35 protein-coding genes and 1 pseudogene (1 of these 36 running past the window's edge) are annotated in these 57671 nt (G+C 75.1%); 8 read left to right on the forward strand and 28 right to left on the reverse strand.

All coding sequences use genetic code 11. From position 1 onward, the window contains the following. Positions 1–102: 102 nt before the first annotated feature. From ACIRPK_RS32500 to mftE, 3 genes are read left to right on the forward strand one after another with little or no spacing between them, the layout of a single operon-like run. Positions 103–8256, forward strand: coding sequence for a type I polyketide synthase (locus tag ACIRPK_RS32500; RefSeq protein WP_403045328.1), 8154 nt, complete (start codon positions 103–105; stop codon positions 8254–8256). A 30-nt stretch (positions 8257–8286) separates the two neighbouring features. Continuing rightward, positions 8287–13494 (forward strand): SDR family NAD(P)-dependent oxidoreductase, encoded by a 5208-nt coding sequence (locus ACIRPK_RS32505; RefSeq protein ID WP_403045330.1) that lies wholly within the window; start codon positions 8287–8289, stop codon positions 13492–13494. Positions 13495–13497: 3 nt separating this feature from the next. Continuing rightward, the gene (mftE, locus tag ACIRPK_RS32510; RefSeq protein WP_403045333.1) at positions 13498–14214 is read left to right on the forward strand and encodes a mycofactocin biosynthesis peptidyl-dipeptidase MftE; all 717 of its coding nucleotides are present in this window, start codon (positions 13498–13500) and stop codon (positions 14212–14214) included. A gap of 237 nt (positions 14215–14451) precedes the next feature. Here the strand turns inward: mftE and ACIRPK_RS32515 are convergent, their stop codons facing one another. The 14 genes from ACIRPK_RS32515 to ACIRPK_RS32580 all read right to left on the reverse strand — a co-directional run bounded on the left by ACIRPK_RS32515 (position 14452) and on the right by ACIRPK_RS32580 (position 27751). Continuing rightward, positions 14452–15228, reverse strand: coding sequence for a hypothetical protein (locus tag ACIRPK_RS32515; protein ID WP_403045335.1), 777 nt, complete (start codon positions 15226–15228; stop codon positions 14452–14454). A 47-nt stretch (positions 15229–15275) separates the two neighbouring features. After that, positions 15276–15776, reverse strand: a complete 501-nt coding sequence (locus ACIRPK_RS32520) for a SigE family RNA polymerase sigma factor (protein ID WP_403045338.1) — start codon at positions 15774–15776, stop codon at positions 15276–15278. Positions 15777–15940: 164 nt separating this feature from the next. Beyond that, complete coding sequence (gene mftF, locus ACIRPK_RS32525) at positions 15941–17338, reverse strand: mycofactocin biosynthesis glycosyltransferase MftF (protein ID WP_403045341.1); 1398 nt, start codon at positions 17336–17338, stop codon at positions 15941–15943. Next, complete coding sequence (locus ACIRPK_RS32530) at positions 17335–18135, reverse strand: mycofactocin-coupled SDR family oxidoreductase (RefSeq protein WP_403045343.1); 801 nt, start codon at positions 18133–18135, stop codon at positions 17335–17337. The genes mftF and ACIRPK_RS32530 overlap by 4 nt, the downstream gene beginning before the upstream one ends. Beyond that, entirely contained in the window at positions 18129–18947 is an 819-nt protein-coding gene (locus ACIRPK_RS32535) for a mycofactocin-associated electron transfer flavoprotein beta subunit (RefSeq protein ID WP_403045346.1), read from the reverse strand. Before ACIRPK_RS32535 ends, ACIRPK_RS32530 begins: the two co-directional genes overlap by 7 nt. Before the next feature lie 5 nt (positions 18948–18952). Next, the gene (locus ACIRPK_RS32540; protein WP_403045348.1) at positions 18953–19261 is read right to left on the reverse strand and encodes a ferredoxin family protein; all 309 of its coding nucleotides are present in this window, start codon (positions 19259–19261) and stop codon (positions 18953–18955) included. Positions 19262–19290: 29 nt separating this feature from the next. Next, positions 19291–20667, reverse strand: coding sequence for an FAD-dependent oxidoreductase (locus tag ACIRPK_RS32545; RefSeq protein ID WP_403045350.1), 1377 nt, complete (start codon positions 20665–20667; stop codon positions 19291–19293). Continuing rightward, positions 20660–21598, reverse strand: coding sequence for a mycofactocin-associated electron transfer flavoprotein alpha subunit (locus ACIRPK_RS32550; RefSeq protein ID WP_403045353.1), 939 nt, complete (start codon positions 21596–21598; stop codon positions 20660–20662). The genes ACIRPK_RS32545 and ACIRPK_RS32550 overlap by 8 nt, the downstream gene beginning before the upstream one ends. Continuing rightward, positions 21595–23553: a mycofactocin system FadH/OYE family oxidoreductase 2 gene (locus ACIRPK_RS32555; RefSeq protein WP_403045356.1), complete on the reverse strand. Its 1959-nt coding sequence runs from the start codon at positions 23551–23553 to the stop codon at positions 21595–21597. Before ACIRPK_RS32555 ends, ACIRPK_RS32550 begins: the two co-directional genes overlap by 4 nt. Further along, the gene (locus ACIRPK_RS32560; RefSeq protein WP_403045358.1) at positions 23550–25496 is read right to left on the reverse strand and encodes a mycofactocin system FadH/OYE family oxidoreductase 1; all 1947 of its coding nucleotides are present in this window, start codon (positions 25494–25496) and stop codon (positions 23550–23552) included. Before ACIRPK_RS32560 ends, ACIRPK_RS32555 begins: the two co-directional genes overlap by 4 nt. Positions 25497–25499: 3 nt before the next feature. Beyond that, positions 25500–26696, reverse strand: a complete 1197-nt coding sequence (mftC, locus tag ACIRPK_RS32565; protein ID WP_403045361.1) for a mycofactocin radical SAM maturase — start codon at positions 26694–26696, stop codon at positions 25500–25502. A 30-nt stretch (positions 26697–26726) separates the two neighbouring features. Then, positions 26727–26996 (reverse strand): mycofactocin biosynthesis chaperone MftB, encoded by a 270-nt coding sequence (gene mftB, locus ACIRPK_RS32570; RefSeq protein ID WP_403045364.1) that lies wholly within the window; start codon positions 26994–26996, stop codon positions 26727–26729. Between the two features lie 11 nt (positions 26997–27007). Next, positions 27008–27118 (reverse strand): mycofactocin precursor MftA, encoded by a 111-nt coding sequence (gene mftA / locus ACIRPK_RS32575; protein ID WP_403045367.1) that lies wholly within the window; start codon positions 27116–27118, stop codon positions 27008–27010. A gap of 126 nt (positions 27119–27244) precedes the next feature. Further along, the gene (locus ACIRPK_RS32580) at positions 27245–27751 is read right to left on the reverse strand and encodes a flavin reductase family protein (protein ID WP_403045369.1); all 507 of its coding nucleotides are present in this window, start codon (positions 27749–27751) and stop codon (positions 27245–27247) included. 688 nt (positions 27752–28439) lie between these two features. On the opposite strand from ACIRPK_RS32580, the gene ACIRPK_RS32585 reads away from it, so the two are divergent. Then, positions 28440–29432: a LuxR C-terminal-related transcriptional regulator gene (locus tag ACIRPK_RS32585; protein ID WP_403045372.1), complete on the forward strand. Its 993-nt coding sequence runs from the start codon at positions 28440–28442 to the stop codon at positions 29430–29432. Positions 29433–29454: 22 nt separating this feature from the next. On the opposite strand, the gene ACIRPK_RS32590 is transcribed toward ACIRPK_RS32585, so the two are convergent. The 8 genes from ACIRPK_RS32590 to ACIRPK_RS32625 are packed head-to-tail and all read right to left on the reverse strand — an operon-like array spanning position 29455 to position 40332. After that, complete coding sequence (locus ACIRPK_RS32590) at positions 29455–30300, reverse strand: 4'-phosphopantetheinyl transferase family protein (protein ID WP_403045374.1); 846 nt, start codon at positions 30298–30300, stop codon at positions 29455–29457. Next, a complete protein-coding gene (locus ACIRPK_RS32595) occupies positions 30297–30536 on the reverse strand; it encodes an acyl carrier protein (RefSeq protein ID WP_403045377.1) in 240 nt (79 codons plus the stop codon). The genes ACIRPK_RS32590 and ACIRPK_RS32595 overlap by 4 nt, the downstream gene beginning before the upstream one ends. Beyond that, entirely contained in the window at positions 30520–32433 is a 1914-nt protein-coding gene (locus ACIRPK_RS32600) for an HAD-IIIC family phosphatase (RefSeq protein ID WP_403045380.1), read from the reverse strand. The genes ACIRPK_RS32595 and ACIRPK_RS32600 overlap by 17 nt, the downstream gene beginning before the upstream one ends. Positions 32434–32444: 11 nt before the next feature. Next, positions 32445–33467, reverse strand: coding sequence for a 3-oxoacyl-ACP synthase III family protein (locus ACIRPK_RS32605; protein ID WP_403045382.1), 1023 nt, complete (start codon positions 33465–33467; stop codon positions 32445–32447). Continuing rightward, positions 33464–36421 (reverse strand): type I polyketide synthase, encoded by a 2958-nt coding sequence (locus ACIRPK_RS32610; protein ID WP_403045385.1) that lies wholly within the window; start codon positions 36419–36421, stop codon positions 33464–33466. The genes ACIRPK_RS32605 and ACIRPK_RS32610 overlap by 4 nt, the downstream gene beginning before the upstream one ends. Then, positions 36421–36744, reverse strand: a complete 324-nt coding sequence (locus ACIRPK_RS32615) for an acyl carrier protein (protein ID WP_403045388.1) — start codon at positions 36742–36744, stop codon at positions 36421–36423. Before ACIRPK_RS32615 ends, ACIRPK_RS32610 begins: the two co-directional genes overlap by 1 nt. 28 nt (positions 36745–36772) lie before the next feature. Beyond that, on the reverse strand, positions 36773–38515 hold the full coding sequence (locus ACIRPK_RS32620; protein WP_403045390.1) for an acyl-CoA dehydrogenase family protein: 1743 nt from the start codon (positions 38513–38515) through the stop codon (positions 36773–36775). After that, positions 38512–40332 carry a fatty acyl-AMP ligase gene (locus tag ACIRPK_RS32625; protein WP_403045392.1) on the reverse strand — a complete coding sequence of 607 codons (1821 nt, stop codon included), beginning with the start codon at positions 40330–40332 and terminating at the stop codon, positions 38512–38514. Before ACIRPK_RS32625 ends, ACIRPK_RS32620 begins: the two co-directional genes overlap by 4 nt. A gap of 249 nt (positions 40333–40581) precedes the next feature. Between ACIRPK_RS32625 and ACIRPK_RS32630 the strand changes: the two genes are divergently transcribed. Both ACIRPK_RS32630 and ACIRPK_RS32635 read left to right on the forward strand, forming a co-directional pair. Then, on the forward strand, positions 40582–43305 hold the full coding sequence (locus ACIRPK_RS32630) for an AAA family ATPase (RefSeq protein ID WP_403045395.1): 2724 nt from the start codon (positions 40582–40584) through the stop codon (positions 43303–43305). A gap of 194 nt (positions 43306–43499) precedes the next feature. Beyond that, entirely contained in the window at positions 43500–44456 is a 957-nt protein-coding gene (locus tag ACIRPK_RS32635) for a polyprenyl synthetase family protein (RefSeq protein WP_403045396.1), read from the forward strand. Between the two features lie 64 nt (positions 44457–44520). On the opposite strand, the gene ACIRPK_RS32640 is transcribed toward ACIRPK_RS32635, so the two are convergent. The 5 genes from ACIRPK_RS32640 to ACIRPK_RS32660 form a co-directional block, all read right to left on the reverse strand. After that, positions 44521–46362 carry an AMP-binding protein gene (locus tag ACIRPK_RS32640; RefSeq protein WP_403045398.1) on the reverse strand — a complete coding sequence of 614 codons (1842 nt, stop codon included), beginning with the start codon at positions 46360–46362 and terminating at the stop codon, positions 44521–44523. Further along, positions 46359–48599: an ATP-binding protein gene (locus ACIRPK_RS32645; RefSeq protein ID WP_403045400.1), complete on the reverse strand. Its 2241-nt coding sequence runs from the start codon at positions 48597–48599 to the stop codon at positions 46359–46361. Before ACIRPK_RS32645 ends, ACIRPK_RS32640 begins: the two co-directional genes overlap by 4 nt. Before the next feature lie 125 nt (positions 48600–48724). Further along, positions 48725–51349: a BTAD domain-containing putative transcriptional regulator gene (locus ACIRPK_RS32650; protein WP_403045403.1), complete on the reverse strand. Its 2625-nt coding sequence runs from the start codon at positions 51347–51349 to the stop codon at positions 48725–48727. 190 nt (positions 51350–51539) lie between these two features. Then, on the reverse strand, positions 51540–52526 hold the full coding sequence (locus ACIRPK_RS32655) for an AfsA-related hotdog domain-containing protein (protein ID WP_403045404.1): 987 nt from the start codon (positions 52524–52526) through the stop codon (positions 51540–51542). A 232-nt stretch (positions 52527–52758) separates the two neighbouring features. Next, a complete protein-coding gene (locus ACIRPK_RS32660) occupies positions 52759–55356 on the reverse strand; it encodes an AAA family ATPase (RefSeq protein ID WP_403045405.1) in 2598 nt (865 codons plus the stop codon). A gap of 171 nt (positions 55357–55527) precedes the next feature. Here ACIRPK_RS32660 and ACIRPK_RS32665 point away from each other — a divergent pair, with 171 nt between their 5' ends. Next, positions 55528–56991, forward strand: a complete 1464-nt coding sequence (locus ACIRPK_RS32665) for an MFS transporter (protein WP_403045407.1) — start codon at positions 55528–55530, stop codon at positions 56989–56991. A gap of 144 nt (positions 56992–57135) precedes the next feature. Next, positions 57136–57447: pseudogene (locus tag ACIRPK_RS32670) on the forward strand (universal stress protein); the annotation flags it as partial. 117 nt (positions 57448–57564) lie between these two features. Here the strand turns inward: ACIRPK_RS32670 and ACIRPK_RS32675 are convergent. Beyond that, positions 57565–57671: the final stretch of a hypothetical protein gene (locus ACIRPK_RS32675; protein ID WP_403045408.1), read on the reverse strand. 694 nt of this gene lie beyond the right edge of the window; 107 of the gene's 801 nt are visible here — the last part of the coding sequence; its start codon lies off the right edge, out of view; it ends in the stop codon at positions 57565–57567.

Here is a 57671-nt window from a genome sequence, read left to right on the forward strand (position 1 = left end):
CTCGGTGAGGACTCCGACGCCCTCTTCGTCTCCACCCTGCGCCGCGAGCGCGGTGAGGAGCGCGAGCTGCTCACCGGCCTCTCCCGCGCCCACGCCCGGGGCGTGACCGTCGACTGGACCGCGCTGCTGCCCGGGGTGCAGGCCCGTACCGACCTGCCGACCTACGCCTTCCAGCGTCAGCGGTACTGGATCGACCTGGTCGGGGTGGGATTCGGCGACCTCGGTTCGGCCGGTCTGGAGGCCGTCGACCACCCGATGCTGAGTGCGGCGGTGGTCTCGCCGGACTCCGGCGGTGTGGTGCTGACCGGCAGGCTGTCGCTCGACACCCAGGCCTGGATCGGCGACCACGGTGTGCTGGGCAACCTGCTGCTGCCGGGTACCGGATTCGTCGAGCTGGCGGTCCGGGCCGGTGACCAGGTGGACTGCGGCCGGGTGGAGGAACTCACCCTGGAGGCACCGCTGATCCTGGCGCCCGGCGGGGCGGTTGCCCTGCAGGTCGTGGTCGGTGCCGCCGACGGCGCCGGCGCCCGGTCGGTCTCGGTCTACTCCCGCCCCGAGGGCGGTGCCGACCAGGAGTGGACCCGGCACGCCAACGGTGTGCTGGCGCCCGAGCCGACCGCGCCCGAGTTCGAGCTGACGGCCTGGCCGCCGCCGGGCACCGACGTGATCGACGTGGCGAACGCCTACCAGCGGCTGACCGACCGGGGCTACGGCTACGGTCCGGTGTTCCAGGGCTTGAAGGCCGCCTGGCGCCGGGGTGACGACGTGTTCGCCGAGGTCGCCCTGCCCGCCCAGTCGCACGCCGAGGCGGCCCGCTTCGGGCTGCACCCGGCACTGCTGGACACCGCGATGCACGTGGACCTGCTGCTGGACGGGACGGCCGGGGACGAGGGTGAGACGCTGCTCCCGTTCTCCTGGAACGGCGTCTCCCTGCACGCCGCCGGCGCCTCCGCGCTCCGGGTGCACATCCGCCGGGTCCGGGGCGCCGAGGTCTCGGCGATCGGTGTCGCCGACACCGCAGGACAGCTGGTCGCCACCGTCGAGTCGCTGGTCTCCCGCCCGGTCTCGTCCGAGCAACTGGCGGCGAGCCAGGGCAGGTTGAACGAGATCCTGCACCGCGTCGACTGGCAGCGCAGCGCGCCGCCCGCCGCCGCACCCGACACCCTGCCGACCCTGGCCGAGCTGCTGGGCACCGAGGCCGAGGTCCCGGCGGTCGTGCTGCACCGGGTCACGTCGAGCACCGACGCCGACGTCCCGGCCGGAGTCCGGGCGGCCGTCGCCGATGCACTCGGCGCGGTCCAGAGCTGGCTGGCCGACGAGCGGTTCGACGGCTCGCGACTGGTCCTGGTGACCGAACACGCCGTGGTGGCGGGGGAGTCCGAGACGATCGCGCTGGCACAGGCCCCGGTCTGGGGTCTGGTCAGGTCGGCCATCGAGGAGAACCCGGGCCGGTTCGCCCTGCTCGACCTGGACGGCTCCGCCGAGTCCGACCGGGCCCTGGCCGCCGCCGTGGCCGCCGGGGAGCCGGAGGCCGCCCTGCGGGCCGGACAGCTCCTGGTGCCCCGACTGGCCCGGCTGGCGGTCGCCGCCGAGCCGACGCCGGCCTGGGACTCCACCGGCACGGTGCTGATCACCGGTGGGACCACCGGTCTCGGTGCCCTGGTGGCCCGTCACCTGGTGGCCGAGCACGGGGTCCGCCACCTGCTGCTGACCAGCCGACGCGGCGCGGCCGCACCCGGCGCGGCTGAACTGACCGCCGAACTGGTCGAGTTGGGCGCCGAGGTAACGATCGCCGCCGCCGACGTCGCGGACCGGGCGGCGCTGGCCGCCGTGCTGGCCACGGTGCCCGCCGAGCACCCGCTGACGGGTGTGGTGCACGCCGCCGGGGTGATGGACAACGCACTCGTCGGGTCGCTGACGGTCGATCAGTTCGACCACGTGCTCCGACCGAAGGCCGACGCCGCCTGGCACCTGCACGAGCTGACCGCAGGTCAGGACCTGACCGCCTTCGTGCTGTTCTCCTCCGCCGGTGGCCAGGTGCTGGCCGCCGGACAGGCCAACTACGCCGCCGCCAACGTCTTCCTGGACGCGCTGGCCACCCACCGCCGGGCGGCGGGCCTGCCCGCCACCGCGCTCGCCTTCGGCATGTGGGCGGTCAACACCGGCCTCGGCGACGTCACCGACGCCGACCTGGACCGGATGAGCCGGCTGGGCCTGCCCGCCCTCACCGCCGTCGAGGGCCTGGCGGCCTTCGACACGGCGGTCGGCACCGACCACCCGCAGCTGGCCGCGCTCCGGATCGACCGGACCGGTGTGCTGGCCCGGGGCGAGGGCATCCCGGCCCTGCTGCGCGGCCTCACCGGCGGCCCGGCCCGGCAGCGGGCCCAGGCCGGCGGCAAGGCCGTCGACGGCAACGCGCTGGCCGAGCGGCTGGCCGGCCTGAACGAGGCCCAACGCGACCGGCACCTGCTGGAGTTGGTCCGCACCCAGGTCGCCTCGGTGCTCGGCCACGCCGAGCTCGACGCGGTCGGCGCCGACCGGGCCTTCAAGGACCTCGGCTTCGACTCGCTGGCCGCCGTCGAACTGCGGAACTCGCTGGGCGGGGCCACCGGCCTGCGCCTGCCCGCCACCCTGGTCTTCGACTTCCCGACCTCCCGCGCGGTGGCCGACTTCCTGAAGACCAAGCTGTCCGGCGGCAGCGCGCCCAAGGCCCCGGTGGTCCGCCCGGCCGCCGCGACCGTCGCGGACGAGCCGATCGCGATCGTCTCGATCAGCTGCCGCTTCCCCGGCGGGGTCCGCTCCGCCGAGGACCTCTGGCGACTGGTGGTCGACGGGGTGGACGCGGTCTCGGAGTTCCCGACCGACCGCGGCTGGGACATCGAGTCCATCTACGACCCGGAGCCGGGCCTGGCGGGCAAGACCTACGCCCGCACCGGTGGCTTCCTGCACGACTCCAACGAGTTCGACCCGGAGTTCTTCGGCATCATGCCGCGCGAGGCCCTCGCGATGGACCCGCAGCAGCGCCTGCTGCTCCAGGGCGCCTGGGAGGCCTTCGAGTTGGCGGGCATCGACCCGCAGTCGATGCGCGGCAGCCAGACCGGCGTGTACGCCGGTGTGATGTACCACGACTACGGCACCCGCCTCCCGTACGTGCCGGAGGAGCTGACCGGCTACATCGGCAACGGCAGTGCGGCGAGCATCGCCTCCGGCCGGGTCGCGTACACGCTGGGCCTGGAGGGGCCGGCCGTCACGGTGGACACCGCCTGCTCGTCCTCGCTGGTCGCGCTGCACATGGCGGTCCAGGCGCTGCGGGCCGGCGAGATCACCATGGCGATCGCGGGTGGTGTCACCGTGATGCCGACGCCGGAGCTGTTCGTCGACTTCAGCCAGCAGCGCGGGCTGTCCGCCGACGGTCGCTGCAAGGCGTTCTCCGGTGCCGCCGACGGCACCGGCTGGTCCGAGGGCATCGGCCTGCTGCTGGTCGAGCGGCTCTCCGACGCGGAGCGCAACGGTCACCCGGTGCTCGCCGTGATCCGGGGCAGCGCGATCAACCAGGACGGCGCCTCGAACGGCCTGACCGCGCCGAACGGTCCCTCGCAGCAGCGGGTGATCCAGAAGGCGCTGGACGCCTCCGGCCTCTCCGCCGCCGACATCGACCTGGTCGAGGGTCACGGCACCGGCACCCGTCTCGGTGACCCGATCGAGGCCCAGGCGCTGCTGGCGACGTACGGCCAGGACCGGCCCGAGGACCGGCCGCTCTGGCTCGGCTCGATCAAGTCCAACATCGGCCACGCCCAGGCGGCGGCCGGGGTCAGCGGTGTGATCAAGATGGCGATGGCGGTCCGCAACGGCCTGATGCCGCGGACCCTGCACGTGGACGAGCCCTCGCCGCAGGTGGACTGGACGGCCGGCGACGTGCGCCTGCTGACCGAGGCCAGGGAGTGGCCGCAGGTCACCGGGCCGCGCCGGGCCGGTGTCTCCTCCTTCGGCCTGAGCGGCACCAACGCGCACCTGATCATCGAGCAGGCCCCGGTGCCCGCTCCGGTGGCCGAGGTGCCGGCCGGCACCGGGCTCCCGCTGGTGCCGCTGCTGTTCTCCGCGAAGAGCGCGAAGAGCCTGCCCGCCCAGGCGGCCAAGCTGCTGGACCGGATCATCGGGGACCAGGAGCTGAGCCTGCTGGACGTCGGCTTCTCGCTGGCCACCGGCCGGGCCGACCTGGACCACCGGGCCGTGGTGCTGGCCGGGGACCGCGACTCGGCGCTGGTGGCGCTCACCGCGCTGGCCGAGCAGAGCGGACACCCCACCGCCGTCACCGGCATCGCCGCTCCGGGCGGGCTGACCGCCTTCCTGTTCTCCGGCCAGGGCGCCCAGAGCCTCGGCATGGGACGTGAACTGCACGCCGCCTTCCCGGTGTTCGCGTCGGCCTTCGACGCGGCACTGGCCGAGCTGGACGGCCACCTGGACCGCCCGCTGCGCGAGGTGGTCTGGGGCGAGGACGCCGAACTGCTGAACCGGACGGTGTACACCCAGACCGCGCTGTTCGCCTACGAGGTCGCACTGTTCCGCCTGGTCGAGTCCTGGGGTCTGCTGCCCGACATCCTGGTCGGCCACTCGGTCGGCGAGCTGGCGGCGGCCCACGTGGCGGGAGTCTTCGCGCTGCCGGACGCGGCCCGACTGGTCGCCGCCCGGGGTCGGTTGATGCAGCAACTGCCTGCGGGCGGCGCGATGGTGGCGATCCAGGCCACCGAGGAGGAGATCCTCCCGCTGCTCACCGACCGGGTCAGCATCGCGGCGGTGAACGCCCCGCGCTCGGTGGTGGTCTCCGGTGACGAGGCTGAGGTCGAGGCGGTGATCGGCCGCTTCGAGGGTCGCAAGACCAACCGGCTGCGGGTCTCGCACGCCTTCCACTCGCCGCTGATGGAGCCGATGCTGGACGAGTTCCGGCAGGTCGCCGAGAGCGTCTCGTACCGGATCCCGAGCCTGCGGGTGGTCTCCAACCTGACCGGCACCGAAGCGAGTTCGGTGCAGCTCGGCTCGGCCGACTACTGGGTCCGGCACGTCCGTGAGGCGGTCCGGTTCGCCGACGGGGTCGGCTACCTGGAGCGCGAGGGTGTCACCCGGTACGTCGAGCTCGGCCCGGACGGCGTGCTGACGGCGCTGGCCGGCGGGACGCTCACCGGTGACGGCCACGTGCTGGCCGCCACCGCCCGCAAGGACCGCACCGCCCCCGAGGCGCTGCTCACGGCGATGGCCGAGCTCCAGGTGGCGGGCAACGGCCCGGACTGGGCCGCGTTCTTCGCCGGGCACGGCGCCCGGCGGGTCGACCTGCCGAGCTACGCCTTCGAGAAGCGGCACTACTGGCTGGACGTCCCGGCGCTGCCCGGCGGCGACGTGGCCGGCATCGGCCAGACGCCCGCCGAGCACCCGATGCTCAGTGCGGTGGTGGTCTCACCGGTGGACGGCGGCGTGGTGCTGACCGGTCGGCTGGCGATGGACACCCACCCGTGGCTGGCCGACCACAACGTGCTCGGCACCCTGCTGCTCCCCGGCACCGGCTACGTCGAGCTGGCGCTGCGGGCCGGCGAGGAGGTCGGCTGCGACCTGGTCGAGGAGCTGACCATCGAGGCGATCATGCCGCTCACCGCGACCGGCGGCACCGCCGTCCAGGTGGTGGTCGGCGCGGCCGACGCCTCGAACCGGCGCACCCTGGAGGTCTACTCCCGGTTCGAGAACGCGCCGGACTACGTGGACTGGACCCGGCACGTGTCCGGCTTCCTGGCCCCGTCCGAGGCGACCGCGACGGTGCCCGCAGCCTTCGACGTCACCTACGGCTCCTGGCCGCCGGCCGGCGCCGAAGAGGTCGACATCAGCGACGTCTACGACTACCTGACCAGCCAGGGCTACTACTACGGCCCGCGCTTCCGGGGCCTGAAGGCGGTCTGGCGCCGGGGCGAGGACGTCTTCGCCGAGGTCGCCCTGCCGGACGACGTCCGGGAGGAGGCGGCCGGCTTCCGGGTCCACCCGGCGCTGCTGGACGCGGCGTTGAGCGCGACCGACTTCCTTGGCGGCTACCGCCCGCAGGACATCGGCTCCTCGCACCTGCCGTTCGCCTGGACCGGTGTCTCACTGCACGCCGGCGGCGCCGCCCGGATGCGGGTGAAGCTCAACTCGACCGGCCCCGACGCGGTCCGGCTCGAACTCGCCGACTCCACCGGCCTGCCGGTCGCCACCGTCGAGCAGCTGGTGGTCCGGGCCATCACCCCGGACCGGATCGCCGCCGGTGCGGCCGCCTCCACCGGGCTCAAGCAGCACGACTCGCTGTTCCGGATCGGCTGGAGCCACCTGCCGCTCGGAGCGGCGGGCAACGCCACCGCAGCGGGCCGGGTGATCGTCGGTGACGCCGCCGGGCTGGACCTCGACCTGCCGGTGTTCGAGAGCCTGACGGCCCTCGGCAGCGCGGCCGGGGCCGGTGCGACGACGCCCGAACTGATCCTGCTGCCGGTGCCCTTGGGCACCGGGGACGTACCGACGGACGCCCGGGCGGCGCTGGACGGGGTGCTGAGCACCCTTCAGCAGTGGCTGGCCGACGACCGGTTCGCCGATACCCGCCTCATGGTGCTCACCCGGGGCGCGGTCGCGGTCGAGGAGGACGAGCGGATCAACCTCGGCCAGGCCGCGGTCTGGGGCCTGGTCCGATCCGCCCAGCAGGAGAACCCGGGCCGGATCCTGCTGGTGGACCTGGACAGCGGGAACGTGCCGGTCCAGCTCGCCGCCCTGGGCGAGCCGGAGTTGGCGGTGCGCGGCGTGGACGTCCGGGTGCCCCGGCTCGCCGGGGTCGCGGAGAGCGGCGTCCCGCCGGTCTCCCCGTGGGACCCGGAGGGCACGGTGCTGATCACCGGCGGCACCAGCGGTCTCGGCGCCCTGGTGGCCCGTCACCTGGTCGCCGAGCACGGCGTCAGGCACCTGCTGCTGACCAGCCGGCGCGGGCTCGCCTCACCCGAGGCGGCGGCCCTGGCGGCCGAGCTGACCGAGGCGGGGGCGCAGGTCACCGTCGCGGCGGCCGACGCCGCCGACCGGACGGCGCTGGAGGGCCTGCTGACGGGCGTTCCGACCGCCCACCCGCTGCGCGGCGTGGTGCACGCGGCCGGGGTGATGGACAACGCCCTGGTCGGCTCGCTGACTCCGGCGCAGCTGGACAACGTCCTGCGGCCGAAGCTCGAAGCCGGTTGGCACCTGCACGAGTTGACCAAGGAGCTCGACCTCACGGCGTTCGTGCTGTTCTCCTCCTGCGCCGGGCTGCTGGTCGGCACCGGGCAGGCGAACTACGGCGCGGCCAACCGCTTCGTCGACGCCCTCGCCGTCCACCGCCGGGAGCTGGGCCTGCCCGGCACCTCGCTGGCCTTCGGTCTGTGGACCCAGAGGACCGGCCTGGGCGGCGGCGTCACCGAGGCCGACCTGCACCGGATGAACCGGCTCGGGATGCCCGCGATGACCGGCGAAGAAGGTCTCGCGCTGTTCGACGAGGCGCTCGGCCGCAGCGAGGACGCGGTGCTGGTCCCGATCCGGCTGGACGTGCCCGCGCTGGCGGCGGTGGCGGACGAGATCTCGCCGCTCTTCCGCGAGCTGGTGCGCAGTCAGAGCCGGCGCCCGGCCCGCACCACCAAGGCCAAGGTGGCCGCGGTGGAGGCCGAGCCGGCCGGTCAGCTCTCGCTGGAGCAGCGGCTCGCCGGTCTGGGCCGGACCGAGCGGGACCGGTTCCTGCTCGACCTGGTGCGCAACCACGTCGCGGCGGTCCGCCACGACGACCCGGCGGCGATCGACGTCACCCGGGGCTTCACCGAGCTGGGTCTCGACTCGCTGGCCGCGATCGAGCTCCGCAACCGCCTGCAGACCGCGACCGGCCTGCGGCTCCCGGCCACGCTGATGTTCGACTACCCGAACCCCGGCGCGCTGGCGGAGTTCCTGCTCACCGAGCTGCTGCCCGGCATCGCGGACAGCGAGCCGGCGGAGCAGCCACAGTCGGAGCTGGACGAGGGCGAGTTCCGCCGGGCCCTGGGGGCGCTGCCGTTGGCCGCGCTCCGGGAGGCGGGCCTGCTCGACGCACTGCTGAAGCTGACCGCCCCGGCCTCGGCCCCGGCGGACGCCCCGGCCCCGGCGTCGGGAGCGGCGTCGGGAGCGGCCGCACCGGCGGCCGACATCACCACCATGGCCATCGACGACCTGGTGCGGGCCGCGCTCGCCGCCAACTCCAACTGAGACCCGCAGAGCGAAAGGTATCCCCACACCGTGGACGCGTCCGTGGACCAGATAGTCGAGGCACTCCGTAAGTCCATGCTGGACAACGAGCGCCTGCGTCAGCTGAACGGCAGCCTCACCGCGGCGGCCGTCGAACCGATCGCCATCGTCGGGATGGCCTGCCGCTACCCCGGTGGGGTGCAGACCCCGGCGGACCTCTGGCGGCTGGTGGCCGAGGGGGTCGACGCCGTGTCGGACTTCCCGGCCGACCGTGGCTGGGACCTCGACGGGGTGTACGACCCGGAGCCCGGCAAGGTCGGCAAGAGCGTCGCCCACGAGGGCGGGTTCCTGCACGACGCAGCCGAGTTCGACCCCGGCTTCTTCGGCATCGCGCCGAACGAGGCGCTCACCATCGACCCCCAGCAGCGCCTGCTGCTGGAGACCTCCTGGGAGGCGATCGAGCACGCGGGCGTCGACCCGCTCTCGCTGAAGGGCAGCCGGACCGGCGTCTACGCCGGGGTGATGTACCACGACTACGGCTTCGGCAGCAGCGACGGCAGCCTGGTGACCGGTCGGGTCGCCTACACCCTGGGGCTGGAGGGCCCTGCCGTCACGGTCGACACCGCCTGCTCCTCCTCGCTGGTCGCGCTGCACATGGCGGTCCAGGCGCTGCGGGCCGGGGAGGTGTCGCTGGCACTGGCCGGTGGCGTCACCGTGATGACCAACCCGGACATGTTCGTCTACTTCAGCACCCAGCGCGGGCTGGCCAAGGACGGGCGGTGCAAGTCCTTCTCCGAGCACGCGGACGGCACCGGCTGCTCGGAGGGCACCGGCATGCTGCTGCTGGAGCGGCTCTCCGACGCCCAGCGCAACGGGCACCGGATCCTGGCCGTGGTGCGTGGCTCGGCCACGAACCAGGACGGCGCCTCCAGCGGCCTGACCACGCCCAACGGCCCCTCCCAGCAGCGGGTCATCCGGGCCGCGCTGGCCAACGCCCAGTTGACGCCCGCTGACGTGGACACCGTCGAGGCGCACGGCACGGGCACCACACTGGGTGACCCGATCGAGGCGCAGGCGCTGCTCGCCACGTACGGCAAGGGCCGCTCGGCGGACCAGCCGCTCTGGCTGGGCTCGCTGAAGTCGAACCTGGGTCACACCCAGGCGGCGGCCGGGGTCGGCGGCATCATCAAGATGGTCGAGGCGATCCGGCACGGCGTCCTGCCCAAGTCGCTGCACTCGGCGGACCGCACCTCCAAGGTGGACTGGGAGGCGGGTGGCGTCGAGCTGCTGACCGAGGCCCGGGAGTGGCCGGAGAACGGGCGGGTGCGCCGGGCCGGCGTCTCCTCCTTCGGGCTCAGCGGCACCAACGCGCACGTCATCATCGAGCAGGCCCCGGCCGAGGTGGCCCCGGCCGCCGACGGTGTCCGACTCCCCGACGTGCCCTGGGTGTTCTCCGGCCGGACGGTGGACGCGCTGCGCGGCCAGGCGGCCAAGCTGGCCGACCACGTCGAGGCCGACCCCGAGCTCGGGATCGCGGACGTGGGCTGGTCGCTGGCCGTCACCCGCTCCGCCCTGGAGCGGCGGGCCGTGGTGGTCGGCGCGGACCGGGCCGAGCTGATCGCGGGCCTGCGGGCCGTCGCCGAGGGCGCCGAGGTGCCGGGGCAGGCCCGGGCCGGTGCGCAGGTGGCGTTCCTGTTCACGGGTCAGGGGTCGCAGCGGTTGGGGATGGGGCGTGAACTGCACGGTGCGTTCCCGGTGTTCGCTTCGGCCTTCGACGAGGTGCTGGCGGAGCTGGGCGGGTCGCTGCGGGATGTCGTCTGGGGCGACGATGTCGACGAGTTGAACCGTACGGTGAACACACAGCGGGCGCTGTTCGCGTTCGAGGTGGCGTTGTTCCGGCTGGTGGAGTCGTGGGGTGTGCGTCCCGACTTCCTGTCAGGTCACTCCGTGGGTGAGATCGCGGCCGCGCATGTGGCCGGGGTGCTGTCCCTGGCGGACGCGGCCAAGCTGGTGTCGGCCCGTGGGCGGCTGATGCAGGAACTGCCTTCGGGTGGTGCGATGGTGGCGATCGAGGCCACCGAGGAGGATGTGCTGCCGCTGCTGACCGATCAGGTGAGCATCGCGGCGGTGAACGGCCCGCGTTCGGTGGTGGTGTCGGGTGACGAGGCCACCGTCCTGGAGATCGCGGCCCGCTTCGAGCGGACCAAGCGGCTGAGTGTCTCGCACGCGTTCCACTCCCCGCTGATGGACCCGATGCTGGACGAGTTCCGTTCGGTGGTCCGTGAGTTGAGCTTCGCCGAGCCGGTGATACCGGTGGTGGCGTCGGGTTCGTTCGCGGACCCTGAGTACTGGGTGAGTCACGTCCGGGACGCGGTCCGGTTCGCGGACAACGTCCGGGAGTTGGCCGCCCGGGGCGCCTCCCGGTTCCTGGAGATCGGCCCCGACGGCATCCTGACCGGGCTGGCCCAGCAGAGCGTCGAGTCCGAGGACGCGGTGTTCGTCGCGGCGGCCCGCAAGGACCGCTCGGAGAGCACCACCCTGGTCACCGCGCTCGGCCGGCTGCACTCCGCCGGAGTGGCCGTCAGCTGGTCGGCGTTCTTCGCCGACTCGGGCGCCCGCCGGGTGGAGCTGCCGACCTACGCCTTCCAGCGCAGCCGCTACTGGGTGGACGCGCTGGCCGGGGGCAGCGCCGACGGTGACGTCGCGTCGGTGGGCCAGCAGCGGGTCGAGCACCCGCTGCTCGGGGCGGCGCTGGCGCTGCCCGACACCGAGGGCCTGGTGCTCACCGGGCGCCTGTCGCTCGACGGTCAGGGCTGGATCGCCGACCACGACGTGCTGGGCAGCATCCTGCTGCCGGGCACCGGCTTCGTCGAACTGGCGACCCGGGCGGCCGAGCAGGCCGGGGCCGACCTGCTGGAGGAGCTCACCATCCAGGCACCGCTGATCCTGCCGGAGCGCGGCGGCCTCGCCGTCCAGGTCTCGGTCGGTGCGCCGGACGTGACCGAGCGTCGCTCGCTGCGGATCTACTCGCGGGCCGAGACCGACGCCCAGGGTCCGTGGACCCTGCACGCCGAGGGTGTGCTCGGCACCGGTGCCCCGGCTCCGGCCTTCGACTTCACCGAGTGGCCGCCCGCCGGGGCCACCGCCGTGGACGTCCAGGATCTCTACTCGGTGCTGCTGGGCCAGGGGTACGCGTACGGGCCGGTGTTCCAGGGCGTCCAGGCGGCCTGGAAGCGCGGTGACGAGGTGTTCGCCACCGTCGCGCTGCCCGCCGGGTCGCACGCCGAGGCCGCCGCCTTCGGCATCCACCCCGCTCTGCTGGACGCGTCCATGCACGCGCTCAGCCTCGGTGAGGGCGGCGAGGACCAGACCCTGCTGCCGTTCTCCTGGGCGGGTGTCACCCTGCACGCGGTGGGCGCCACCGCCGTGCGGGTCCGCCTGGTGCGGCCCACCGACACCACGATCAGCATCGAGCTGGCGGACACCGACGGTGCCCCGGTGGCGACGGTCGAGTCGCTCACCTTCCGTCCGGTCACCCCCGAGCAGCTCGGCTCCGGCGGCCCGGCGCAGGCCGGTTCGCTGTTCCAACTGGTCTGGAAACCGCTCCCGTTGACCGCTCTCGGCGCTCCCGACCCGGTGGACTGGGCAAGCTTGGACCCGGACAGCCCGGTGGTGCCGGAGACCGTCCTGCTGGAGATCAGCGCGGCCACCGTCGACCTGCCGGCCGGGACCAGGGTGGCGGCCAACCAGGTGCTCGCGGTGGTCCAGGAGTGGCTGGCCGACGAGCGGTACGCCGACTCGCTGCTGGCCGTCGCCACTCACGGCGGCGTCACGGTGGTCGGCGAGCCCGGCGACCTCACCCAGACCCCGGTCTGGGGTCTGGTCCGCGCCGCGCAGGCCGAACACCCGGGCCGCTTCGTCCTGGTGGACATCGACGACCGGGCCGAGTCCCGGATCGCCCTGGCCGGTGCGCTGGCCACCGGTGAGCCCGAGCTGGCCATCCGGGCCGGCGAGGTGCTGGTGCCCCGGCTGACCGCACTGCCGGTCCCGGCCGAGGCCACCGCCCCCGAGCTGGACCCGGCGGGCACCGTGCTGATCACCGGCGGCACCGGTGGCCTGGGCGCGCTGGTGGCCCGGCACCTGGTGACCGAGTACGGCGTCCGGCACCTGCTGCTGACCAGCCGGCGCGGCCCGGCCGCACCCGGCGCGGTCGAACTGGTCGCCGAGCTCCGGGCGTTGGGCGCGGAGGTGACCGTGACCGCCGCCGACGTGGCCGAACGGGCCGCGCTGGAGGGCCTGCTGGCGGGCATTCCGGCCGCTCACCCGCTGACCGGCGTGGTGCACGTGGCCGGTGTGGTGCACAACGGTGTGATCGGCACCTGGACGCCCGAGCTGGTGGACTCCAGCCTCGCGCCCAAGGCCGACGCCGCCTGGTACCTGCACGAGCTGACCGCCGAACTGGACCTGGCGCTGTTCGTGCTGTTCTCCTCGGCCGGCGGTCTGGTGCTGGCCCAGGGACAGGCCGGGTACGCCGCCGCGAACGTCTTCCTGGACGGGCTGGCCGAGCACCGGCGGCTGGCGGGCCTGCGGGCCACCTCGCTGGCCTGGGGCGCCTGGGCGGTGGACACCGGCATGAGCCAGTACCTCGCCGAGGCCGACCTGCTCCGGATGCGCCGGCAGGGCCTGCCCGCCTTCTCAGCCACCGAGGGCCTGGCGATGCTCGACTCCGCACTGCGGGTCGGCGACACGGCCGTGGTGGTGCCGGTGCACGTGGACCCGGTCGCCCTGCGTGCCCGGGCCGACGAACTCCCGGCGCTGCTTCGCGGCTTGGTCAAGGCACCGACCCGTCGGCCGTCCCGCGCCGGGTCGCACCAGGGCGCCGGCCAGACCCTGCCGGAGCAGCTGGCGGGCGTCACCGGCGCCGAGCTGGACCGGGCCGTCCTCCAGGTGGTCAGGACCCACGCCGCCGAGATCCTCGGCCACCCGGGCCCGGACGCGATCGACCCCGACCGGGGCTTCCTGGACATCGGGTTCGACTCGCTCAGCGCGCTCGAACTGCGGAACCGGATGGTCACCGTGGCGGGCCGGAACCTGACGCCGATGCTGGTCTTCGACTACCCGTCGGCCGGCGCGCTCGCGGCCTACCTGCGGGAGCTGCTCTTCGAGACCGAGGAGCAGGGCATCGACGAGGACCTGGTGGATGCCAGCACGGACGAGCTGTTCGACATCCTCGACGCCGAACTCGGCATCTCCGGCTGACCGTTGACCCCCGAACCGGCCCCGTCCCGCTCCGGCCCGCGCCGGCTGGCCGGGCTGACGTGGCCACAGGCGGCACGGCTGGCACCGTACTCGGTGCTGGCCGTGCCGCTCGGCGCGACCGAACAGCACGGCCCGCACCTGCCGTTCACCGTGGACACCGAGGTGGCCGACGCGCTGTGCGAACGCCTGGCGGTGGCCCGGGAGTCGGTGGTGCTGGCGCCCGCGCTGCCGTACGGGTCGAGCGGCGAGCACGCCGGCTTCCCCGGCACGCTGTCGATCGGACAGCGGGCACTGGAGCTGCTGGTGGTCGAACTGGTCCGCTCCGCCGACGACTTCGCCGGGGTGGTGCTGGTCTGCGGGCACGGCGGCAACGCCGCCCCGCTGCACCGCGCGGTGGCCCGGCTGCGGGTGGAGGGCCGCCGGGCGCTCGCCTGGTGCCCGTCCGGACCGCCTGACGACAGCCACGCCGGACGCACCGAGACCTCCGCCCTGCTGGCCCTGCGCCCCGAGGCGGTCCGCACCGACCTGGCCGAGCCCGGGAACACCACCGGTCTGGCCGAGCTGCTCCCCGCCCTCCGCACCGGCGGCCTGGCCGCGGTCACCCCGAACGGCGTCCTGGGCGACCCCACCGGGGCCACCGCTGCCGAGGGGCACCGCCTGCTGGACACCTGGACGGCCACCCTGCTGGCGGCGTACGACCACTGGACCGCCACGCCCTGACGGCGGTCCGGGCGGATGGAACTCAGCTCTGGCCGGCGGAACCAGGAGCTGGGACCGACGACAGCCCGGCACGCATGCCACCAAGCCCCCGAGCGTCTGCCGGCCGGACCTCCTCGGCCGCGCGCGGAGGGCACGCCGGCGGTGCGGCGCATCGGGCGGTGACCAGAGTGCCCTCGTGGTTCTCCCTTCGATCAGCCGGACCGCCGGACGGATTCTCACTCAGGAGAAGCTCTCGCCTCACTGGGCGGGCAGGCCCGCCACCACCTGCCGCCAGGCCGGATCGAGGGCGATCGCGGACAGCTCGGGCTGGCTCAGCAGCGGGGCGTTGGTGCCGGACCGCGTGCCGCCCCCCTCGTCCTTGCCCGGATCGTTGTTCGCCGCCACCATCACCTCCGACCCGTCCGGCCACTCCAGCACCGCGCTCCAGTTCTGGTGCCCTGGGGGGTCCGCCAGCTGCCGAACCGTCAGCTTCGTGCCGTCCGGCTGCCGGGTCGCGGTGCAGGTGGGCTTCGCGCAGTTGGTGGTGGAGAGCAGCGGGGTGCGGGAGAAGGTGATGCCGACGCCGCCCCGGTCGGTGCCCTTGGTGACGGCGAAGCCGGCGGCCAGGACCCGGGAAGGCTCACCCGAGGGCCACTGCCCGCCCGGGTCCACCCGGTACGGCGCACTGAGCTTCAGGCCGGACGGAAGCTTCCCCCGCAGCAGCTCCAGCAGCCGCGCCGAGTCGGTCGGCGGCACGGACGGGGTGCTGCTCGGCACCGGGCCGGGCGAGGTGCTCGTCGCGGCCGGCGGGAGCGGGACCGGTCCGGCCTGCGGGCCGAGCTGGCTCAGCCCCAGGCCGGCCGTTCCGGTCAGCAGCACTGCGGCGATCGTCAGTTGGGCCTGCCGGATCCGGCGCAGGTGCCTGCCCCGGCCGGCGGCGCGCTGGACCAGGTCGGGGCTGTGCGGGGAGAATCCGCGCACGGCGAGGCCGAGCGCGTCGTGCAGCTCGTGGTCGGACTGCGGGTCGTGGGGCACGGTGCTCTCCGTTCGGTCGGGGTGCGGCAGGCGGCGGCGCGACGTGGTCACGCTCGGCTCAGTTCGGCGAAGTCGTGGCCGAGGACCTGCCGCAGCCGCTCTCTGGCCCGGAGGCTGCGCACCCGCACCGAGCCGACGCTCATCCCGGTCAGCTGGGCGGTCTCCTCGACCGAGCGGTCCTCCCAGTAGCGCAGCACCAGCACGGTGCGGTCCTTCGCCGACAGCTGGGCCATCGCCTCCAGCAGCGCCATCCGCAGCGCCGGGTCCTCCGCGTGACCGACCGAATCGGGCAGCGTCCCGGTGGGCGTCTCCCCGGAGCGGCGCAGCCGCCGCTGCGAGATGAAGGTCCGGGTCAGCACCGTGTGCGCGTACGCCACGGGTGGCTCCGAGCGGTCGATCCGCCGCCAGGACCGGTACATCTTCGCCAGCGTCTCCTGGACCAGGTCCTCCGCCAGGTGCCAGTCGCCGGTCAGCAGGCAGGCTGTGCGGAACAGCTGCCCGCTGTGGGCGTGTGCGAACTCCACATAGTCCGCGGGTGCTTCCCCCACCAGATGATCCTTCCGATCTCGGTTGTCACAGCACCCACGCCGCAACCCCGGTCGGACGTTACACACCCGGACGAAGAGGCTCTCCCCCGTCACTCTTCGACGCCGCCGCCGACCTGGTCGACGTCCGCAGTTGCACGGCCTGCCCCACCCGAAGGGGCGATGCGTCAGTCGGTGGGCCGCTGGACCCCGTCGCGCCCCGGCCAGTCGGCCAGGTCGGGCAGCAGCGGGGCGACCGTACGGTGCTGCAGCGCGCCCCACCAGACCCCGGCGCCGTAGGCCAGGTCGTCGGCGATCCGGACCGCCGTCCAGCGGATCGGGTCCACCGGGGGGCGGTCGCGGTACCAGTCCACCGCGTGCCGGGCGAAGGCGGCGGCGAGCAGCGGGCGGCCCGCGCGGGTCGAGGCCAGCAAGGGGACGGCCACCGGCCACCAGGAGCGGGTGACGGCGTCGGCGAGCAGCCGCCCGGCGCCGAGGTGGCCGCGGGCGGCCAGCTGGAGCGACTCGCGGGCCGGGACGCCGAACGGGGCGAGCTTGCGCGGCAGCAGCGCGGCGGTGCCGGCGGCGATCGCCACCCCGGCCGCCGGGCGGCCGAGGGCGAGGGCGGCCCAGGCCGCCGCGCTCCAGAACGAGACCTTCACCGGGGCGACCGCCCGGCCGTGCCGCAGGGCCAGCGGCGCAGCCGAAGTCCCGTACCCGAAGCGCTGCTCGGCCCAGGCCCGCCAGTCGGGGCGCGGCTCGTGCCGGACCACGGCGCCGGGTTCGTACCGCACCAGGCCGGTGCCGGCCGCCAGCCGCCAGATCAGGTCGACGTCCTCGCCGAACCGCATCCGCTCGTCGAAGCCGCCGAGCTCGCGCAGCGCGGAGGTGCGCAGCACCAGGGCGGCGGACGGCAGGTAGCTGACCCGGCTGCCCGGGCGGACCACGCCACCGGCCGGCCCGAGGTCGAGCGGGGAGCGGACCTGTTCGTACCGGGCCAGCAGCGAGCTGCCCCGGGTGCTGCGCACCCGGGGGGCCACCGCGACCACGGCCGGGTCCTCGAAGTGCCGGAGCAGCGGTTCGAGCCAGCCAGGTTCGGGGGTGACGTCCGCGTCCAGGAAGGCCACCAGCTCCGTACCGGCCTTCCACCAGCCGGAGTTGCGGGCGGCGGCGGGGCCCCGGGAGTGTTCGTGGCGGACCGCTGCGCCCGGGATCGGCAGCTTCGAACCGTCGTCCACCACCAGCAACTTGGCGGTGTCCGCGACGGCGGCCGACAGCCCGTCCAGGCCGCCCGGCTGGTCCCGGACCGGGACCACCACCGTGACGTCCTGGGCGGTGAGCCGGGCGGACCGGTGCACCGGGTGGGCGATCCCGGCCCGGACCAGCCGGGCGGCGAGGCGGCGGTGGGCGGCGACCGGTGCGACCGGCGCGCCGGCCAGCCAGCCGCCGATCAGGTCGGCGGCCTGGGTGGAGAGCCGGAGCACCCGGTACGGCGAGCCGCCCAGCAGGGTCCGGCCGTCCTCCCAGAGCTGCACGCTCTGATCGGGCGTCAGGTGGAGCTGCGCCGTGCTCGGCGGGGCGCTCATGCGGTGAAGCCGCCGTCCGCGTGGACCACCGTGCCGGTGATCGCGGAGGAGTCGGGGTGGCAGAGCCAGCAGACGGCGGCGGCCACCTCGGCCGGGTCGAGCAGCCGCTCGGTCAGCTGGTGCCGCGCGAACTCCTCGACGTCGGCGAGGTCGTAGAGCGCCGCGCTGGCGTCCAGCATCGGGGTGCGGGTCGAGCCGGGGGAGACCGCGGTGGCGGTGACGCCGGTGCCGCGCAGGTCGGTGGCCAGGCCGCGGACCAGGCCCACCACCGCGTGCTTGGCGGCGTTGTAGGCGGCCAGGTGCCAGAGGCCGCGGTGCCCGGCGGCCGAGGCCAGCGCGACGAACCGGCCGGTGCGCGGCTGCGGGCGGCGGAGCAGGGCGGGTACGGCGGCGGCGGCCAGGTTGGCCACACCGCGTACGCCGATGTCGAGCAGCACGTCCCACTCGGTGTCGGTGGTCTCCCAGAGCGGCCGTCCGCCGGCGATCACGGCCGCCGCCGCCACCGCCGCGTCCAGACCGCCGAACCGGTGCTCGGCCTCCGCGACGGCGGCCCGGAGCGCGGTCACGTCGCGGACGTCGGCGACCACCGGGACGACCGACTCGGGCCAGCGGTCGGCCAGTTCGAGCAGTTGCTGCTTGCTGCCCAGCGGGTAGCCGACACCGGGCAGGTCCTCGCAGACGTCCACGGCGACCACCCGCCAGCCCTGGCCGGCGAGTCGGGTGACGACGGCGGCCCCGATCCCGCGCGCCGCGCCGGTGACCAGAGCGACTCCGGGGGTCAGGTCGGTGTTCAGCACTGGTCGTCCTCCCGGGTGAGGTGAGCGAGGTAGCCGTGCTCTCGGAGGTAGCCGAGCAGTTCGTCCGCGGCCGCCGCCGGGTCGGCCGGGGTGACCACCCGGGCGGCCGTGCGGGGGCGGTCGGTCGCGGTCAGGGCCCGGATCCGGGCCAGCGGGTCGGCACCCACCGGGGCGGGCAGCACCAGCGGCCGGGGCCGGTACGGCCGGGCCGGGCCGAACAGGACCGGCCGCCGGGGCGCCGGCACGGTCACCGCGGCGACCGGGATCTCCGCCGTCCGGGCGGCCAGCAGGGCGGGCAGCGCGGCCCGGCGCAGTCGGGCGCTGCCGGGCTCCACCGAGCAGACGGCGGGCAGCGGCACCGTCAGCCGTTCGCGCTGCCGGCCGTCGATCCGTCGGACGGCCGTCAACTCGCCGTCCCGGAGCTCCAGTTCGGTGAGGCCGAGGGCCTGGGCGGCGCCCAGCCGGGCGGCCAGGAAGGCCGGGGTGGCGCCGGTGCCCCGGCCGGTGGAGCGGCTCCCGCAGACCAGCAGGGCGGGGACCGCGCCGTGCGCGGCCAGCCCGGCGACCAGCGCACGGGCCTTCGCGTCGCTGTCGGCCTGACCCCGGTGGTCGACCCGGAGCACCCGCTGCACCCCGCAGGCCAGCGCCTGGCGGAGCACCTCCGCCGCGTCGGCCGGGCCGACGGTGACGGCCAGGGTGCGGCCGCCGAGCGCCCCGGCGAGTCGCAGGGCGTGCTCCAGTGCGGCCCGGTCGGCCCCGCCGAGCGGATCGGCGGGGCTCAACGCGGCTACCACGAGCGGCTGTTCGGCCATGTCGGTCAGCCCTTTCGGAACACGACGCCGAGGCCGCCGTCCGGGTAGGTCCAGGAGATCGCGCCCTCGGCGTCGCAGACCTGGTAGCAGGCGCCGCACTCGAAGCACTGCTCGAAGTTGAACAGGATGCCCCCGTCCGCCGTCGGCACGAACAGCTTGGCCGGGCAGACGTGCAGGCAGGACCGGACGGTGCAGGAGTCGCACACGGCGGTGTCGACCGTGATGTGGGCCCGCTCGGAGACCCGGAACTCGGTGCCGCCCATCCGGTCGTCGAAGGAGATCTCGCGGTAGTCCTCGGCCGGCTGACCGGTCATCGGATACCTCCAGGGGAGTGGAGAGGCGGTCAACCGAACGCCCTCATTCCGGTGATCGCGTCGGCCAGCAGCCGTCGCGGGCTGACGCCGTGCCGGCGGACCGCCGTGCGCAGCAGGCGGCGTAACCCCGGCTTGGGGCGGGGGTTGTCCACCTCGAACAGACCCTGGGCGAGGTCGCAGATCAGGCCGGGGTACTGGCGCTGCATCCGTTCGGAGAGGACCAGCCCGGGGACCTTGCGGAGCTTGCGGTGGTCGGCCAGCACGAAGGACTGCTCGAGCGCCCGGCGGTAGCCCGCCAGACCGGCCTGTGAGGTGTCCCCGGCGCCGATCGCGGCGGCGGCCGCGCGGCCGGCGTACATCCCGGCGCCGATCGCGAAGTTGACGCCCTCCAGCCAGATCCCGGCGGCCAGGCACATCCCGGCGGCGTCCCCGGCCACCAGGAAGCCGTCCCCGGCCAGCTCGGGCAGGTGGTCGTAGCCGCCCTCGGGGATCAGGTGCGCGGCGTACTCGACCTGCCGTCCGCCGCGCACCAGCGGGGCGATCGCCGGGTGTGCCTTGAGGTCGGCGAGCAGCTCCTCGGGGCGGACCTCGGCGGCGGCCAGGTCGGGCAGGCCGACCACCACGCCGAGGCTGACCGACTCCAGGTTGGTGTAGAGGAAGCCGCCGCCCGGGATGCCCCGGGTGCAGCCGAGGATCTCGATGTCCTGGCCGTCCCGCCCGGTCAGCCCGAACCGCTGCTCGATGACGTCGCGCGGCAGCGCCAGCGTCTCCTTCACCCCGAGCGTGAGGTGGCGGGCGTTGTCCTGCCGGGGGTGCAGCCCGGCCTCCTTGGCCAGGAAGGAGTTGACGCCGTCACAGGCGATCACCACCCGGGCGGTCAGGTCGCCGTCGGGGCGGTCGGTCCGGACCCCGACCACCGTGCCCGCCGTGGTCCGCAGCAGCCCGGTGGCCACCGTGGCGGGCACCAGGACCGCCCCGGCCGCGACGGCGTGGCCGGCCAGCCAGCCGTCCAGGTCGGAGCGGTGCGCGGTGGCGCCGTTGTACGGGGCGGTGCCCCAGCGCTGGCTGCGGAAGTCCACGGTCAGGGCCTGATCCGCCGTCATGACCATGGTCGAGCGGCGGGTGACCCAGCGCTCGACCGGCATCTCGTCCCACCACTGCGGCACCAGCTCGTCCAGGATCCGGCCGTAGACCACCCCGCCGTAGACGTTCTTCGAACCGGGGAACGGGCCGCGCTCCAGCAGCGCCACCGAGCAGCCCGCCCGGGCGGCGGCCAGCGCGGCGGCCGACCCGGCCGGGCCCGCGCCGACCACCAGCACGTCGAAGTCGCGCTGCGCCGGCAGCTCCTGACGGAGCACCGAGGCCGAGGCGGGGCCGGCGTACGAGGGAGCGGTGACATCAGTCACGGGGGGCCTCCGGGGTCAGCCGACGGGCCAGCTCGGCGAGCACGGTCGGGGCGTCGGCGACGACCGCGAGGTCGGCCAGCGCGGTCATCGGGCAGTGCGGGTCGGTGTTCACGCTGACCAGGTGGGTGGGGCGGCCGAGGCCGCCGACGTGCTGGGCGGCGCCGGAGATGCCGAAGGCGAGGTAGAGCTCGGGCGAGACCACCACGCCGGTGGTGCCGATCTGGCGCTCCTCGCCGGTCCAGCCGGCGTCGGTGACCACCCGGGTGGCGCCGACGGCGGCGCCGAGCGCGGTTCCGACCTGCTCCAGCAGGGCGATCGCGGCCGGGCCGGTCAGCTCGCCGGTGCCCAGGCCGGCGCCCGCCGCCACGATCCGGGCGGCCTGGTCGAGCTGCTCCTGCCCCGGCGGTGCGGTGAGCAGCGCGGACTGCTCGGCGTCCGGGCCCACCGACCGGTCCGGCGGCGGGAGTTCGATGATCTCGGGGGCCTCGGGCAGCGCCTCGGCCCCGCGCAGGCCGGGCTCCAGGGTGGCGACGAACGGACCGAGCACGGCGGCGTCCATCAGGGTCCGGCCGTCCGCCCCGATCAGGTCGGCGCCGCCGCTGTGCACCGCGAGGGCGCTGGCCAGCAGCGGCCGGTCCAGGGCGACCGCCAGCCGGGGGGCCAGGTCGCGGCCGTCCGGCGAGGCGGGCAGCAGGACGATCCGACGGTCGGTCAGCAGCGGTGCCAGCGCGGTGGCCAGCGCTCCCGGCGGCCGGGTGCCGGTCTCCACCGTCCAGACCCGGGTGGCGGTGGTCAGCAGGCCGGCCGCCGCCTTGGTGTCCTCCCCGGCGAGCAGGACCAGGCCGCCCGCCTCGGCCACCGCCTCGTCGGCCCCGTGCGGCAGCGTGCCGCCCCGGACCAGCAGGACGGCGATCGGCTCGGTGTCGTTCACAGCGCGCTCCCCACTCGGTGTCCCTCGATCACGGCGGCGTGCGCCCGGCGCGGTGCCAGGCAGTCGCCGACCCGGTGGACCTCGAACGGTGCGTCCCGCAGGGCGTGCCAGAGCTCGTCCTGCGGGGACTGGTGCACCGCGCAGACCACCCAGTCGACCACGGTGGTGGCCATCGCCCCGGTGGTGTGGGTGAGCAGGCCGACCTCGACCCGCTCGCCGTCCGGTGCGGTCCCGGCCGACATCACCACCTCGTCGGTGGTCTGCCGGATGCCCTTGGCATTGGCCCGGACGGTGAAGGTCTCCAGGTCGAGGGTGACGCCCAGGTCCTGGCCGACCACCATGCCGGGGGTGGAGATCCGGACCCGGCAGCCCCGGTCGGCGAGCAGCTCGGCGACCGAGGTGGCCTGGTGGAAGCCGAGTTCGTCGACCACCAGCACCTCGCCCTCGGGGGCGGCCCGGCCGGTCAGCACGTCCCGGACGTCCACCACCCGGGTCAGGCCGCCCGCCCAGTGCGGTGGTTGCGGCCGGGCGCCGGTGGCCAGCACGACCGCGTTCGGCAGTTCGGCGGCCAGTGACTCCGCGGTGGCCTCCAGGCCGGTCCTGATCTCCACTCCCAGCCGGCGGCACTCGGCCGCCAGGTTGCGCACCACGTCCAGGAACTCGGCCCGCACCGGCACGCTCGCGGCCTCGGCCACCTGCCCGCCGGTGGCCGGCTCGCGTTCGAACAGGGTGACCAGGTGACCGCGCCGGGCCGCGCTGGCGGCCGCCTGCAGACCGGCCGGACCGCCGCCGACCACCAGCACCCGGCGGCCGCGCCGCCCGGGCATCGGCAGCGGCACCGACTCCCGGCCGGCCCGGGGGTTCTCGATGCAGCCGAGCCAGCGGTTCAGGCCCATCCGGCCCACGCACTCCTGGTTGCAGGACAGGCAGCTGCGGATGTCGGAGGCGCGCCCGGCCCGGGCCTTGGCCAGGAAGTCGGGGTCGGCGATCTGGCCCCGGACCACCCCGACCAGGTCGCAGTGGCCCTCGGCCAGTGCCCGTTCGGCCTGCGCCGGGTCCTTGATCCGGCCCACCCCGATCACCGGCAGGCTGACCGCCCGGCGGATCGCGTTGGAGATGAACAGCGCGTACCCGGCCGGCACCGCCATCGAGGCCTCGATCAGGTACAGCGTCGAAGTGGCCACCCCGATCGAGGTGTTGATGTAGTCGACCTGGCCGCTCGCCTCCACCAGCCGGGCCACCTCGACCGCCTCGTCCAGGGTGATGCCGCCCTTGATCAGCTCGTCGCCGCAGAGCCGGACGCCGAGCGCCCGGTCCGGGCCGATCGCCGTCCGGACGGCCGCCACCAGCTCCAGCAGCAGCCGGGCCCGGTGGGCCAGCGGGCCGCCGTACCCGTCGGTGCGCAGGTTGGTGGCGGGGGAGAGGAAGCCGCGCACGATGGAGGAGTGCGAGCACTGCAGCTCGACCCCGTCGAAGCCGCCGGCCACGCAGTTCGCGGCCACCGTGGCGTACCCGGCGACCACCTCGGCGATCTCGGCGGCGTCGATCGCCTTCGGCACCTCGCGGAACAGCGGGTCGGGGACGGCGCTCGGCGCCCAGACCGGCAGCCGGGAGTACATCGAGGACGCCTGTCCGCCGTTGTGGTTGAGCTGGGCCAGGATCGGCACGCCGTGCGCGTGCACCGCCTCGGTGATCCGCCGGTACCCGGCCACCGCCTCCTGGTGGAAGCCGTGGATCAGCTTCTCGTACGGCCAGTCGGTCGGGTGGGTGGAGTGCTCCTCGGTGATGATCATCCCGGCGCCGCCGGCCGCCCGGGCGGCGTAGTACGCGGCGTGCTGCCCGCTCGGCAGGCCGTCCTCCGCGTAGTTGGTCAGGTGGGCCGAGAAGACCACCCGGTTGGCCAGGGTCAGCGGGCCGACCCGCAGCGGGGAGAACAGGTGGCGGTAGCCGGTCATCGGTGGCTCCCTTCGGGGCCGGCCAGCCGGAGCGCGGCCCGGCGGCCCTCCAGCACGGCCTGGTACACCGTGCGCGGCGCGACGCAGTCGCCGGCCACCGGCAGGTCGGGGCGGTCGGCGGACAGCGAGCGCTCCGGCAGCCGGTGGCCGCAGTCGACCAGCACCGCGCACTCGGCCCGCTCCTTGCGGCCGGTCACCACGTCCTCCAGCAGGGCGTACCCGTCGTGCAGTTCGAGCACCGTGCGGCGCTTGTACAGGGTCACCCCGGCCTGCTGGAGCCGGGTGTTGGCGGCGGCCAGGTCGCCGGTCAGGGCCAGCTGGGTGCCGACCACCTGATCCTGCGTCACGATCGAGGTGGGCCGGCCGGCCGCCGCGAGCAGCTCGGCGACCGCGACCCCGACGGCGTCGCCGACCGGGTCGAAGACCAGCACCGGGCCCGGTGGCAGGGACTGGGCGGTCGGGTCGGCGGCCAGCTCGGCCGGGCGGACCACGGTGCCGCCGAGCCGGTCGAACCCGTGCGGTCCCGGCACCGAGCCGGTGGCCAGCAGGACCTCCCGGCCGGCCGCCCGGGCGGCGTCGAGCTGCGCTCCGGTCAGCCGGGTGCCGGTGGTGGCGGTGACGCCGAGCCGGTCGGTCTCCGCGACCAGCCAGTCGGCCAGCAGGCCGAGCCGCTCCCGGCCCGGCAGCGCGCCGGCCGCCCGCAGTGAGCCGCCCGGCTCGGTGTCCTGTTCGGTGAGTTCCACGGTGTGGCCGCGCAGCGCGAGCACCCGGGCGGCCTCCAGGCCGGCCGGGCCGCCACCGACCACCAGCACGTCGAGCGGCCGGGCGTCGCGGCCCGTCACCGGCTGGTCCCCGGTCTCGTGGCCGGCCGCCGGTTCGCCGATGCAGCTGACGATCGGGTTGCGGTTGTCCCGGACCCGGCAGCGCTGGTTGCACAGCACGCAGGGCCTGATCCGCTCGGGGTGGCCGGCCCGCAGCAGGGCGACCAGTTCGGGTTCGGCGATCTGTGCCCTGGTCATCTCGACCAGGTCGGCGGCTCCGTCGTCGAGGGCCCACTGGGCCTGGCCGACCTCGACCACCGAGCCCTGCAGGACGACCGGGACGGCGCCCGCCACCGCGGTCCTGACGGTGCGGCAGAGGTCGAGGTTGAAGCCGGGCGGGGTGTGCCCGTCCGGCCGGGTGGCTGCGAGGTTCATCGCGGAGCCCCGGACCACCACCAGGTAGTCCACCAGCGGGGCGAGACCGGCCGCCAGGTCCGCCCCCTGCTCGGGGGTGATCCCGGCCCAGGGGGCGAGTTCGTCGCAGCTCAGCCGCAGTCCGAGCACCCGGCCGGCGCCGATCGCGGCCCTGGTCGCGGCCAGCACCTCGCGCAGCAGCCGGGCCCGGTCGGTGCCGTGCCCGTCGGTTCGCAGGTTGGTCAGGCCGGAGAGGAACTGCCGCAGCAGGCTGTGCTGTCCGGCGTCGATCTCCACCCCGTCCAGCCCGGCCGCCGCGGCCAGCCCGGCGGCCGCCGCGAAGTCCGCTACCAGCGGGCCGAGTTCGGCGGCCTCCAGCTCGGCCGGCAGCTCCCGGCTGACCACGTCGGCCACCCGGGAGGGGGCCCGCAGCACGCGTTGCGAGTACGCCGAGGACCCCTGCCCGCCCGCGTGCCCGAGACCGGCCAGCACCAGCGTGCCGTACGGGCGGCAGGCCGCGGCCACCGCCCGCCAGCCGTCCGGGCAGTCGGCGGCCAGCGGGGCCCGCTCGTACGGCCAGTCCTCGGCGGTGACGCTCGCGGTCTCGGTGACGATCAGTCCGGCGCCGCCGGCCGCCCGGCGCCGGTAGTAGGCGACGTGCCGGTCGGAGAGCGCCCGGCGGTGGCCCAGGTTGGTCTCGTGCGGACCGAACAGCACCCGGCTGGGCGCGGTCCGGCCGGCCAGCGTGATCGGGTCGGTGAGCAGCATCGGCTACCGTCCGGCGGCGGTGAGGCCGGCCAACGGGCTGGTGTCGCAGGCCCGGTCGGGCAGACCGGCGGCCGGCGGGGCCCAGCCGATCTGCACCGGCACCGGGCCCCGGCCCCGCCGCGAGTGGTCGCCGCTGGGCCGGGGGACGCTGCCGGGCCCGAGCGCCGCCAGCGCGGTCTCGCCGTGGCCCTTGACGCACTCCGGATCCGGCGCGTCCATCGGCAGGCCGGTGAAGAACTTCGCGGCCATGCAGCCGCCCCGGCAGGAGTCGAAGGCGGAGCAGGACCCGCAGGCCCCGGCGCTCTGCGGCTCGCGCAGCTGGGCGAACAGCGGTGCATTGCGCCAGACTTCGGCGAATCCGCCGGGGGAGCGCACGTTGCCGGCCAGGAAGTTGTCGTGGATCGCGAACGGGCAGGCGTAGACGTCGCCGACCGGGTCGATCAGGCAGACCACCCGGCCGGCCCCGCACAGGTTGAGGCCGGGCAGCGGGGTCGAGCCCAGTGCGTTGAGGTGGAAGAACGAGTCCCCGGTCAGCACCCGCTCGCCGTTGGCCACCAGCCAGTGGTAGAGGGAGCGCTGCTGTTCGGCGGTGGGGTGCAGCTCGTTCCAGACCTCGGCGCCGCGACCGGCCGGGCGGAGCCGGGTGAGCCGCAGCTGGGCGCCGTAGCGGTCGGCGATTTCAGCGAACTCGTCAAGTTGGTCACAATTCTGACGGGTGACCACCACGCTCAGTTTGAAGTCCCGGAAGCCCGCCCCGGCCAGGTTGTCCATCGCGGTGATCGCGGTCCGGTACGAGCCGGCCCCGCGGACCGCGTCGTTGACCTCGGCGGTGGCGCCGTCGATCGAGATCTGTACGTCCACATAGTCACTGCCCGCGAGCAGCCGGGCCCGCTCCGGCGTGATCCGGACCCCATTGGTGGAGAACTTGACTCCGACTTGACGATCCGTCGCGTAGTCGACCAGCTCCCAGAAATCCGGCCGGACGGTCGGTTCGCCACCGCCGATGTTCACGTAGAAGACCTGCATGCGCTGCAATTCGTCCAGGACGGACCGGCACTCGGCGGTGCTCAGCTCCCGGGGGTCGCGCCGGCCGGAGGAGGACAGGCAGTGCACGCAGGCGAGGTTGCAGGCGTAGGTGAGCTCCCAGGTGAGGCAGATGGGGGCGTCCAGCCCGTGCTGGAACTGGTCGACGAGCTTCATCCGGGTACTCCCTGGTGAGTGGGTGATCTCTCAGCGCGGCTGGATCGTGCCGGCCTCGGCCAGTCCGGCGAGGGCGGTGAGGTAGGCCCGCCGTTGCCCGGCCGGCACGCCCGCCTGGTCCAGTGCGCCGTGGACATCCGGGTTCAAGATCAGCGCACGCACGGTTTTTACCAACTCGGGAGACTTGAGAAAGGAGAGTCGGCGGGTCGAGAAATCGTAGGCGAGTGCACCGAAAGGCTCGGGTCGCAGGGCGACGCTCGGTGCGCACTGATAGGGCAGGTCCGGATCGAATGACGACACTTTTCCTCGGATCAGTAGACGCCGCACATACCGTCGATGGAGATCTCCTCGACCAGCAGGTCCTCCTCCGGGAGGAATTCGAACTCGTCGTCCTCGGAGGGGTCCGGCAGGAATTCCGCCATGATTTTCTCCTCTGTGTGGGCGGCCCGGACATCCCGGCCCTGATGTTCACGCTAATCGCGGGGGAGCCTTGGTCGGCACCCCTGTCCGGTGGCTTAGGGGTGTCCTCCGGGTCGGCCCCGCGGTGCTTACTCCGCCAGGGTGTGGAAGCCCCGGCGGAAATAGACCGCAGGGACTGTTTCGCGCATCCGGACCTCCCTGACCCGGCCGACCAGGATGGTGTGGTCGCCCCCGGGATGCCGCGCGTAGGCGTCGCACTCCAGCGTCACGGCGGCCGAGTCCAGCACCGGCTGGCCCTTCTCGTTCGGCCGGAAGTCGCTGTCCGAGAACTTGTCCACGCCCCGGGTGGCGAACCGGACCGCGAGGTCGGTGTGCTCCGGCGCGAGCACGTGGATCACCCAGGACTCCGCCGCCAGGAAGGCGGGGTGGCACTGGGCGTTGTCGGCGAGGCAGACCAGCACCAGGGCCGGGTCGGCCGAGAGCGAGCAGAACGAGCTCGCGGTGAAGCCCCACCACCGCCCCTGCCGGTCGGTGGTGGTCACGATGGTGACCCCGCTCGGGAAGGCGGCCAGCGCCTCCCGGAACGTGGTCGGTGCTGCGTCGGTCGGTGCGGCGGCGGTCGCCACGGTGGTCATCCGAGACCTCCCTCGTCTGCGGCCGGACACGCGGCCGAGCTCGACGTTAGGGGTCTCGGTAATCGAACTCGCCCCCTAGCGGCCCCCCTTCGGACCCCTGCTGTCCCAGGCGGCCCGGACGCCCGGACGGTCGAACGCCCGGGCCGGCGCGGCTGCGCGCCCGGCCCGGGCGTGGTGGTGCCTGGTGCTGCTCTGGTCGTGCGGTCGGCCACCGCCCCCGGGGCCGTCCGCTCACCGCGTCCGTGCGGATCCGCGGTGTCGCGCCGGAGGGCTAGTGCCAGCCGTCGTCCGGACCTTGCGGGATGACCGTCGGGCTCGGCGACGCGGTGGTGGTGACGGCGGTGACCGCGGCGTCGGACAGGGTGCTCATTCCGCCGTGTCCTATCGCCAGAGAGAAGGTGGGCACCGCTACCGCTACCGCCGCGGCGAGTGTGATGCCCCTGATGGCCATCTTTGTCCTCATGGAAAGCTGCATTTCATCCCCCATACAGAGACTGGCTGACTACTTGCTCAGACTCGTCGCCTTCCGGGTCTGTGCTCTCGGTGGCGACAACGCATAGGCTGCCGACGATCGCATGCCTGTGCCAAGCCGAACCCGATGGCGTAAAGTTGCCTGGCAACAACTTCGCAGGGTTGGGGGGAGACTCGGATGGGCGAGGGGGTGCACGGATACTTGGATTTCGCGGAGTTGGATGATCTGAGTGCTGCTGCGTACGGTCATGCCGTCGAGTTAGGGCGTTTCGACAAGAGTGATATCGCCGGGCGGCTGTCGGTCGACGAGTCCGAACTGGACCGGGTCGAGCAGGTGTTGTTGCTGCTGAAGCTGCTCCAGCCGATGCCCGGACACCCGTCGGTGCTGGTCCCGGTGGGGCCGGACGTGGCGGCGGCGGACTTGGTCGGCGGTGCCGAGAACCAGATCCGCGATCTCCAGCAGGCCGTCACCGACGTCCGCTCCAAGCTGTTGTCGTTGACCCCTCTCTACTTCGAGGGCCGCCGGCTGCGGAACCGGCTGGAGGCCTTCGACGTGATCAACGACCTGAGCGTCATCCGGTCGATGCTCGACAGTCTGGGCAAGAACTGTCGGCACGAGCTGCTGACCGTCCAACCCGGCGGACCGCGTCCGGCGTTCGTGCTCTCCTCGGCCCGGGACTCGCACGGCCGGATGCTGGAGCGCGGGGTGCACATCAGGACGATCTACCAGCACACCGCCCGTAGTGACCTGGCGACCAAGTCGTTCGTCCGGGACGTCACCGCGCTGGGTGCGGAGTTCAGGACCGCCGACGAGGTGATCGACCGGATCCTGATCTACGACCGGGAGACGGTGGTGCTGGCCCGCCGCACCGAGACCGGCGGGGCGCCCGCCGCGGCGATCGTCCGGGAGTCCACCCTGGTGGAGTTCGTCTGCAAGGTCTTCGAGTACCTCTGGGACGGGGCGACCCCCTTCATCCCGGAGACCGCGAAGGCCGAGGCCATCACCGACGACCTCAAGCAGTCGGTGCTGCGGCTGATGGCCAAGGGCTACAAGGACGAGATGGTGGCGCGCCGACTGGGCATGTCGGTGCGCACCTGCCGCCGGCACATCTCCGAGATCACCGAGGAGCTGGAGGCGACCAGCCGGTTCCAGGCCGGCTTCAACGTCGCGATGTCCGGCATCCTGGACCAGTTCAAGGACGAGTTCTGACGCCCGGTCGGCCGACCGGGCGTCAGACACTGTCGCCCAGCGCGTCGGTGATCGCCTCCACGGTGTCCCGGTCGAGCATGCTGGTCAGCTCGGCGTCGTCCAGCTCGCCGAACCCGGCGTCGTAGACGGCGGCGCTGATCCGGTAGCCGTTGCCCAGCAGGAAGGTCCGGAACGCCCACTCCGCCCCGGTGCCGGGGCTGCCGTCCGGCCGGTACACCCGGACCGGCTTGCCGTCCGGGCCGAAGCCGAACTCGGTGAAGCTGAACTGCATGCCCTGGCCGATCGCCTTGCTGTACGCCTCCTTGAGCGTCCAGAGCCGGACCAGACTGGGGTTGCGCTCCTGCTCGGGCAGCGAGGCCAGCGACACCAGCTCGTACGGGGTGCAGACGTGCCGGCCCAGGCCGCGGCCGTACATCGGCCGGTCGGCCCGCTCGGCGTCCACCCCGATCAGGCCCCGGGTGGTGAGGCCGACCAGCAGCAGGTCGTCGGTGTGGCTCAGGCTGATGTCCACCTGGTCGCAGCCGCGCAGGTACGGCCGCCCGGTCGGCCCGTAGCCGAGCTCCAGGGTGTCCGGGTCGGCCCGCAGCACGGCGGCGCCGGCCCGCTTGAGCAGCACCCGGGACGCGGCGTACCGGTCGCGCACCGAGGGGTGGGCCAGGTCGAGGTAGCGGGACCAGTCCCGGCCGAGCACCGCGCGCAGTTCGTGCGCGGCGGGCAGCTCGGGCTGGAGGTCGCCGAGTTCGGCGTACACCAGGGCGGTGCCGTGCCGGGCCAGGTCGGCCCGGACCAGGTCCCAGGTCTGGTCGCCGGCGACCTCGACGGGTTCGCCGAGTGGGGGCCCGGTAGGGGTGGCTCCGGGGCGGGTCATGCTGCTTCCTCCACGACTGCGTAGATCTCCCGGAGGTTGCGGGCCGCCAGGACGGTGGGGACGGGGAGCCGGCGCCCGGTGCCGGACTCCAGCAGGGTGACGAGTCGGAGCAGGTTCATCGAGTCCCAGCCCGGCAGCGTCGCCAGCTCGGTCTCCGCGTCCTGGTCGGTCAGCTCCAGATCGAGTTCCGTACGGACCAGGCGGAGGAATCCGTCGAGGCTATCGAGCCCAGGCATCTGTCGGCCATCCTAGATCAAGTGTGACATGGACATGAGAAGGGGGTTCCGGTGCGCACTCGAGTCCGTGCCGGAAGAGCACCCCGTCCTCGGTCCGCGCGGTCTCGGTGAACCCGAGCTCCGGGTAGAAGAGCTCCGCGCGGTGGTTCTTGGCGGTCGGGCGGAAGCGGGCCAGGACGGCCGGCAGACCGGCGGCCCGACCCTCCGTCAGCAGGGCGGTCAGCACCGCCTGTTCGATGCCCCGGGTGAGCACCCGGCAGCTCAGCCAGACGTTCTCCAGCAGCAGCCCCTCCAGGGTGTGCCGGCCGAGCACCGCGCCGACCAGGCCGTTGCTGCCGAACCGGTCGGCGGCCCGGATCGCCAGCAGCAGCCGGCCGGCGTCCTCGGCCACCGCGGCCGGGTCACCCGGTTGCAGCCGGTGCCCGGTCAGGTTGAACTGGTTGGTCCGCTGTGTGAGTTGCACCAGCCGTGGGTACTCGTGCGGCTCGGCCGGGCCGAGCCGCACCGCCACCCCGAGCTGGTGCAGGAAGTCGGCGTGCGAACCGCTGCGCTCGCGCAGCCGGTGCCGTTCGCCCTCCAGCCGGTACTGCTCCGGTCTGGCCCGGTCCTCGTCGGTCAGCCGGAGCACGTCGAACCAGCCGTCCGCCAGCAGCCGTTCGGTGTGCAGCGCGGGCTCGCCGTCCAGCGGCAGGACGGCCACCTCGGGCAGGCCGAACCGGACCTGGGCGCGCTCGCCCGGCGAGTCGTCGGCGAACACCAGCGCGTCGGTGCCGATCCCCAGGTTCCCGGCGATCTCGGCCAGATGACCGTCCTTCGGCAGCCAGTCGGCGTGCACCTGGGCGAAGTCCGGCTCGCGGAGCAGCAGATCGGGGTGCGAGCGGAGCGTCTCCAGCACCGGCTCGCGGTCGTTCTTGCTGCTCACCGCGAGCAGCACGCCCTGCGAGGCGAGCTGGCGGACGGTGCGCTGGAAGCCGCCGAACGCCTCGCCGCGCAGCGTGTCGGCGGCGGCGATGCCGTCCGGCCCGTCCTCGCCGAGCACGCCGTCCCAGAGCGTGTTGTCCAGGTCCAGCACCAGGCACTTGCGGGTCAGCCCGGTCAGCGACCTGGCCAGGTGGCCCACCTCGCGGGCGTACCCGGCCAGCACCGGTGCGGTCCAGCGGACCTGGGCGTAGCAGGCCATCCTGGCGTCCTCGACCGGACCGGTGCGGGCGGTCAGCGGGTCCAGGTCGAGCACCACCAGCGAGCGGTGCCGCTCGGTCAGCCGGAGCAGCCGGGCGTTGAACTCCCGCCAGACCGCGCCCAGCCGGGCCCGGGAGGCGTGGTCGACCAGCTGGCCGGTGTGCCGGCGCAGCAGCGGCAGGGTGTTCAGTACCAGCAGGCCGGGAGTGATCCGCTCGTGCTCGGCGGCCAGCCCGGCGATCCGCTCCAGCACCCGGTCGGCGGCCTCGGCCAGGTCCTCGACCCGCCAGGGCGAGGGCAGTTCGGCGAACACCGTCTCGGCGTCCAGCAGGCAGAGCGACAGGTCGGGCCGCTCCAGCAGCAGCTGGCCGGCCGGGTCGGTGAGGTCGCGCAGCCAGCCGCCGTGGTCGCCGACCAGCGGGCGCACCAGCAGGCCGTGCCGGGCGAGTTCGGCGGTGAGCGGATCGACCAGGCCGGCCACGGTGGACTGGCCGGTGATCGCGACGGTGACCACCCGGGTGGCCGGATGGTGGTGCAGCACCTCGTCCTGGTCGAGCCCGCCGAGCAGCCGGCCGGCCCGGTCCAGCAGCGCGTCCCGGTCGGCCGGACCGGCCTCGTCCAGCAGCTCGGCGAGCAGGGCGGGCACGCGGTGGTACGCCGCGGCCAGCTCCCCGACGGCCCGCAGGCCGCGCAGCCGTTCCATCGGTGTGGTGGTCATCTCCCCGCCTCTCAGACCTTCTCCAGGGCGAAGCCCGCCTTGATCCACTTACTGGACTCCACGGTCACCGCCAGCGCTCGCTGACCAGTCTTCAGGTCCGGCAGCAGACGGGCCAGTTGGAGGAACGGAAGGGCGTTGCCGGTGTTCCCGGTCTCGGCCACGCAGCTGACCTCGTGCACGCCGGGGACGGCCAGCCGCTCCACGATCCGGGTGGTCATCCGCTCGGAGAGCTGCGGCGGCAGCAGGTGGTCGAGCTCCTCGACCTCCCAGCCGACCTGCTCCAGCAGCTCCCAGAAGATCTCCACGGCCATCACCGGGACCTGCTCCTCGATCGCCTTGTAGTCCTCGCGGAGCAGCGGCCGGTCCTGGTCGCGGTCGGTGAGGCCGTACCAGTCCACGGTCTGGCCGGCCGGGCGGCCCAGGCCGGTCAGGCTGTTGAGCACGGCGCGCACGGCGACCCGCTCGCCGACCGGCTCGGCGGTCAGCACGGCGGCGCCCGCGCCGTCGCCGAACAGCAGGTAGTTGACCAGCTCGTCGGTCGGGATCCGGGCCAGCTCGCGGTCGAAGTCCAGGTGCCGGTGGGTCACGTCGCCCCCGATCACCAGCCCGGCCCGGCGGCCCGAGGCGATCAGCGTCCGGCCGAGGTCGAGCGCCTGGACGGCGCCCGAGCAGCCGGCCTGCAGCTGGTAGACCGGCAGGTAGTCCAGGCCGAGCCGGTCGGCCACCTGGCTGGCGGTGGTCGGCAGCAGGGTGTCGGGGGTGGTGGTGGAGAGGATCAGGAACTCGATGTCCGGCGGCTCCAGGGCGGCCGAGTCGAGCGCCTCGGCGGCGGCCTGCGCGCACAGGTCGGCCAGCGACCAGCGGACCTCGCCGGTGCCCAGGTCGCGGCCGAAGTGGCGGGACCTGGTGCCGACGAAGATGTCGATCCACTCCTCGCTGACCCCGAGCAGCTTGCCGAGCACGGTGTTGTCCACCGGGTCCCCGGGCAGCGCGGTGCCGACCGAGGCGAGGTAGGCGGTGGCGGCTCCGGTCATGACACCCTCGCCAGGGCGAGTTCGCGCAGGAAGTCCGCCAGCGAACCCACGGTCCGCAGCGCGGGCAGCAGTTGACGGATCGACACCTCGCCGAGGTGCGGCAGCGCCTCCTGGACCACGTCCTTGAGCTGCATGATCATCACGGAGTCGAATCCCAGGTCCTCGTAGAAGCGGGTCGAAGGCACCACCCGGTCCGGCCGGTACTGGCCGACGGTGACCACGGCCTCGATCACGGCGGCCAGCACCGGGTCGGCCGATTCGGTGGCCGGTGCTGCGGCCGGGGCGGGCGCGGGGGCGGCCGGCCGCTCCACCGGCGCCGGGGTGACGGCGCGGTCGTCCCGGCGGCTCCAGTACCGGTTCTCGGCGGAGAACACGTACGGGCGGAGCCGCTCCACGGTGCGGTACTCGGCCGGGTAGAGCGCGGCCCACTCCGGGTCGAGACCGGCCCGGTAGAGCGTGGCGACCAGTTCGGCCAGCTGTCGGCCGTCCGCCTCGGGGCCGGGCACCGGGTGCAGGTGCTCGGTGCCCGGGGCCAGCCCGGCCCGGCGGGCCAGCGGCAGCAGGGTGGGCCGGGGGCCGATCTCCACCAGGTGGGTCGGCGCGACCTCGGTGGCCAGTGCGGTCAGCGCGGCGCCGAACAGCACCGGCTCGGTGGCCTGGCCGGCCCAGTACCCGGCGTCCAGCGGCTCGTCGTGCAGCAGCCGGCCGTAGCGGGTGGAGGCCATCGGCAGCCGGGGCGCGGCGGGCCGCAGCCCGTCGGCCAGCGCGCGCAGCCCGGTGGCGACCGGGGTCATCCGGGGGGAGTGGAAGGCCCGGGTGACGTCCAGCCGGCGGGTCCGCAGGCCCTGCCCGGCCAGCCGCCGGTCGGCCCGGTCCAGTGCGTCCAGCGGGCCCGAGACGACGCTGTCGGCAGGCGAGTTGACCGCCGCCAGGGCCAGCGTCGGCTCGGCCGCCAGCAGCTCGGCCAGCGCCTCGGGGCCGGCCCCGACCGCGAGCATGCCGCCACCGGCGGGCAGGTTGCGCGTCAACGCGGCGCGGGCGGCGACCAGTTCGGCAGCCTGTGGCAGGTCGAGCGCCCCGGCGGCGACCGCAGCCGCGTACTCGCCCAGGCTGTGGCCGAGCACGGCGGCGGGCTGCACGCCGAGCTCGCCGAGGGTGCGGGTCAGCGCGTAGCCGACCGCGAACAGCGCGGTCTGCGCGTCACCGGTGTCGAACCCGGCCGGGTCGCCGCGCAGGATCAGCTCCCGGGTGGAGCGGCCGGTGTGCCGGGTGAGCGCGGCGTCCGCCTCGCCCAGGAAGTGCCGGTAGGCGGCCGAGTCCCGGTACAGACCGGCGGTCATCGCCGGGTACTGGCTGCCCTGGCCGGTGTAGACGAAGGCCACCACCGGCCTGGTCCAGGAGCGGTGCGCGGGGGTGCCCGCGTCGACGCCGTGCGTGGCGGCGAGCCGGAGCCGCTCGGCCAGTTCGGTGGTGTCACGGGCGGTGACCGCGAAGCGGTAGGGCAGCCCGGTCTTCACCCGGTTGCTGCTGAAGCCGAGCGAGGCCGCCCCGGTGCGCGGCCGCCGGGCGAACGCCTCGGCCTGGTCGGCCAGGTTGCGGCGGAGCGCGTCCGGGGTGTCACCGGTGACGGTGAACACGCCCACCGGCTCGGTCTCGCCGGCCGGGCGGGCGGCCCGGCGCGGGGTGCGCGGCGGTCCGGCCAGCACCATGTGCGCGTTGGTGCCGCCCATCCCGATGCTGCTCACACCGGCCAGGATCTCCCCGGCGGGCAGTCGCATGGGCGACTTCAGCAGGCGCAACCCGCGCTCGGCGAGCCGGAGTTGGGCGTTCTCCCGGTCGGCGTGCCGACTGGCCGGGACGATCCGGTGGTGCAGCGCCAGCGCCACCTTGATCAGCCCGGCGATCCCGGCCGCGCCCTCGGTGTGCCCGATGTTGCCCTTCACCGAGCCCACCGCGCAGGTCTTCTCCCGGGGCACCGCGTGCACCCCGCCGAGCGCCGCGCACTCGATCGCGTCGCCGAGCGCGGTGCCGGTGCCGTGCGCCTCCACGAAGGTGATCTTGTCGGCGGTCACCCCGGCCCGGCGGTAGGCGGCCTCCAGCACCTTCTGCTGGGACCACCGGTTGGGCGCGGTCACCCCGTTGCTGCGACCGTCCTGGTTGACCGCCGAGCCCCGGATCACCGCGTAGATCCGCTGGCCGTCGGCGACCGCGTCCTCCAACCGGCGCAGCACCACCAGGCCGAGGCCGTCGCTGCGCCCGATCCCGTCGGCGTCCGCGCTGAACGGCTTGCACCGCCCGTCCGGGGAGCCGAGGCCGAGCTGGCTGTACATCAGACCGAGGGCGGGGGTGAGCACCAGGTTCACCCCGCCGGCCAGCGCGGTGTCGCACTCGCCGGCGAGCAGCGCGTTGGCGGCCAGGTGCACGGCGACCAGCGAGGAGGAGCAGGCGGTGTCCACCGCCAGGCTCGGGCCGGTCAGGTTCAGGTGGTACGAGATCCGGTTCGCGGTCATCCCGGCCGCGCTGCCGGCGCCCAGCTGCGGGGTGACCCGGGACGGGTCGCCCATCCGGAGCCGGCCCCACTCGCCGCCCATCACGCCGATGAACACTCCGGTGTCGGTACCGGCCAGCGCACCGGGCGCCTGCCCGGAGTCCTCCAGCGCCCGCCAGGCGCACTGCAGCAGCAGCCGCTGCTGCGGGTCCATCGCGGCCGCCTCGCGCGGGGAGAGCGCGAAGAAGTCGTTGTCGAAGCCGTCCGCGCCCGCGACGAAGCCGCCCCGGTTGATCCCGGCCCGCGCCGACTCCGGGACGCTGTCGGGGAGTTCGTCCGTCTCCCAGCGCTGCGGCGGCACCTCGCCGACGCTCTCGCCGCCCCGCATCAGCAGGTCCCAGTACGCCTCGGCGTCGGGTGCGCCGGGGAAGGCGCAGTCCAGGCCGACGATAGCGATGCCGCTCATCAGAACCGGACCTCCGGCGACTCGGGTGCCTCGCCCCGGGCGCGCCCGGCGGCCGCCGGGATGGCCGTCGTGAGGTAGCCGACCAGGCTGTCCAGGGTGGGGTGGTCCCAGAGCAGGGTGGGCTCCACCATCAGCCCGAACTCGTCCTCCAGGTCGCCGCAGAGGCTCAGCGCGCCGACCGAGTCCAGGCCGTACTCGGCCAGCGGGACGGTCGGGTCGATGGTCAGCGGGTCGCGGTGCTGGTAGAGCGAGACGCGCTCCAGCAGCCAGTCGCGGGCCGCGGTGGCGGGGTCGGCCGTCTGCCAGGTGGCGGGAGTGGTCATGGCTGGTCTCCTTCGGGTCCGCGGCCGGTCAGCCGGGCAGGGGCGTGTTGTACAGGTCGTAGCTGCGCCGGTCGCTGAACCGCAGTTGGACCTCGTGCAGCAGCCGGGTGTCGCACTCCGGCGGCAGGTCGGCGACCGGGGTGCCGAGCCGCCGGGCCACCCGGTGCAGGGCCGCCGCCGCCCAGCTCGGGTCGGCCAGGAACGGATCGGCGCCGTCCCGGTTGTGCCACCAGACCCCGAGCACCGCGGCCGCCGCGAGCAGCAGCGCGTACCGGTCGACCAAGGCGAAGCAGGCCGCTCCGCTGGGCGAGGTCCGTTCGGCCGGCTCCAGCGCCAGCACCCGCTGCCGCAGGTCCGCCAGCTCCTCGGTGAGCTGCCCGGCCAGGGTGCGCAGTGCCCGCTCGACCGGGGTCCGGCCGCCGATCCGGGCGGCGATCGCCACCAGCGAGCCGCTCAGGCTGTCCCGGCCGCCGGCCAGGCTGAGCGCCTCGTTGCGCAGCGGCGGCAGTTCGCCGCCGAGCTTGAACAGCTCGGCGGGGGCCTCGGGTTCGACCAGCCAGGACCTGGCGGCCAGCCGGGGCAGCTGCGGGATGACGGTCGCCTGGCAGGCGACCGTCCCCGCGTGGCCGAGGCTGAGCACGGGGACGTCCCGGACGTGCTTCTGGAAGATCCCGAAGTTGCCCTCCCTGGTGTAGACCCGGGCGCCGAGCACGATCGACAGGTCGTGCATGGTGTCGTTGAGCACCCGGGGCATCAGGTACTTCAGGGCCGCCGAGTACACGCTGGTCTGCTCCGGCAGCAGGTGCAGCGCGCGGGTCGCGGCGACCGAAAGGCTGTCGAAGAGCAGCAGGTTGACGAAGGCTCCGGTCATCGCCCGGTCGGTCCTGACCGGGTCGAGCCAGGACGACTCGGCGAGCTCGGCGCCCCGGTCGTGGTCGAACTGGACGGCGGTGCGCAGGCTGGTGTCCACCGCGGCGAGCGCCGCCGCCGCGATCACCGTCCGGCTGATCTGGAAGGACCGCAGGGCCAGCGTGACGCCGCCGCCGACCGGGCCGAGCAGCGCACTCTCCGGCACCGGGCACTTGAGGAACTCGACCCCGGTCCACCGGCAGCCGCGCAGCCCGACCGCCAGGTGCCGGGGGCCGATGGTGGCCTTTCCGGCGGGCAGCCGGGTCGGGTCGAGCAGCAGGACGGACTGGCTGCGGCTGCCGCCGGTCCGGTCGGTCTCGCAGAACAGCACCAGGGCGGCGGCCCGGTCGAGGTTGTTGATCATCGGCTTCTTGCCGCTGAGCAGAAAGGTTTCACCCTGGGTCTGCGCGGTCACCCCGCTGCGGACGTAGTCGTTGCTGTGCGCCGTCTGGTGCTGGGCGATGGCGGCCTTCGCGCCGCCGAGCAGCCGGTCCGCGAGCCAGCGCTGCTGCTCCTCGGTGCCGGCCAGCCAGACGTCGGAGGCGGCCATGAAGGTGTGCATCCCGTAGCCCATGCCCAGCCCGACGTCCCGGCGGAACACCGGGCGCATCACCCGGACCAGGGTCTCCAGCGAGTCCAGCCGGCCGCCGAGCCGGACCGGGACGTACTCGGCGTTCAGGCCGGCCCGGTCGAGCAGTTCCTCCCCGGCGGCGAACGGCACCGCCGTCCGGTCGGCGGCCAGCAGGGCGCCGTAGCCGGTCGGGTTGGCCGGCTCGGTCGGGTCGCCGAGCAGCTCCTCCAGGGCGGCGATCCTGGCCTCGGCCGACCCCGTCAGGGCGCCGGGCAGCGTGTCCGTGCTCACCACGGCCGACCCCCTCCGGCCGGCTCGGCCTCCAGCAGGTCCTCGCCCAGCAGTGCGTCGGTGGCCCGCACCCTGGCCCGTACCGCCGGGTCCAACACCTCGACCTCGCCGCGCAGTTCGCTGGCCAGGAAGAGCTTGCGCATCAGGTTGCGCTGCACCTTCCCGCTGGTGGTGCGGCGGACCACGCCGGGGCGGACCAGCAGCACGTTGCCGACCGGGATGCTGAACTCCCGGCTCAGCTCGGTCTGGATCTCGTGCACCAGGGCGCGCAGGTCGAGACCGGCCGGCAGACCGCCCCGGGCCGCCCGCAACTCGTGCACCAGCACCAGCTGTTCGCGCTCGACGTCCACCGAGAAGGCCGCGCCGACCCCGCCGCCGAGCGCCGGGCTGAGGCCGCGGGCCGCCCACTCGATGTCCTGCGGGTAGATGTTGCGGCCGTTGAGGATGATCACTTCCTTGCTGCGCCCGGTGATGTAGAGCTCGCCCCGGTGCAGGAAGCCGAGGTCGCCGGTGCGCAGGAAGCCGCGCTCGCCGTTCTCCAGACCGGCCCGGAACACCGACTCGGTCTCGGCCGGGCGCCGCCAGTAGCCCTGCGCCACGCTGTCGCCGCGCAGCCAGATCTCGCCGACCGCGCCCTCCGGCTGCTCCAGACCGACCACCGGCTCGACGATCCGCAGGTCGTAGTCGAGCACCTGACCGCTGCTCACCAGGGTCCGGGTCGGCTGGTCGGCGACCGGCTCGGCCACCTGGTCCAGCTCCAACGCGGCGGCGTCCACCGACAGTTCGGCGAACGGGGTGAGCGGCACGCCGCCGGAGACCACCAGGGTGGCCTCGGCCAGCCCGTAGCAGGGGTAGAGCGCCTCGGCCCGCAGCCCGGCCGGGGCGAACCGCTCGGCGAACGCCCGGAGCGTGTCGGCCCGTACCGGCTCCGCCCCGTTCAGCGCCAACCGCCAGTGCGAGAGGTCGAGTTCGGCGATCTGCTGGTCGGTCACCCGGCGCAGGCAGAGGTCGTAGCAGAAGTTCGGGCCACCGCCCGCGGTGACCCGGTACTCGTCGATCGCCTGCAGCCAGCGGGCCGGCCGGCGGACGAAGGAGGTCGGCGACATCTGGATCGACATGCTGCCGAGGAACAGCGGGTGCAGCAGGTGGGCGATGAAGCCCATGTCGTGGAAGTGCGGCAGCCAGCCGCCGAACCGGTCCTCGGAGCTGGTCCGGAAGACGTTCTGCAGCGCGCTCTGGTTGGCCAGCAGGTTGCGGTGCGAGACCATCACGCCGCGCGGGTCGGCGACCGAGCCCGAGGTGTACTGCAGGAAGGCCAGGTCCTCCGGGCCGCCGCGGCGCTCCTGCCAGGCGTCGGCGTCGCCCAGCCCGGGGACGTCGCTGGCCAGGCAGGCGACGTTCCGCCGGCCGGTCCGGGACAGCCAGAGCGCGATGTCCGGCGCGCTCGCGGTCTCGGTCAGCACCAGCCGGGCGCCGGTGTCCTGGATCACCGCCGAGGTACGGTCGATCCGCAGGCCCCGCCCCTCGCCGCCCGGCAGCGGCACCGGGACGGCCACCGCCCCGGCGTACAGGCAGGCCACGAAGGCCTTCAGGAACTCGGTGGTGGAGGAGTACAGCAGCAGCACCGGTTCGCCCTCGGCGCGCTGGAGTTGCAGCAGCGAGGCGATCCGTCGGGCCTCCCGGTCCAGTTCGCCGTAGGTCAGCCGGTCGGCCCTGGCGCCGTCCGCGCCGTCCTGCAGGAAGACGTGGACGTCGTGGTCGGCCAGGTCGGCGGTGCGCGTGCGGACCAGATCGGTGAAGGTGTCGAAGCCAGACATGGGAATCCCCTCGCAGCAGCAGCAGGCGCTTCGGCGGGGCCCGGACGACGGGCCCGACATACCGTCAGATCATCCGGTCGACAGCTAAAGGCCCGCTTGCGCGGACGGGAGTAGCTGCCGTGCAACTTCTGGTCACCGGGCCGTGCGCCGGACCGTGCTTAGACTGGATTCCGGTTCGAAGTTGACTACATTCCCGCCGTTCGGCCGAATTGTCGGCGCTCTTTGTCATGCGGGAAAACGGGGGATCCAATGACGCTGATCGACCGTGAAGCAGAACTCGCCGCAATGGATTCCGCACTGGCCGGCACCGCTGCCGGCCAGGCCCGGATCGTCCTGGTCGAAGGGGCGGTGGGGTGCGGGAAGAGCGAACTCGCCGATGCCGTCGCGGATCGGGCCGAGGCCGCCGGGGCCACGGTGCTGCGCGCCCTGGGCTCGGCGGCGGAGCGCGAACTCCCGCTCGGAATCCTGCGCCAGCTGACCGCCTGCACGCCGCCCGGCGTGCTGCCCGAACTCACCGGCGAGCCGGGCCGCGCGAACGTCGGCGCGATGCAGGCCTTCTCCGCCGCCGCCGCCGAACTCGCCGCCATGGCACCGGTGGTGATCGTGGTGGACGACGTGCACCACGCCGACGACCAGTCCTGCGCCTACCTGCTGCATCTGGCCCGCAGCACCCGCTGGGCGCGCATCCTGCTGGTGCTCACCGAGTCGGTGCACGAGCGCGGCGACGACCCGGTGTTCGGCACCGAGCTGCTCCGTCGCCCGAACTTCCAGCGGATCAGGCTGGAGCGGCTGAACGAGGCCGCGGTGGCCCGGCTGGTGGCCGAGCAGCTCGGCCCGGACGCGGCCGGACGGCTGGCCGGCCGGTTCGCCGCGGCCACCGGCGGCAACCCGCTGCTGCTGCGCGCGATGGTCGAGGAGCACCGGGTCACCGGCGCCCAGGAGCCCGAGGTCGGCGGCGCGTACGCGCAGGCCGTGCTCACCTGCCTCTACCGCTGTGGCCAGGCGGTCCGCGAACTCGCCGAGGTGCTGGCGGTGCTGGACGAGCTGGCCACCCCCGAACGCGCCGCCCGGCTGCTCGACCTGCCGCTGGCCACCGTGAACCGCGGCGTCCAGGCACTCAGCGCCGCGGGCATCCTGGACGGCGCACGGTTCCGCTACCCCGCCGCCCGGGCCGCCGTCCTCGAGTGGACGGACGACGCCGCGCGCTCCGAACTGCACCGGCGGGCCGCCGAACTCGCCCACCGGAGCGGGGTGGCCGCCTCCTCGGTGGCCGCCCAGCTGCTCGCCGCGGACCGCACCGACCTGCCCTGGGCGGTGCCGGTGCTGCACGAGGCGGCCGAACAGCTGCTGGCCGACGGCGCGGTCGAACGGGCCTGCGCCTGCCTGGAACTGGCCGACCGCAGCGGTGCCGACGACGAGCAGCGGGCCCAGTTCCGCACCATGCTGGCCGCGATCGCCGCGCGCTCCGACCCGGGTGCCGCCGAGCGGCACCTGACCGGACCGCTGGAGCTGCTCCGGGCGGGCTCGCTCGCCCCGGCCCGGCTGGCCGCGCTGGCCCGGCTGCTGGCCACCCAGGGCCGGATCGACGAGGCGGCCGAGGTGCTGGAGCGGATCACCGCGCAGGACCCCGCCGCCCAGGACGGTCCGCCCAGGCCCGGCCAGGGCGGCCGGTGGGCCGACCCGCTGGACGGCCTGTCCGCCTTCCCGCGCTGGGCCGCCGCTCCGCCGGTGGAGCCGGGCGGGGTGCCGAGGCCGGTCAGGTCGGGCTCGCCGACCACGCTCTGGACCATCCCCGAGTACGCCGTCGACGGGTCGTCAGGAGCGGCCGCCGAGCTGTTCCTGCGCGGCGCGACGCTCTCCGAGGCCACCGTGGCCCCGATCGGCCAGGCGGTCCGGGCGCTGCTGCTCACCGAGGGCCCGGCCAGGGCGATGCCCTGGTGCCACCTCTACACCGAGGCGGCGATCCGGGCCGGGGCGCCCGGCTGGCAGGCGGCGTTCACCGCGCTGGGTGCCGAAGTCCTGCTCCGGCAGGGCGATCTGACCGGGGCGGAGAGCCGGGCCGCGGCCGCGATGGACCTGCTGCCCGAGCGCGGTGGCAGCGTGTTCGCGGCCGGCGTCTCGGCCACCCTGATCCGGGCCTGCACCGCGATGGGACGGCACGACGCGGCGGCCCGGGAGCTGGCGCGACCGCTGCCCGAGGGGCTGGCCGGCAGCTTCCAGGGGCTGGCCCACCTGCGGGCCCGGGGTCAGTACCACCTGGCCACCAACCGGTTCCACGCCGCGCTCGGCGACTTCCTGCAGATCGGCCGCACCATGCGCCGGTGGGGGCTGGACCGGCCGCTGCTGCTGCCGTGGCGGATCGGCGCCGCCGAGGCGCTGATCCAGCTCGGCGAGGCGCACCAGGCGGCCCGGTTCATCACCGACCAGCTCGGCTCCAAGGACGCCGCGCACCCCTGGGTGCACGGCATCTCGCTCCGGCTGAAGGCGGCCCTGAGCGAGCCCAAGGAGCGCCAGGTGCTGCTGGCCCGCGCGGTGGACGAGCTGCGCACGGTCGGCGACACCTACGAACTGGTGCTGGCGATGGCCGACTTCGGGCAGGTGCTGAAGGAGACCGGGGACGGCAACCGGGCCAACATGGTGAACCGCCGGGCCTGGCACCTGGCCGACGAGTGCGGGGCGCACGCCCTGCGCGAGCGGATCCTGCCCGGTCACACCGCGACGCCCGGCGTACCGGAGGGCGGCCGCACCGACGTCGGGTACGCCGAACTCGACGCCCGGCTCAGCGAGTCCGAGAAGCGGGTGGCGATGCTCGCGGTGCACGGACACACCAACCGGGAGATCGCGATGAAGCTCTACATCACGATCAGCACGGTCGAGCAGCACCTCACCCGGGTCTACCGGAAGCTGAACATCACCCGCCGGCAGCAGTTGCCGGTGGACCTGCACCTGCTCGGAGCCGCCGAGCACGCGTGACGGACCCGTCAGGAGCCGGACAGTGGCAAGAGAATGGCAAGAACGCCTCGTGTCCATGTCAGACATGGCCGGGATGGGACGATTCCCGGCCGTGAGGTGGGGAAGTGTGTCCTCCGGGGCCGGATCGCATTGTGGGCGGGCCGCCCGTTCGAGAGGCTTGGTGACAGACCCGAGCCGATCCAGGGAGGCACACCATGGCAACGCCGTTCCAGCTGTCCGACCCGGCCGTGCCCGAACTGCTCCGGGCCCGGATGTTGGACCGGGTGGAGGAACGGCTGCGCGGCCTGCTGGCCACCGAGCACTCCGCCACCCGGGGGGCCGACCCACGGGCCGTCACCCCGATCCGGGCGCTGGCCGACCAGGTCACCGCGGGCGGTGAACGCACCAGGGCCACCCTGCTGCTGACCGGCTACCTGGCGGCCGGCGGCAGCCCGGCCGGCGCCCAGGTGGTCGACGTGGCGGCGGCCCTGGAGCTGCTCGACACCTGCCACCTGATCCGGGGCGACGTCCGCGAGAACGTCCCGCTCCGGCGGGGCATCCCGACCCCGCACGTCGGCCACGCCGCCGAGCACGAGCGGAACGGCTGGCGCGGCGAGTCCCGCCGGTTCGGCGAGGCCACCGCGACCCTGGCGGGCGACCTGGCGGTGGCCTACGCCGACCGGCTGGTGGGCGGCCTGACCGGCCAGGCCCGGGAGATCTGGGACCAGTTGCGGATCGCCCGGGTGCTCGGCGCCCACGCCGAGGCGGCCACCAGGACCGAGTACCTGGACGACCCCTGGCCGCTGGGCTGTCTGGAGGGCTGCACCCCGGGCTGCGCGGCGGGCTGGTACGCGGTCCGCGAGCCGCTGCTGCTCGGCGCCGCGCTGGCCGGGCGGCCGGACCTGACGGACGAGTACGGCGACTACGCGAGCCGGCTGCACGCGGCCTGGCGGCTGCGCGGCTTCCTGGACAGCGGGGCGGCGAGCGACTGGCACGCCCGGATGCTCTGCGAGATCCTGCTCGGCCGGGAGGAGAAGGACCGCACCGAGGACCTCATCATGCGGCTGGTGAACGAGGCGGACCGGGCGGTCGCCGAAGCCCCGCTGCGGTCCGGCTGGCACCGCGAACTGGTGAACCTGGCCGCGCGGTTGGGGCTGGCGAGTGCCTGGTGAGCGCGGCGGCGAGGAGATCCGGCGTTCGGGCCACTGCGAAAGTACCTGACCGCCTGCGCACGGATCACCCGGTTCGAGGCCGGCGTCGCGGCTCCGCGAGCCCCTGAGGGTGCCCCGAGTGCCCGGAGTGCGGTGGCCGGGGTGCTCCCGGGCGGAGCCGGGCGAGCCAGCTCCGGAGCGCGTCCGCCCGCAGGCCGCCGTGCGCGTCCCGGGGCAGTGAACCCGCCAGCTCCAGCCGGGTGGGCAGGAACGCCTCGGCCAGCCCACGGGCCGTCAGGTGCCGGCGCAGCTCGGGCAGTCCGGGCGGGTCGGCCCCCGCCGCCGGGACCACCACCGCACAGGTCAGCTCGCCGTGCTCCGGGTCCGGGTAGCCGACCACGGCGGCCTCCCGGACCGCCGGGTGCGCCAGCAGCCCGTCCTCCAGCTCGGCCACCGGAACGAGGAAGATCGCACCGGTCCGGTGGCCGGCCCACTGCACCACCTGGACGCCGCCGAGGCCGTCGGCCCTGGCCAGGTCGCCGGTGTCCAGCCAGCCCTGGTCCTGCTCCCAAGGGAGCCGGAGCGTCTCGGCGCCGTGCGGCCAGCAGGCCAGGCAGACCGCGGGGCCGCGCACCCGGAGCCGTTCGACGACCGGGCCGCCCGGGGCCCTGGGCAGCTCCGACAGCGGGGAGAGCTCCAGGCCGGGCAGCGGGCGGCCGTCGCTCTCGGCGCTCCGCTCGGCCGGGGTCTCGCCCCGGGCCACCGTGCCGAGGCCGACCTCGGGCGAGCCCCAGACGGCGACCGCCGGTGCGCCGAGCGCGACCGGCAGTTCGGCCAGCAGCCCGGCCGGCGTCCTGGTCCGCCCGCCGGAGAGCAGCAGCCGCAGGGCGGCCGGCCGCCGGGGCGCGCGGCGCTGGGCGGCCAGCACCTCGGCCCAGTACACCGGCGCCGCGTACGCCCGGGTCACCCCGGCCTGCTCCAGCAGGTCCAGGCAGCTGTCCGGGTCCCAGACGTCCTGGAACACCGCCGTGCCGCCGAGCGCCACCGGCCAGTACACGCCGAACAGCAGCGAGGCGAGCGAGGTCAGCGGCAGCGCGGAGTAGCTCACCTCGCCGGGCAGCGGGCCCAGGCCGGGCGACTGCTGCTGCGAACGCAGGCCCGCGTACAGGGTGTTGGGGGTGTGCAGGGTCGAGGTGAAGCTGTCGCCCAGGCCCATCACGGTGACCGCCAGCGCGGTCCGGTCCGGAGCGGCCACGAACGGGCCTCCGGGGTCGGGGAGTTGCTCGTGCGGGGTGCGCAGGAAGTACTCGGCGAAGTCCACCGCGCCGGTCGCCGCGGCGTCGCCGATCACCACCCGGTGCCGCAGCCACGGCAGCCGGTGGGCCAGCTCGGCCAGTGCCTCGGCGTGGCCGAAGCCCTCCCAGGCGTCCGGCACCACGCAGAGCCGGACCCGCAGGTCGCCGAGCACCCGCTCCAGACCGTGCGCCCGCTGGGTGGGCAGGACCGGCACCGCCACCGCGCCGATCCGCAGGCAGGCCAGGGTCAGCGCGGACGCCTCCCACCAGCTGGGCAGCTGGAAGGCGACCGGATCGCCCGGGCCCAGGCCGAGCGAGCGCAGCGCCCCGGCGAACCGGTCCACGTACCGGGCCAGTTGGCCGTGGTCGAGGGTGACGATCCGGTGCCCGGCCGGGCGGTGGGCGCGGTGCGAGACGATCGCGGGCCGGTCGGGTGCCGCCGCCGCCGTCTGGTACAGGTCGTGCAGGAAGGTCTCGTCGCGCCACCACCCGGCCACCCGGTGGTCGGCGGCGAGCCCGGGCGGCGGTGCGGCGGCGGCGAACAGGGCGGCCGGGCCGGCCGCCCTGTTCGCCGGTGTGCGCCGGTCGGCGGGTGCCGACGGCGTCGGGGGGGTGAACCCGGCCCCCGTCATGACCAGCGGCCGATCGACCAGGCGACCTGGACCCGGGAGGCGCAGCCGAGCCGCCGCATCACCTGGCGGACGTGGTTGACCACGGTCCACTCGGAGAGCGTCAGCCGGGCCGCGATCTGCCGGTTGGTCAGCCCCTCCGCGACCAGCATCGCCACCTGCAACTGGCGGGCCGTCAGCGGCTGTCCGCCCGCCGGGCCCGGCGCGGCGGCCCGCCGGGCCGGGTCCGGCGCGGCCAGTGCCTCGGCCACGGCGGCGGCCGGGGAGAGCCGCCGCCCCTCGGCCCAGGCGACCGCGAAGCCGTGCGGACGGAGCCGGTCCCGCAGCCCGTCCAGGGCGTCGTCCAGAGCGGCCCGGCGCCGTCCGTCCGGTGCGGTGCCCAGCTCGTCCCGCAGCGTTTCGGCGGCGGCCAGCAGTCCGGCGGCGCGCGGCTGCTGGACCGGGGCGGCCCGCAGCAGATGGAGCGCGAAGTCCTCCAGCGCGGCGGGCAGTTCGGTCCGCTCGCCGACCGTCCCGTAGATCCGCAGGCCCTCCCGCAGGGCCGGGCCGGCCGTGGCCGGGTCCTCGGCGCAGCGGGCCAGCACCCCGAGCGCCCCGGCCAGCGCCCGGCCGTCGCCGATCCGCCGGGCGGCGGCCACCGCGCGGTCGAGCAGCTCGACGGCCCGCGCCCGCTCGCCCCGGGCCAGCAGGATCCGGGCCAGCTCGGTGCCGGCCTCGACGGCCGCCCCGGCGGCGCCGAGCTGTTCCAGGGTCTCCAGCGCCGGGCCGAGCGCCGCCTCGGCCCCGGCCGGGTCGTCCAGCCGGCCCAGCGCGGCCCCGAGCCGGGCCGCCAGCAGGGCGTTCAGTCGGCGGTCGCCCAGCGGCCGGCCCGCCGCCAGCGCCGCCCGCTGCCTGCGGACCGCCCCGGCCGGGTCGCCGAGCGCCGCCGCGAAGGCCCCGGCCAGGTCCAGCAGCCGGGCCCGGACCGGCTCCGGCACCGCCTCGCCGGCCGCCCGGTCGGCCCGGGCCAGCCCCTCGCGCAGATGACCCCGGGTCAGCCAGGGCAGCCGGCAGGCGAGCAGCACGGCGGCCGTCGCCTCGGGCTCACCGCGCTCCCGCAGCCGGTCCAGCGCCGCCAACACATTGGCGTGCTCGGCCTGGACCACATCGAGCCAGCGGCTCTGCTCGGTGCCGGCCAGCCGGGGTTCGGCGACGGCCAGCAGCCGGCGGCACTCCGCCGTCTGCCGGTCCAGCGCGGCCGGCTCCCGGCCCTCCTCGGCCAGCGCGGCCCTGGCGTACGAGCGGACCGGCTCCGGCACGGTGAGCCGGGGCTGCCCCGGCGGGGTGGGCAGCTGGGCCACCAGACCCCGGTCCAGCAGGACGTCCAGCGCGCCGTCGGCCGGTCCGAGCGACTCGGCCGTGGCGGCGGTGAACCCACCCGGGAAGCAGGCCAGTTCGCCGAGCAGCGCGCGGGACTCCGGGGTCAGCCCCCGGCAGCTCCAAGCGGCCAGCGCGGTCAGCGAGCGGTGCCGCTCGGGGGTGTCGAACGGGCCGCCGCCCAGCGTGACGCCCCGGCGGCGGAGCCGGTCCAGCAGGTCGGCCGGGCTGTGCAAACGCAGCTGACGGGCAGCCAGTTCCAGCGCCAGCGGCAGTCCTTCGAGCAGTCCGCAGAGCTCGGCCACCGCCCGGGCGTTCCCGGCCGTGAGGGCGAAGCCGGGGTTGGCCTCGCGGGCCCGGCGGACGAACAGCTCGACGGAGGCCAGCTCCCGCAGCTCCTCGGGGTCGTCGCCCACCGGTGGCACCGGCAGCGGCGCCACCGGGAAGAGCCGCTCGCCGTAGACGCCCAGCGGCTGCTGACCGGTCGCCAGCACCACCAGCCGGTCGTCCCGGTGCAGCAGCTCGGCGACGGCGGTGCCGAGGGGCGCGCCGTGCTGGTCGCAGCCGTCCAGCAGCAGCAGGCGCCGGCCGTCCGGGCCCGGGGTCCGCACCGCCCCGGCGGCGCTCGCCACGGCCTCGGCCGCCGCTGCCGCGGGCGACCCGGCCTCGCTCAGGTCCGCGTACCCGGGCTCGCCGAACAGCTCGGCCAGCTCCGGCCGGACGGCCCGGACCAGCCGGCTCTTGCCGACCCCGCCCGGGCCGGTGAGGGTGAGCAGCCGGACCGACGGGTCGCGCAACCGCCCGACCAGCGCCAGCCGTTCCCACTCCCGCCCGACCAGCCCGACGGCCTGCCACGTCCCGACCGCCGCCTGCGTGCGCGTCATGGTCCCCCCTGTCCGAAGTCCACCCTCCAGACTGCCCGCTGCCGCTAAAGGCCGGCTTCAGTGCGTCAGGTCGACGTGCGGCGGGTCGACGTGGGACGGGTCGGCTCGGGACCGGCCGGCCCGGGTCAGACCAGCGCGGGGGTGAGCGGAGCGGGGCTGCGCAGGCGCCAGACCCCCGGGCGGATCTCCAGGCAGCCGCCCGGGTCGTCGTCCGGGTCGTGCAGCCGGCGCAGGGCGCGCCTGGCGTGTGCCTCCAGGCGGCGGTCGCGCAGCGACTGGGCGATCTCCAGGCACTCGGTGAACCGGGACCGGGCCGCGCTCGGACCGTCCGCCAGCAGCGCGGCCAGCGCCATCGCCCGCAGCACGTGGTAGCGCTCCCGGGGCAGGCCGGCGGGCAGCCCGTCGAGCGCCGCCGTCAGCAGCGCGGTGGCCTCCGCGACCTCGCCGCCGTCCAGCCAGAGGTCGGCCAGCCCGACCAGCGCCCGGCTCCGCGCGACCTGGTCCCCGGCGGCCTCCGCCACCCGCCGGGCCCCCTCGTAGCGGTCCCTGGCCTCGGCCGTCCGCCGGTGCTGCCAGGCGAGGTCGCCGAGCGAGCCGAGCAGCCGGGCCTCGCCGGAGCGGTCACCGAGCTGCCGGGCGGCGTCCAGGGCCAGGGTGTGGGTCCGCTCCCAGGCCCGCCAGCGGGCGTGCGACTCCAGGTGACCGGTGAGCGCGGTCGCCAGCCGGACGGTCTGCTCCCAGAGCCCGGCCAGGTACGCCTGCCTGACCACCTGGGTGAGCGGTCCGAGCTCCCGGGCGAACCAGTCGGACGGTGCGTCACTGCCGGGGGTCCGGACCATCCGGACGCCGGGCTGACGCGGGTTCAGCACGGCGTCCGCCTCCTCGGTGACCCGTACGTAGGCGTCGCACAGCCGTCTGGTGGCCGCCCGTACGGTGTCCTCGCCCTCCTCCTCGGCGAGCCGTTCGGCGGCCAGTAACCGGAGCAGCTCCGGCAGCCGGTACCTGCCGGGCCGCGGCCCCTCGTGGTCGGCGGCCAGCAGGTGGTCGTCGGCCAGCGCGTCCAGCAGCCGGGCGGTGCCGACCGGGGTGCGCCGGTCGTGCGGGTCGAGGCCGAGCACCGCGCTGACCGCCCACGGCTCGAAGTGCGCGGGCAGCAGGGACAGCAGCCGGAAGGTCCGCCGCTCGTTCCGGCCGGTGTCCTGATAGGCCGACAGCAGCCTCTCCCGGACGTCGAGTCCGCCGATCCGGAGCTCGGACAGCCGGGAGCGTCGGTCACGCAGCCGGGTGGCCAGCGACTCGGCGGACCAGTGCGGCCGGGCGTTCAGCTGCGCGGTGCCGACCCGGATGGCCAGCGGCAGCCCGCCGCAGAGCTCCAGCAGTTCGGCCACCGCGGCTGGGTGCTCGGCGGCCCGGGCGGGGCCCGCGGCCGCCTCGAACACGGCCAGCGCCGCCGAGGGGTCGAGCACGTCCAGCACCAGCGGGTGCACCCCGTCCAGCCCGGCGGGCAGCCGGCGGCCGGTGACGATCGCGCTGCTGCCCGCCGAGGTGGGCAGCAGCGGACGCAGCTGGGCCTCCGAGCTGACGTTGTCCAGCACCAGCAACAGCCGTCGTCCGGCCAGCAGTTGCTGCAGCGCCTCCTGCAGGTCGGCCGGGTCGGCGCCGACCGGCACCGGGGCGCCCGCCCGGCGCAGCAGCGCCGAGATGGCCGCGGCCGGTTCGAGCCGCCGGCCCGGCTCGGGCCGCAGGTCGAGGAAGAGCTGCCCGTGCGGGAAGGCGTCCGCGCTGTGGTGGGCGGCGGCCACCGCGAGGGCGGTCTTGCCCACCCCGGGCTGGCCCGCCAGTGCCACGAAGGCCCCGGGCGGGGCGGCCCGCAACAGCCGGTCGATCTCCGCGAGTTCGTCGCCCCGCCCGGTGAACGCCGGGTCGGCGGGTGGCAGGCCGAGCACCACCGGCGGCTCGGTGGCCGGACCCCGGACGGCGGCCGGCGGGCCGGTCGGCGCGGGGACGGCCAGCCGCTGGTCACCGGCCAGGATGCGCTGGTGCAGCAGCTGCACCGGTGCGCCCGGCTCGATCGCCAGCTCGTTCACCAGAGTGCGCCGCAGCGCGCTGTACGCCCGGAGCGCCTCGGCCTGCCGGCCGGCCCGGTACAGGGCCAGCATCAGCTGACCGTGCAGCTCCTCGCGGAGCGGGAACTCCTCGACCAGAGAACGGAGTTCGGGGATCAGGTCACGGTGCCGGCCGAGCTGGAGGTCGGCCAGGATGCGCTGCTCCAGGGCGGCGTTCCTGGCCTCCACCAGGCGGACCGCCGCGGCGTCCAGCAGCGGCCCGTGCGGGGTGTCGCCGAGCAGCGGCCCGCGCCAGAGCGCCAGCGCCCGGCCCTGCAGCTGGGCGGCGGCGGCGTGGTCGCCCGACTCCAGCGCCTCCCGGCCGCGCTGGTAGAGGCCCTCGAAGGTGGTCAGGTCGAGCTGGTCGGCGTCGATCCTGATCCGGTAGCCCCGGGGCTGGGTGAGCAGCACGGCGGCGCCGTCCTCGGGGGCGGCCCGCCGGAAGATCTTGCGCAGCTGGGAGACGTAGACCTGGAGGGTGGTGGTCGCGGTGCGCGGTGGGTCGTCCTGCCAGAGCTCGTCGATCAGGCTGTCGACCGAGACCGTCCCGTTCGCGTTGACCAGCAGGGCGCCGAGCACCCCCCGGACCTTCGCCGCGCCCGGCGTGTACGAGACACCCGGCCCGGCCGCCCCCTCGATCTCCAACGGTCCCAGAATCCTGAACCTCAGTCCGCTCATGCCCACGCCTCGTTTCGCCCGGCGCGTGCCCGGCACGACGCAGCTCTCCCGATGATCCGCTCGTTGCGCTCGCTCACTTCCGCCCCCGTGGCCCGGTCCTTGGTGTCGGTGGATCCTCCGACGTCCGGGCCAGGTCGGTCGGAGAACTGGTGGTCGGTCAGAAGTCCTGGACGACGGTGGTGCGGGCTTCGGCCACGGCTCTCCGGTGCTGGGTCAGGGTCAGCGTCACCGGGACGGCGGGCCGTCCGGCCGCGTCCCGGCCGAGCTGGCCGGGCACCACCGCGCAGCGCAGCGGCAGGTCGGTGTCGGCGTAGCCGCTGACGTGGATGTCGGTGGCCACCAGGGTGGACCGGTCGGGCGCGAGGCCGAAGGCCCGGGACGCCGCCAGCAGCGAGGACTGGCGCAGCGACTCGAGCAGCAGGGTGCCGGACACGTGCGGTCCGCCGCCGCTGCCCAGCACCGGGTGGTCGGCGCGGCTCAGCACCCAGGTGCTCAACTGGCCCCGGGAGCTCTCGGTCGGTTCGCTGATCACCACGTTCTGCGGCGCCGCCCGGCCGACCGCCGCGGCGGACACCGGCCAGGTCGGGCCGTCCGGCTCGTCCGCCAGCTCGGGCGTGGCGCGGACCGCCCAACTGCTGTGCTCCTGATGGCTGCGGTGCAGCACCGGCGGGACGAACACCAGGGCCGCGCTGCCGGTCGCGCACGGCACGTCGTCGATCTGGACGGACAGGTGGAAGTCCAGTCCGCGCGGCACGCCGTGCACCGCGTTGGCCGGGGTGGCCCGGATGTCGGTGGTCATCCTGGCCGGACGGGACTCCACCCGCCAGGCCGTCAGATCGGTCAGCTCCAGGCTGAACCGGTAGAACAGGCCCCGGCGTCGGGCGGGCACCCCGAAGTACTGGTGGCCGACGAACTCGCCGATCTCCCGGATCGCCTCGGTGGTCAGCTGGTGGTCGTGGAAGTGGCCGGATCCGTCGTTGAACAGCGGGTGCCGGAGCGGTATCTCGCCGGCCAGCACGAACCGTTCCTCGCCGTTGCTGGGCGCGTCGAGCAGGTAGTGGTCCCAGGACGGCGGGCAGTGGATCAGGTGCCGGATGTCGTGGCCCGTGCCCAACTCCGCGGTGGCGGCCCTCTCGCCCCTCATGCGTCCTCCTCTGCTGCGGCGCCGTGCCTCGACCGGGTCGGCTGCCGACCGCCCGTCCGCCAGCGTCGCCGCACCGGCCGGGCGGGGGCCAGCACGGCACGGTGGCAGCAAGTTGACTGGCCAGAACTGCGGGTCAGGGCCTCAGCGGCGCTTTAGCGGCCCTCAGGGGACGGGCCGCACAGTGGAGTCCGTCGGCAGCGCCCGGAAATTCCCCCTCCTGGCCGCTTCCGCCCTAGGGCCCGCTCCACGGGTTGCCCCCGATCCGTGGAGCAGGGCCGCCCGGGCCCGCGCCGTGCGCCCCGGAGCCGTCCGGGCCGGGACCGTCCGTGCCGGGGCCCCGGCGCAGCCGGTCGTCCAGTCCGACCAGGTGCGCGACCTGCGCCCGGGAGACGATGCCGAGCTTGCGGAAGATCCGGCTCAGGTAGGTCTCCACCGTCTTCGCACTGACACCCATCCGGCCCGCGATCTGCTGGTTGGTGCACCCCTCGCTGACCAGCCCCGCCACCTGCACCTCCCGCCGGCTGAGCTCGGCCAGCCCCGGCCCCGGCTCCGGCGTCTGCACCTGCGTCGGCCCCGGCCCGGGGGCGGCGCGCACGAGGTCGGTCGGCCCGGCGTCGGCCAGTCCGGCGTCGGCGAGCTGGGCGTCCGTCAGCCCGGTGGGCCCGGCACCACCGGGCCGCCCGGCCGGGACGGCAGCGGTCGGGGCCGGGACGGCGCCGAGGACCCGCAGCGTCTCCGCCACCCGGCGCTGCCAGAGCCGGCCCAGACCCGCCGCCGCCCGCCCGGCGGCGGTCGCCGCCCGGTATGCCCCGGGGAGGTCCCGCCCGGCCAGCCTGATCCGGCTGTGCCAGAGCAGCGCGTCCACCGCCAGCGGCGGGCTGTCGAACCGCCGTCCGGCCGCCACCGCCAGCACCGCCCGGTCGGCCGCCCCCGCCAGGTCACCGGCCTCCCAGCGGGCCCGGGACAGCCCAAGCGCTGTGCGGCCGAGCAACTGCCACTGCCCGGTGTCGAGCACCGCCTCGAAGGTCCGGCCGAGCAGGGCCTCGGCCCGGTGCCGCCGCCCGAGGTAGAACTCGGCGTCGGTCAGCCAGCGCACCGACTCCAGCCGGTGCAACGGCAGTTCCTGCCCCGCCAGCTGTTCGGCGGCCGCCCCCGCCACCTCCGCCGCCTCGGCGAACCGCTCGTCGACGGCGTGCGCGGCGGCCAGCAGGGCCAGCGCGTGCGCCTGGGCGGCCGGGTCGCCCGACCGGACGGCGCGGACGTACCCGTGCTCGGCCCACTGCGCGGCGGTCCGCCCGCCGACCGGGTCGCCGACCTCCAGGGCCAGGGCGGCCCAGGCGAGTTCGACGTCCTCGGCGGCGGCCAGCAGCTCCCGCGCGGCGGCCCACCGGCCCAGCCCGCGCAGTGCCGAGGACTCCGCCTCGGCCGCCGGGCCGCCCGCCGGGGCCCGGCCGCCGCCGGTCGCCCGGGCCCGGGCGTACACCGTCAGGGCCTCCTCGCCCCGGCCGGCCAGCGTCAGTGCCTGCCCCAACCCGAGTGCCTGCTCGGCCTGTTCGGCCGGTGCGCCGGGCCCGGCAGCCCAGCGGCGCAGCCGCCGGACCGCCGCCGCCGGGGCGCGGTGGAGGTCAGCGGTCGCCCCGGCCAGCAGCAGCTGACGGTCCGCCGGCCCGAGCGAGGGGGCCCGCTCCAGCTGGGCCGCCAGCAGCCCGGCCGGGGCGCCGGTCCGGCGGAGCGCCGAGAGGGCCCGCCCGGCCGCCCCGTACTGCCAGCCGGCCCGGCTGCCGCGCAGCAGCAGGGTCCGCACCACCGGGTGCCGGAACCGGAAGCCGGAGCCGTCCGGCTCCGGCCGGAGCAGCGCCTCGGCCTGCAACTCGTCGATGGACAGCAGCACTTGGGACAGCGGAAGCCCGGCCACCTCGGCCACCGGCTGCGGGGTGACGGCGCCGCCGAGGGTGGCCGCCGCCCAGGCGGTGCGCCAGGCGGGGCCGGAGAGCGGGCCGAAGTCCAGGGCCACCGGGCCGCCGCCCGGGGCCGGCGGCGCGGTCGCCAGCTCGAAGCTGCCGACCGGTTCCCGGCCCGGGCCGGTCGCGGCGCAGGCCCGGAGCAGCCCGGGCACCCCGGCCGCGTCCCGGAGCAGCAGCTGACGGTCCACCGGATCGAGTTCGGGGCCGAGCAGCGCGCCCGCCTCGTGCGCCGCCAGCGGTCCCAACTCCAGGTGCTGCCAGGGCTGTCCACCGCCGGTGCCGCGCAGCACGGCCAGCCGGTTCGCGGCGGGGGAGTCCCGGTGGGCCAGCACGGTCAGCAGCCGGCCCCTGGGCGGGTGCCGCACCAGGTGGTCGAGCAGCTCCAGGGTCAGCGGGTCGGCCCGGTGGGCGTCGTCCAGCACCAGCAGCAGCCCGGGGCCGTCCGCCAGCAGCTCCAGCGCACTGCGCACCGCCCGGATCAGCCAGTACTCGTCCCCCGGGGCGACCGCCGCACCCGCGCCGCCCAGCGCCGGGAACACCCGGCCGAGCCGGAGCGCCAGCGGGGTCGGCAACTCGACCTCGCCGGAGCCGAGCCGGTCGTCCAGCGCGTCCACCACCAGCTCGAACGGCGTGCCGGGGCCGGTCCGCCCGGCCCGGCCGACGGCCACCCGCCAGCCCTCCGCCCCGGCCAGCGCCGCCAGTTCGGCCAGCAGCCGGGTCTTGCCGATCCAGGGCTCGCCGCCGACCGAGACGATCCGAGCCCGGCCGTCCGCGCCGGTGGAGCGGGTGAGGCGCAGGGCCTGTTCCAGCAGCTGCAGTTCCCCCCGTCGCCCCACCAGGGCGTCGCGGTCCGGCTCGGTAGTCATGGCAGGAAGCGTGTCCGGGAAGCCCCGGACACGCCAAGGCTCCGACGCTGTCCGGTACCGGTGTGGCAGCAAGTCACCAGAGCGGTTCGCGCTGTTCGGGGCGCCGTCCGCACCGTGTGGGGGAGAACCCCGACTGGTCCGGGGCGTTTCCGGCCGCCATCCTCGGGAGTCATGGCCATCGAATCCGGGGAACTCGCACCTCCCGTCCAGGGCACGGCCAACGAGCCGTTCCACGTACCCACCGAAGCCACCGAGAACGCCCCCGAGCGCTCCCGCCGGGTGCGCTGGGGCTACGCCGCCGGCTCCCTGGTGACCGGCACCGTCAACACGCTGCCTGGGCTGCTCCTGCTGCCGTACCTGACCGACACCCTCGGGGTGGGCGCGGCGCTGGCCGGACTGATCGTGCTGCTCCCCAAGGTGTGGAGCGCGGTGCTCAACCCGCTGGCCGGGCGGCTCACCGACCGCACCACCGGGCGCTGGGGTGCCCGCCGTCCGTACGTGCTGTTCGGCGGTCTGGCGGTAGCGTTCTTCCTGGCCGTGACCTTCGCCGGGTTCGCGGGCGGCTCGGCCGGGGTCTGGCTGACGGCGGGTGGATTCCTGCTCACCGCAACGGCGTTCGGCTTCTTCCAGGTCCCGTACGCGGCCATCCCGGCCGACATCACGCACCGTACCGAGGACCGGATCAGGCTGGTCGGCGGCCGGGTCGCGGTGATCGGGCTGGCCGCGCTGGTGGCCGGCGCGGTCGGCCCGGCCGTGGTGGAGGCGGCGGGCGGCGGCATCGCCGGACACCGCTGGGCCGGGCTGTTCGGGGCCGGGGTGGTGCTGGTCGGGGCCCTCGCGGCCTTCCTGGGCACCGCGCGGGCCAGGAGCCGCCAGGTGCTGTCGAGCGAGCCCAGCCTGCGCCGCCAGCTCGCGGTCGCCCGGGCCAACGGACCGTTCCGGGTGCTGTTCGCCTGCGCGGTGGTGCAGACCCTGGCCACCGGCTGCTTCCTGGCCGGCGCACCGTACTTCGCCCGGCACGTGATCGGCGACCCGACCGCCACCGGCGTCGCGGTGGCCGCGTACGTGGCCCCCAACCTGCTCGCCGTCGGCCTCTGGTCCAAGCTGGCGGCCCGGCTGGGCAACCGGGCCGGCTACACCATCGCCAACCTGCTCTTCCTGGCCGGCTGCCTGACCCTGCTGGCCGCGCCGGCGCTGCCGGTGGCGCTGGCGCTGCTGCTCTGGGGCGTGGCGGGCGCCGGTCACGCCGGGCAGCTGCTCTGCGCGTACGCGATGCTCCCCGAGTACATCGCCCGGGACACCGCCCGGACCGGCCGTCAGCAGGCCGGGGTGTTCTCCGGGGTGTTCGCCACCGGCGAGGTGCTCGGGCTGGCGCTCGGCTCGTTCGCCTACGGGATGGTGCTCCAGCTGTTCGGCTACGTCTCCTCGGACACCGGCCACGCCGCCGCCCAGTCCGCCGGTGCCGAACTGGGCGTGCTGCTGGGCGTCACCGTGCTCCCGGCCCTGGCCACCGCCGTCCTGCTCTTCCTGCACCTGCGCCGACCCCCCCGTCGGCGGCCCCGGGAGGCGGGCGGATCGGCTCGCCTAGTGCGTCCATCGACATCGGGCGATGACAGCTCTGGGCCCGGTCCATGACCGAACGTCAGACGCGCGGTCCAGCCTGGAGCGCGCGAAGCCGGCCGGGGCCGACGGGCCGGGCCGGCCGGCCCGCCGACCAGCCGGGGGTCGACGACCAGGGTGGTGGACCAGGGCCGCCGCACCGACCGTGAGGTGCTGGCCGTGCTCGCCTGGCTGCCGCAGGGCGGTGAGCACGGCTACCGCCTGGCACCCTGTCCGCCCCTGCTGGCCGCCTGGCGGGAGTACGCAGAGGTCCGGCTGACCGAGGCCCTCGAAGCCGCCTTCGGCGGGGCGCCCGCAGGCGTGCGGCTGACCGCGCAGGTGGTCCGGGGCGACACCGGCCCGGCGCTGGTGCACACCGCCGACCACCCGGGTGACCTGCTGGTCCGGGGCGCCGGTGGCGGCAGTTGGCTGCGGCGGGGGCTGCGGCCCTCGGTGACGGCGTACTGCGTCCGGCGGGCCGCCTGCCCGACCCTGGTGGTGCCCGAGCCGGGGCTCAGCGTGAGCTGGCGGCCCTGCACCGCCGTGGCCCCTGGCACCTGCCGACCGCCCCGACCCCGGTCACCTGACGCCTGCCGGAACGGGCTCCGATCAGGCGACCGCGCCGAGGATCGGAGCCCAGACGGCCCCGGTGAGTGCGGTCACCACCTGCTGCTCGGTGAGCGGGGGGGCGCTCCGGGTCGGCTTCGGCGTGTCCG

Source organism: Kitasatospora sp. NPDC101801 (genome assembly GCF_044766665.1).
Classification (GTDB): domain Bacteria; phylum Actinomycetota; class Actinomycetes; order Streptomycetales; family Streptomycetaceae; genus Kitasatospora.

Excerpts from the sequence above, each read along its gene's own strand:
- ACIRPK_RS32610 (WP_403045385.1), bottom strand. The coding sequence starts at position 36,421 with ATGAGCGGCATCGCTATCGTCGGCCTGGACTGCGCCTTCCCCGGCGCA.
- ACIRPK_RS32595 (WP_403045377.1), bottom strand. The coding sequence starts at position 30,536 with ATGCCTGGGCTCGATAGCCTCGACGGATTCCTCCGCCTGGTCCGTACG.
- ACIRPK_RS32540 (WP_403045348.1), bottom strand. The coding sequence starts at position 19,261 with ATGACCGGTCAGCCGGCCGAGGACTACCGCGAGATCTCCTTCGACGAC.
- mftC (WP_403045361.1), bottom strand. The coding sequence starts at position 26,696 with ATGAAGCTCGTCGACCAGTTCCAGCACGGGCTGGACGCCCCCATCTGC.
- ACIRPK_RS32655 (WP_403045404.1), bottom strand. The coding sequence starts at position 52,526 with ATGAGGGGCGAGAGGGCCGCCACCGCGGAGTTGGGCACGGGCCACGAC.
- ACIRPK_RS32615 (WP_403045388.1), bottom strand. The coding sequence starts at position 36,744 with ATGACCACTCCCGCCACCTGGCAGACGGCCGACCCCGCCACCGCGGCC.
- ACIRPK_RS32605 (WP_403045382.1), bottom strand. The coding sequence starts at position 33,467 with ATGACCGGAGCCGCCACCGCCTACCTCGCCTCGGTCGGCACCGCGCTG.
- ACIRPK_RS32580 (WP_403045369.1), bottom strand. The coding sequence starts at position 27,751 with ATGACCACCGTGGCGACCGCCGCCGCACCGACCGACGCAGCACCGACC.
- ACIRPK_RS32555 (WP_403045356.1), bottom strand. The coding sequence starts at position 23,553 with ATGACCGGCTACCGCCACCTGTTCTCCCCGCTGCGGGTCGGCCCGCTG.
- mftA (WP_403045367.1), bottom strand. The coding sequence starts at position 27,118 with ATGGCGGAATTCCTGCCGGACCCCTCCGAGGACGACGAGTTCGAATTC.
- ACIRPK_RS32560 (WP_403045358.1), bottom strand. The coding sequence starts at position 25,496 with ATGCTGCTCACCGACCCGATCACGCTGGCCGGCCGGACCGCGCCCAGC.
- ACIRPK_RS32630 (WP_403045395.1), top strand. The coding sequence starts at position 40,582 with ATGACGCTGATCGACCGTGAAGCAGAACTCGCCGCAATGGATTCCGCA.
- ACIRPK_RS32660 (WP_403045405.1), bottom strand. The coding sequence starts at position 55,356 with ATGACTACCGAGCCGGACCGCGACGCCCTGGTGGGGCGACGGGGGGAA.
- ACIRPK_RS32635 (WP_403045396.1), top strand. The coding sequence starts at position 43,500 with ATGGCAACGCCGTTCCAGCTGTCCGACCCGGCCGTGCCCGAACTGCTC.
- ACIRPK_RS32665 (WP_403045407.1), top strand. The coding sequence starts at position 55,528 with ATGGCCATCGAATCCGGGGAACTCGCACCTCCCGTCCAGGGCACGGCC.
- ACIRPK_RS32600 (WP_403045380.1), bottom strand. The coding sequence starts at position 32,433 with ATGACCACCACACCGATGGAACGGCTGCGCGGCCTGCGGGCCGTCGGG.
- ACIRPK_RS32625 (WP_403045392.1), bottom strand. The coding sequence starts at position 40,332 with ATGTCTGGCTTCGACACCTTCACCGATCTGGTCCGCACGCGCACCGCC.
- ACIRPK_RS32535 (WP_403045346.1), bottom strand. The coding sequence starts at position 18,947 with ATGGCCGAACAGCCGCTCGTGGTAGCCGCGTTGAGCCCCGCCGATCCG.
- mftF (WP_403045341.1), bottom strand. The coding sequence starts at position 17,338 with ATGAGCGCCCCGCCGAGCACGGCGCAGCTCCACCTGACGCCCGATCAG.
- ACIRPK_RS32645 (WP_403045400.1), bottom strand. The coding sequence starts at position 48,599 with ATGACGCGCACGCAGGCGGCGGTCGGGACGTGGCAGGCCGTCGGGCTG.
- ACIRPK_RS32590 (WP_403045374.1), bottom strand. The coding sequence starts at position 30,300 with ATGACCCGCCCCGGAGCCACCCCTACCGGGCCCCCACTCGGCGAACCC.
- ACIRPK_RS32640 (WP_403045398.1), bottom strand. The coding sequence starts at position 46,362 with ATGACGGGGGCCGGGTTCACCCCCCCGACGCCGTCGGCACCCGCCGAC.